48 protein-coding genes, 1 tRNA gene and 1 riboswitch (2 of these 50 cut by a window edge) are annotated in these 57,671 nt (G+C 66.4%); of the genes, 27 read left to right on the top strand and 22 right to left on the bottom strand.

Going from position 1 to position 57,671, the window contains the following annotated elements; all coding sequences use genetic code 11:
• From CSC94_RS15340 to gph, 6 genes are all read left to right on the top strand, one after another.
• Positions 1-652 carry the 3' end of a form I ribulose bisphosphate carboxylase large subunit gene (locus CSC94_RS15340; RefSeq protein ID WP_099307224.1) on the top strand. It extends 812 nt beyond the left edge of the window, so 652 of the gene's 1,464 nt are visible here — the last part of the coding sequence; its start codon lies off the left edge, out of view; it ends in the stop codon at positions 650-652.
• A 60-nt stretch (positions 653-712) separates the two neighbouring features.
• Entirely contained in the window at positions 713-1,102 is a 390-nt protein-coding gene (locus CSC94_RS15335; RefSeq protein WP_099307223.1) for a ribulose bisphosphate carboxylase small subunit, read from the top strand.
• A 91-nt stretch (positions 1,103-1,193) separates the two neighbouring features.
• Complete coding sequence (gene cbbX, locus CSC94_RS15330) at positions 1,194-2,141, top strand: CbbX protein (RefSeq protein ID WP_099307222.1); 948 nt, start codon at positions 1,194-1,196, stop codon at positions 2,139-2,141.
• Between the two features lie 11 nt (positions 2,142-2,152).
• Positions 2,153-2,848 carry a ribulose-phosphate 3-epimerase gene (rpe, locus tag CSC94_RS15325; RefSeq protein ID WP_099307221.1) on the top strand — a complete coding sequence of 232 codons (696 nt, stop codon included), beginning with the start codon at positions 2,153-2,155 and terminating at the stop codon, positions 2,846-2,848.
• Positions 2,849-2,878: 30 nt separating this feature from the next.
• Positions 2,879-3,436 carry a thioredoxin family protein gene (locus tag CSC94_RS15320; RefSeq protein WP_099307220.1) on the top strand — a complete coding sequence of 186 codons (558 nt, stop codon included), beginning with the start codon at positions 2,879-2,881 and terminating at the stop codon, positions 3,434-3,436.
• Positions 3,433-4,143 (top strand): phosphoglycolate phosphatase, encoded by a 711-nt coding sequence (gene gph / locus CSC94_RS15315; RefSeq protein ID WP_099307219.1) that lies wholly within the window; start codon positions 3,433-3,435, stop codon positions 4,141-4,143. Before CSC94_RS15320 ends, gph begins: the two co-directional genes overlap by 4 nt.
• A gap of 31 nt (positions 4,144-4,174) precedes the next feature.
• Here gph and gcvP read toward each other — a convergent pair whose 3' ends face one another.
• The 6 genes from gcvP to CSC94_RS15285 all read right to left on the bottom strand — a co-directional run bounded on the left by gcvP (position 4,175) and on the right by CSC94_RS15285 (position 11,947).
• Positions 4,175-6,973 carry an aminomethyl-transferring glycine dehydrogenase gene (gene gcvP / locus CSC94_RS15310; RefSeq protein WP_099307218.1) on the bottom strand — a complete coding sequence of 933 codons (2,799 nt, stop codon included), beginning with the start codon at positions 6,971-6,973 and terminating at the stop codon, positions 4,175-4,177.
• A 13-nt stretch (positions 6,974-6,986) separates the two neighbouring features.
• Positions 6,987-7,355, bottom strand: coding sequence for a glycine cleavage system protein GcvH (gene gcvH / locus CSC94_RS15305; RefSeq protein ID WP_099307217.1), 369 nt, complete (start codon positions 7,353-7,355; stop codon positions 6,987-6,989).
• A gap of 5 nt (positions 7,356-7,360) precedes the next feature.
• Entirely contained in the window at positions 7,361-8,464 is a 1,104-nt protein-coding gene (gene gcvT / locus CSC94_RS15300; protein WP_099307216.1) for a glycine cleavage system aminomethyltransferase GcvT, read from the bottom strand.
• A gap of 169 nt (positions 8,465-8,633) precedes the next feature.
• Positions 8,634-8,727: riboswitch (glycine riboswitch) on the bottom strand.
• Between the two features lie 74 nt (positions 8,728-8,801).
• Entirely contained in the window at positions 8,802-9,611 is an 810-nt protein-coding gene (gene proC / locus CSC94_RS15295) for a pyrroline-5-carboxylate reductase (RefSeq protein WP_099307215.1), read from the bottom strand.
• Between the two features lie 73 nt (positions 9,612-9,684).
• Positions 9,685-10,995 (bottom strand): O-antigen ligase family protein, encoded by a 1,311-nt coding sequence (locus tag CSC94_RS15290; protein ID WP_099307214.1) that lies wholly within the window; start codon positions 10,993-10,995, stop codon positions 9,685-9,687.
• Complete coding sequence (locus CSC94_RS15285) at positions 10,964-11,947, bottom strand: glycosyltransferase family 2 protein (RefSeq protein ID WP_099307213.1); 984 nt, start codon at positions 11,945-11,947, stop codon at positions 10,964-10,966. The genes CSC94_RS15290 and CSC94_RS15285 overlap by 32 nt, the downstream gene beginning before the upstream one ends.
• Positions 11,948-12,259: 312 nt before the next feature.
• Between CSC94_RS15285 and CSC94_RS15280 the strand changes: the two genes are divergently transcribed.
• Genes CSC94_RS15280 through CSC94_RS15270 form a run of 3 tightly spaced genes read left to right on the top strand, consistent with a single transcriptional unit; the run spans position 12,260 to position 15,100 of the window.
• On the top strand, positions 12,260-13,435 hold the full coding sequence (locus tag CSC94_RS15280; protein WP_099307262.1) for a glycosyltransferase: 1,176 nt from the start codon (positions 12,260-12,262) through the stop codon (positions 13,433-13,435).
• Positions 13,432-14,211, top strand: a complete 780-nt coding sequence (locus CSC94_RS15275) for a WecB/TagA/CpsF family glycosyltransferase (protein WP_099307212.1) — start codon at positions 13,432-13,434, stop codon at positions 14,209-14,211. The genes CSC94_RS15280 and CSC94_RS15275 overlap by 4 nt, the downstream gene beginning before the upstream one ends.
• Complete coding sequence (locus CSC94_RS15270; protein ID WP_099307211.1) at positions 14,201-15,100, top strand: DUF6492 family protein; 900 nt, start codon at positions 14,201-14,203, stop codon at positions 15,098-15,100. Before CSC94_RS15275 ends, CSC94_RS15270 begins: the two co-directional genes overlap by 11 nt.
• A 12-nt stretch (positions 15,101-15,112) precedes the next feature.
• Here CSC94_RS15270 and CSC94_RS15265 read toward each other — a convergent pair whose 3' ends face one another.
• A complete protein-coding gene (locus CSC94_RS15265; RefSeq protein ID WP_245408374.1) occupies positions 15,113-16,426 on the bottom strand; it encodes a lipopolysaccharide biosynthesis protein in 1,314 nt (437 codons plus the stop codon).
• Between the two features lie 176 nt (positions 16,427-16,602).
• On the opposite strand from CSC94_RS15265, the gene CSC94_RS15260 reads away from it, so the two are divergent.
• On the top strand, positions 16,603-18,996 hold the full coding sequence (locus CSC94_RS15260) for a GumC family protein (protein ID WP_245408373.1): 2,394 nt from the start codon (positions 16,603-16,605) through the stop codon (positions 18,994-18,996).
• A gap of 101 nt (positions 18,997-19,097) precedes the next feature.
• A complete protein-coding gene (gene folD / locus CSC94_RS15255) occupies positions 19,098-19,997 on the top strand; it encodes a bifunctional methylenetetrahydrofolate dehydrogenase/methenyltetrahydrofolate cyclohydrolase FolD (protein WP_099307210.1) in 900 nt (299 codons plus the stop codon).
• A gap of 60 nt (positions 19,998-20,057) precedes the next feature.
• Here folD and mntR read toward each other — a convergent pair whose 3' ends face one another.
• From mntR to zwf, 5 genes are all read right to left on the bottom strand, one after another.
• The gene (gene mntR / locus CSC94_RS15250) at positions 20,058-20,495 is read right to left on the bottom strand and encodes a manganese-binding transcriptional regulator MntR (protein ID WP_099307209.1); all 438 of its coding nucleotides are present in this window, start codon (positions 20,493-20,495) and stop codon (positions 20,058-20,060) included.
• 179 nt (positions 20,496-20,674) lie between these two features.
• Positions 20,675-21,277 carry a hypothetical protein gene (locus tag CSC94_RS15245; RefSeq protein ID WP_099307208.1) on the bottom strand — a complete coding sequence of 201 codons (603 nt, stop codon included), beginning with the start codon at positions 21,275-21,277 and terminating at the stop codon, positions 20,675-20,677.
• 186 nt (positions 21,278-21,463) lie between these two features.
• A complete protein-coding gene (gene edd, locus CSC94_RS15240; RefSeq protein ID WP_099307207.1) occupies positions 21,464-23,284 on the bottom strand; it encodes a phosphogluconate dehydratase in 1,821 nt (606 codons plus the stop codon).
• A gap of 4 nt (positions 23,285-23,288) precedes the next feature.
• On the bottom strand, positions 23,289-24,038 hold the full coding sequence (pgl, locus tag CSC94_RS15235) for a 6-phosphogluconolactonase (protein WP_099307206.1): 750 nt from the start codon (positions 24,036-24,038) through the stop codon (positions 23,289-23,291).
• The gene (gene zwf / locus CSC94_RS15230; protein WP_099307205.1) at positions 24,020-25,492 is read right to left on the bottom strand and encodes a glucose-6-phosphate dehydrogenase; all 1,473 of its coding nucleotides are present in this window, start codon (positions 25,490-25,492) and stop codon (positions 24,020-24,022) included. The genes pgl and zwf overlap by 19 nt, the downstream gene beginning before the upstream one ends.
• A gap of 180 nt (positions 25,493-25,672) precedes the next feature.
• Between zwf and CSC94_RS15225 the strand changes: the two genes are divergently transcribed.
• Genes CSC94_RS15225 through CSC94_RS15215 form a run of 3 tightly spaced genes read left to right on the top strand, consistent with a single transcriptional unit; the run spans position 25,673 to position 29,070 of the window.
• Positions 25,673-27,148 (top strand): aldehyde dehydrogenase family protein, encoded by a 1,476-nt coding sequence (locus CSC94_RS15225; RefSeq protein ID WP_099307204.1) that lies wholly within the window; start codon positions 25,673-25,675, stop codon positions 27,146-27,148.
• A 31-nt stretch (positions 27,149-27,179) separates the two neighbouring features.
• A complete protein-coding gene (locus CSC94_RS15220; RefSeq protein ID WP_099307203.1) occupies positions 27,180-27,929 on the top strand; it encodes an SDR family oxidoreductase in 750 nt (249 codons plus the stop codon).
• A 22-nt stretch (positions 27,930-27,951) separates the two neighbouring features.
• Positions 27,952-29,070: a beta-ketoacyl-ACP synthase III gene (locus CSC94_RS15215; protein ID WP_099307259.1), complete on the top strand. Its 1,119-nt coding sequence runs from the start codon at positions 27,952-27,954 to the stop codon at positions 29,068-29,070.
• Positions 29,071-29,088: 18 nt separating this feature from the next.
• On the opposite strand, the gene CSC94_RS15210 is transcribed toward CSC94_RS15215, so the two are convergent.
• The 4 genes from CSC94_RS15210 to CSC94_RS15195 form a co-directional block, all read right to left on the bottom strand.
• Complete coding sequence (locus tag CSC94_RS15210) at positions 29,089-30,375, bottom strand: NAD(P)/FAD-dependent oxidoreductase (protein WP_099307202.1); 1,287 nt, start codon at positions 30,373-30,375, stop codon at positions 29,089-29,091.
• A 15-nt stretch (positions 30,376-30,390) separates the two neighbouring features.
• The gene (locus CSC94_RS15205; protein ID WP_425356525.1) at positions 30,391-31,800 is read right to left on the bottom strand and encodes a glutamine synthetase family protein; all 1,410 of its coding nucleotides are present in this window, start codon (positions 31,798-31,800) and stop codon (positions 30,391-30,393) included.
• Between the two features lie 85 nt (positions 31,801-31,885).
• Complete coding sequence (locus CSC94_RS15200) at positions 31,886-32,299, bottom strand: hypothetical protein (RefSeq protein ID WP_133122909.1); 414 nt, start codon at positions 32,297-32,299, stop codon at positions 31,886-31,888.
• Between the two features lie 163 nt (positions 32,300-32,462).
• The gene (locus tag CSC94_RS15195) at positions 32,463-32,714 is read right to left on the bottom strand and encodes an SMc00767 family acetate metabolism repressor (RefSeq protein ID WP_099307199.1); all 252 of its coding nucleotides are present in this window, start codon (positions 32,712-32,714) and stop codon (positions 32,463-32,465) included.
• 294 nt (positions 32,715-33,008) lie between these two features.
• On the opposite strand from CSC94_RS15195, the gene CSC94_RS15190 reads away from it, so the two are divergent.
• Entirely contained in the window at positions 33,009-34,457 is a 1,449-nt protein-coding gene (locus CSC94_RS15190) for a helix-turn-helix domain-containing protein (RefSeq protein WP_099307198.1), read from the top strand.
• Here CSC94_RS15190 and CSC94_RS15185 read toward each other — a convergent pair.
• Positions 34,451-35,041 carry a ferric reductase-like transmembrane domain-containing protein gene (locus CSC94_RS15185; protein WP_165784448.1) on the bottom strand — a complete coding sequence of 197 codons (591 nt, stop codon included), beginning with the start codon at positions 35,039-35,041 and terminating at the stop codon, positions 34,451-34,453. The genes CSC94_RS15190 and CSC94_RS15185 overlap by 7 nt on opposite strands.
• 148 nt (positions 35,042-35,189) lie before the next feature.
• On the opposite strand from CSC94_RS15185, the gene CSC94_RS15180 reads away from it, so the two are divergent.
• The 5 genes from CSC94_RS15180 to CSC94_RS15165 all read left to right on the top strand — a co-directional run bounded on the left by CSC94_RS15180 (position 35,190) and on the right by CSC94_RS15165 (position 40,945).
• On the top strand, positions 35,190-36,635 hold the full coding sequence (locus tag CSC94_RS15180) for a glutamine synthetase family protein (protein WP_245408372.1): 1,446 nt from the start codon (positions 35,190-35,192) through the stop codon (positions 36,633-36,635).
• A 239-nt stretch (positions 36,636-36,874) separates the two neighbouring features.
• Positions 36,875-37,954, top strand: coding sequence for a polyamine ABC transporter substrate-binding protein (locus tag CSC94_RS15175; RefSeq protein WP_245408377.1), 1,080 nt, complete (start codon positions 36,875-36,877; stop codon positions 37,952-37,954).
• A 107-nt stretch (positions 37,955-38,061) separates the two neighbouring features.
• Complete coding sequence (locus CSC94_RS24080) at positions 38,062-39,204, top strand: ABC transporter ATP-binding protein (protein ID WP_114647861.1); 1,143 nt, start codon at positions 38,062-38,064, stop codon at positions 39,202-39,204.
• A gap of 12 nt (positions 39,205-39,216) precedes the next feature.
• Entirely contained in the window at positions 39,217-40,119 is a 903-nt protein-coding gene (locus CSC94_RS24075; RefSeq protein ID WP_114647860.1) for an ABC transporter permease subunit, read from the top strand.
• 1 nt (position 40,120) lies between these two features.
• On the top strand, positions 40,121-40,945 hold the full coding sequence (locus tag CSC94_RS15165) for an ABC transporter permease (RefSeq protein ID WP_099307195.1): 825 nt from the start codon (positions 40,121-40,123) through the stop codon (positions 40,943-40,945).
• 15 nt (positions 40,946-40,960) lie between these two features.
• Here the strand turns inward: CSC94_RS15165 and CSC94_RS15160 are convergent, their stop codons facing one another.
• Together CSC94_RS15160 and CSC94_RS15155 are read right to left on the bottom strand one after the other, a co-directional pair.
• A complete protein-coding gene (locus CSC94_RS15160) occupies positions 40,961-41,203 on the bottom strand; it encodes a DUF6460 domain-containing protein (protein ID WP_099307194.1) in 243 nt (80 codons plus the stop codon).
• A gap of 109 nt (positions 41,204-41,312) precedes the next feature.
• Positions 41,313-43,136 (bottom strand): AsmA family protein, encoded by a 1,824-nt coding sequence (locus tag CSC94_RS15155; RefSeq protein WP_099307193.1) that lies wholly within the window; start codon positions 43,134-43,136, stop codon positions 41,313-41,315.
• A gap of 200 nt (positions 43,137-43,336) precedes the next feature.
• On the opposite strand from CSC94_RS15155, the gene CSC94_RS15150 reads away from it, so the two are divergent.
• Positions 43,337-45,292 (top strand): acetoacetate--CoA ligase, encoded by a 1,956-nt coding sequence (locus tag CSC94_RS15150; RefSeq protein WP_099307192.1) that lies wholly within the window; start codon positions 43,337-43,339, stop codon positions 45,290-45,292.
• Positions 45,293-45,541: 249 nt separating this feature from the next.
• Here CSC94_RS15150 and CSC94_RS15145 read toward each other — a convergent pair whose 3' ends face one another.
• The 3 genes from CSC94_RS15145 to CSC94_RS24885 form a co-directional block, all read right to left on the bottom strand.
• Entirely contained in the window at positions 45,542-47,242 is a 1,701-nt protein-coding gene (locus CSC94_RS15145) for an ABC transporter permease (protein WP_099307191.1), read from the bottom strand.
• A 202-nt stretch (positions 47,243-47,444) separates the two neighbouring features.
• Positions 47,445-48,485, bottom strand: coding sequence for a Fe(3+) ABC transporter substrate-binding protein (locus CSC94_RS15140; RefSeq protein WP_099307190.1), 1,041 nt, complete (start codon positions 48,483-48,485; stop codon positions 47,445-47,447).
• 160 nt (positions 48,486-48,645) lie between these two features.
• Complete coding sequence (locus tag CSC94_RS24885; RefSeq protein WP_245408371.1) at positions 48,646-52,905, bottom strand: PAS domain-containing sensor histidine kinase; 4,260 nt, start codon at positions 52,903-52,905, stop codon at positions 48,646-48,648.
• A 241-nt stretch (positions 52,906-53,146) separates the two neighbouring features.
• Between CSC94_RS24885 and CSC94_RS15130 the strand changes: the two genes are divergently transcribed.
• From CSC94_RS15130 to CSC94_RS15105, 6 genes are all read left to right on the top strand, one after another.
• Positions 53,147-53,599 (top strand): phasin, encoded by a 453-nt coding sequence (locus CSC94_RS15130; protein ID WP_099307189.1) that lies wholly within the window; start codon positions 53,147-53,149, stop codon positions 53,597-53,599.
• A 201-nt stretch (positions 53,600-53,800) separates the two neighbouring features.
• Positions 53,801-53,877, top strand: a tRNA-His gene (locus CSC94_RS15125).
• Positions 53,878-53,995: 118 nt separating this feature from the next.
• Positions 53,996-54,937 (top strand): sugar-binding transcriptional regulator, encoded by a 942-nt coding sequence (locus CSC94_RS15120; protein ID WP_099307188.1) that lies wholly within the window; start codon positions 53,996-53,998, stop codon positions 54,935-54,937.
• 136 nt (positions 54,938-55,073) lie between these two features.
• The gene (locus CSC94_RS15115; protein WP_165784447.1) at positions 55,074-56,384 is read left to right on the top strand and encodes an ABC transporter substrate-binding protein; all 1,311 of its coding nucleotides are present in this window, start codon (positions 55,074-55,076) and stop codon (positions 56,382-56,384) included.
• A gap of 144 nt (positions 56,385-56,528) precedes the next feature.
• Positions 56,529-57,401: a carbohydrate ABC transporter permease gene (locus tag CSC94_RS15110; protein WP_099307187.1), complete on the top strand. Its 873-nt coding sequence runs from the start codon at positions 56,529-56,531 to the stop codon at positions 57,399-57,401.
• 2 nt (positions 57,402-57,403) lie between these two features.
• On the top strand, positions 57,404-57,671 hold the start of the coding sequence (locus CSC94_RS15105) for a carbohydrate ABC transporter permease (protein WP_099307186.1). 563 nt of this gene lie beyond the right edge of the window; the window shows 268 of its 831 coding nt (coding positions 1-268); it begins with the start codon at positions 57,404-57,406; its stop codon lies off the right edge, out of view.

Here is a 57,671-nt window from a genome sequence, read left to right as displayed (position 1 = left end):
CCTGATCGTCGGCTGGACAGCGATCCAGTCGATCTCCGAATGGTGCCGCCAGAACGACATGATCCTGCACATGCACCGCGCCGGCCACGGCACTTATACCCGCCAGAAGAACCACGGCATTTCCTTCCGCGTCATCGCCAAGTGGCTGCGCCTGGCCGGCGTCGACCACCTCCATTGCGGCACGGCGGTCGGCAAGCTGGAGGGCGATCCGCTGACCGTGCAGGGCTACTACAACGTCTGCCGCGAGACGCGGAACGGGATCGACCTGCCGCGCGGCCTGTTCTTCGAGCAGGACTGGGCCGACCTGAAGAAGGTCATGCCGGTCGCTTCCGGCGGCATCCATGCCGGCCAGATGCACCAGCTGCTCGACCTCTTCGGCGACGATGTCGTGCTGCAGTTCGGCGGCGGCACCATCGGCCACCCGATGGGCATCCAGGCCGGCGCCACGGCCAACCGCGTCGCGCTGGAGGCCATGGTTCTGGCCCGCAACGAGGGCCGTGACATCGCCAATGAAGGTCCCGAAATCCTGCGCCAGGCGGCCAGGTGGTGCAAGCCGCTGGAAGCCGCCCTCGATACCTGGGGCAACATCACCTTCAACTACACCTCCACCGACACCTCGGACTTCGTGCCGACGCCGTCGCTGGCGATGTGATCGTCGGGTCCACGGGTTCGCCCGTGGGAACCGGAAGCAAGATTTGAAAGGAAGACCGACATGCGTATCACCCAGGGATGCTTCTCCTTCCTGCCCGACCTCACCGACGAGCAGATATCGGCCCAGATCGAATATTGCCTGTCGCGCGAATGGGCCATCGGCATCGAGTTCACCGATGACCCGCACCCGCGCAACACCTATTGGGAAATGTGGGGCAACCCCATGTTCGACCTGAAGGACGCCAAGGGCGTGATGATGGAACTCGACGAATGCCGCAAGCTGCACGGCGGCAAGTACATCCGCATCAATGCCTTCGATGACATGCGCGGCTTCGAGACCGTGATGATGTCCTTCATCGTCAACCGTCCGGCCGAGGAGCCGCGGATCGACATGGTCCGCACCGATGTGCGCAGCCGCAGCCAGTCCTATTCCTGGCGGGTCGCCGGCTGAGGCACCGGGCGGCCGGACGCGAGGCAAGGCCGCCCCGCCCACAGGTTTTCAATAGCGTATCCACAGACCTATCCACCGGAGGCAGCCCATCATGACAGACGATCAGCACACTGGCGATCCGGGGAAAGCGCCGCCCGCATCCGTCGACCTGAAGGCGGAGTTCCGGTCGTCCGGCGTGGCCGAAATCCTTGATGAACTGGACCGCGAACTGATCGGCCTGAAGCCGGTCAAGCAACGCATTCGCGAGACCGCCGCGCTGCTGCTGGTCGATCGCGCGCGCCGCCAGATGGGGCTCGCCACGGAAACGCCGACCCTGCACATGAGCTTCACCGGCAACCCCGGCACGGGCAAGACGACGGTCGCGCTCAAGATGGCCGGCCTGCTGCATCGCCTCGGCTATGTCCGCAAGGGCCACCTGGTATCGGTCACGCGCGACGACCTCGTCGGCCAGTATATCGGCCATACCGCGCCCAAGACCAGGGAAGTGCTGAAAAAGGCCATGGGCGGCGTGCTCTTCATCGACGAGGCCTACTACCTCTACAAGCCGGACAACGAGCGCGACTATGGCCAGGAGGCCATCGAGATCCTGCTCCAGGTCATGGAGAACAACCGCGACGACCTCGTCGTCATCATGGCCGGCTATGCCGACAAGATGGACCGTTTCTTCTCCGCCAACCCCGGGTTCCGCTCCCGCATCGCCCATCACATCGAGTTCCCGGATTATTCGGACTCCGAACTACTGCGCATCTCCGAGACCATGCTGGAGGCGCAGAACTACCGTTTCGACACCGATGCGCGCCGCGCCATGGCCGATTACATCGGCCTGCGCCGTGCCCAGCCGCATTTCGCCAACGCCCGCTCCATCCGCAATGCGCTCGACCGTGCCCGCCTGCGCCAGGCCAACCGCCTGTTCGAGAGCGCGGACGGCCCGCTCGACGCCGCGGCACTGAGCACCATCACCGAGGCCGACATCCGCGCGAGCCGCGTCTTTTCCGGCGGGCTCGATGTCGACCGCGCGGCCCGCGCCGCTGCCGAATAGGAGATCACGTCATGGCAATCGACCGCTCCATCAAGATCGCGCCGTCCATCCTGTCGGCGGATTTCGCCGACTTCGGCCGCGAGATCCGCGCCATCGAGGCAGAGGGCGCCGACTGGGTCCATGTCGACGTCATGGACGGCCATTTCGTGCCCAACCTGACCTTCGGCCCGCCCGCCGTGAAGGCCTTCCGCCCGCATGTGAAGACCGTGATGGACGTGCATCTCATGATCGCGCCCGTCGATCCCTGGATCGACGCCTATGCCGACGCCGGTGCCGATGTCCTGACCGCCCACCTGGAAGCCGGCCCCCATATCCACCGCACGCTGCAGGCGATCCGTGCCGCGGGCATGAAGGCCGGTGTCGCGCTCAATCCCGCCACGCCGGCCGACGCGGTCGCCCATCTCCTCGACCTCGCCGATCTCGTGCTGGTGATGACGGTCAACCCGGGCTTCGGTGGCCAGAAGTTCATCGACATGACCGGCAAGATCCGCGCGCTGCGCGCCATGATCGGCGACCGCCCGGTTCACATCCAGGTCGATGGCGGTGTCGATCCCGTGACCGCCCCGCTGGTGGCCGGGGCGGGAGCCGACGTTCTCGTCGCCGGTTCCGCGGTTTTCCGCGGCGGATCGGTAGACAACCCGGCCGTTTATGGCGACAACATCCGGGCAATCCGCGCCGCCGCCTCCACGTCCCGCGCGGCGGCTTGAGCGAAAAACGACAATCCCCGGAGCATTCCCATGGCTGCCATCCCACCCGTCTGCGATTTCGGCTGGAAACCGGTTGATGCAACCCTGCCCGGCGTCGACGGTACTTCCCGGACCGTCCTCGGCGAGGCGGGGCCGAACGGCCTCGTCGTCGCCTTCATCTGCAATCACTGCCCCTACGTGCTGGCCGTGATCGATCGCATCGCCCGCGATGCCCGCGACCTGCGGGAACTCGGCATCGGCTTCGTCGCCATCTGCTCCAACGATGCCGTGGCCTATCCCGCCGACAGCTTCGACAACATGAAGCGTCTTGCCGCCGAGCACGACCTGCCGTTCGCCTATCTCCACGACGGGACGCAGGCCGTCGCGCGCCAGTGGGACGCGGCCTGCACGCCGGACTTCTTCGGCTTCAACAGCAGCATGGAACTGCAATATCGCGGCCGCCTCGACGCCTCTCGCAAGGAGACCGCGCCCGCCGGCATCCGCCGCGATCTCCACGAGGCCATGAAGCAGGTGGCCGAAACCGGGCAGGGCCCGCGTGACCAGGTCGCCTCCATGGGCTGTTCCATCAAGTGGAAGGATGCCGCATGAGCCGGGTGTTCACGCAAGCCGGGGACCGTTGCGGTTGGCCGCAGGCCATCTTCTTCGACCTGGACGGCACGTTGATCGATTCCGCGCCGGATCTCGCCGCCTCGGTGAATGAAGTGCTGGCGCTGGACGGGCATCCGCCCCTGTCGCTCGATGACGTGCGGTCCATGGTCGGCAACGGCGTGCGCAAGCTGGTCGAGCGCGCCTTCTCCGCCCGCGGGAGAACGCTGGACGACGCGGCGCTGGATGTGCGCACCGAGGCCATGATGCAGACCTACGCCCGGCAACTGACCGACCGCACCACGCTCATGCCGGGCGCCGAAACGGTCGTGAAGGCCTATCACCGCGCCGGGGTGAAACTGGGCGTGGTCACCAACAAGCCGGAGGGCTTCACCCGGTCCATCCTTGATCATTTCGGATGGTCGGACCTGATGGCCGTCGTTGTCGGCGGCGATACCGGGCCGGAGAAGAAACCCGCGCCCGGCATGCTCCACCACGCCGCCGATGGGGCGGGTTTCCATGCCTCTCGCTGTCTCATGGTCGGCGACAGCCCGGCCGATGCCGGCGCGGCAAAGGCCGCGGGCATGGCCTGCGTCCTGGTTCGCGGCGGCTACACCAGCGTGCCGGTCGAGGACATTCCCTGCGACGTCCTCATCGACGGCCTGGCGCAGCTCGGCCAGGCCATCGAGAAGCTGAAGGAGCCGGCCTGAGCCGGTTCGCCTTCGGACAGGGGGCGGTCGATCAGCCGTTGACGGCCAGCGCCTCCACCGGCGGGCAGGTGCACACCAGGTTGCGGTCCCCGTGAACGTTGTCGACGCGGGCCACGGGCGGCCAGTACTTCGAAGCCGGCGAGCCACCGTCCGGCATGGCCGCGATGGCCCGGCTGTAGGGATGGCTCCAGTCGTCGGCCAGCACGTCTTCGGCCGGGTGGGGCGCATTGGCCAGCGGATTGTCGTCCTTTGGCCAGGTGCCGTCGGCCACCTTGCCGGCCTCGGCGGCGATGGCCAGCATGGCGTCGCAGAACCGGTCGATTTCCTTCTTCGGCTCCGACTCGGTCGGCTCCACCATCAGCGTTCCCGCCACCGGCCATGACATGGTCGGTGCATGGAAGCCGTAGTCGATCAGCCGCTTGGCGATGTCGTCGACGGAAATGCCGGCGCTCTCCTTCAGCACCCGGGTGTCGAGAATGCACTCATGCGCCACGCGGCCCTTTCGGCCCTTGTAAAGCACCGGGTAGGCCTCCTCGAGCCGCCGCGCGATGTAGTTCGCCGACAGGATCGCGGCTTCGGTGGCCCGCTTCAGTCCGTCCGCGCCCATCATGCGGATGTACATCCAGGTGATCGGCAGGATGGAAGCGCTGCCATAGGCGGCGGAAGCGACGGCATGGTCGCTGCCCTCCGTCACGTGGCCGGGCAGGTAGGGCGCCAGGTGCGCCTTCACCCCGATCGGCCCGACGCCGGGGCCGCCGCCGCCATGGGGAATGCAGAACGTCTTGTGCAGGTTCATGTGGCAGACGTCGGCGCCGATGTCGCCGGGCCGCGCCAGGCCGACCATGGCATTGAGGTTGGCGCCGTCGAGGTAGACCTGCCCGCCCTTCGCATGAACGGTCTCGCAGATCTCGATGATGGCTTCCTCGAACACGCCATGCGTCGATGGGTAGGTGACCATGAGCGCCGCCAGCCTGTCGCCGTGCTGCGCCGCCTTGGCCTTCAGGTCGTCCACGTCCACGTCGCCGCTCTCGGTGCACTTCACCACCACCACGTCGAAGCCCGCCATGTGTGCGCTGGCCGGGTTTGTGCCATGCGCCGACGACGGGATCAGGCAGACCTTGCGCTCCGTGTCGCCCCGGCTTTCGTGGTAGCGGCGGATCGCCAGCAGGCCGGCATATTCGCCCTGGCTGCCGGCATTGGGCTGCAGCGAGACGGCATCGAAGCCGGTGATCTCGCCAAGCCAGGTTTCCAGGTCCTCGAACATGGCGCGGTAGCCGGGCGCGTGGGACACGGGTGCGAACGGGTGAAGACCCGCCACCTGGATCCAGCTCACCGGTGCCATTTCGGCCGCCGCGTTCAGCTTCATCGTACACGAGCCGAGCGGGATCATCGCCCGGTCGAGCGCCAGGTCCTTGTCGGCCAGCTTGCGCAGGAAGCGCATCATCTCGGTTTCCGACCGGTTGTCGTGGAACACCGGCTGGGTCAGGAAACCCGCGGCCTCGCGCGGCGCGGGCAGGGCGCTGGCCGCTACGTCCGCGAGGTCGGCACCGAACAGCGTCGCCAGCGCCATCACGTCGTTTTCCGTGCTGGTCTCGTCGAAGGCGATGGAGAGGGTGTCGGCGTCGATGACGCGCAGCAGCCATCCGTCGGCCTCGGCATCCGCCGCGATTGCCTCGGCCTTGCCGGGCACATGCACCGTCACCGTGTCGAAGAAGTTGTCGCCGGCCAGCGTCAGGCCGTGCGCGGTCAGCGCCTGCGCGAAGCGGGCCGCCTTTTCATGCACGGCCGCCGCTATGGCGCGCAGGCCTTCCGGTCCGTGCCAGATCGCGTAGGCCGCGGCCATGTTGGCCAGCAGCGCCTGCGCAGTGCAGATGTTGGAAGTCGCCTTCTCGCGCCGGATGTGCTGCTCGCGCGTCTGCAGCGCCAGCCGGTAGCCGGGCCGGCCCTTCGCATCGACGGATTCGCCGACCAGCCGCCCGGGGAGCAACCGCGTCAGCGCGTCGGAAACCGCCATGTAGGCCGCATGCGGGCCACCGTAGCCCATCGGCACGCCGTAGCGTTGCATGGAGCCGACGGCTATGTCCGCGCCCCAGTCCGCCGGGGCCTCCAGCAACGTCAGCGCCAGCGGGTCCGCCACGGCCACCACCAGCGCGCCCACGTCCTTCGCCCTGGCGATCAGTGCGCCATGGTCGCCGTAGACGCCGGCCGTGTCGGGCCAGGCCACCAGCACCGCGGCCGTCGTCTCGTCCACCGTTTCCGACACGGTGAGGCCGAGGGCCTGGCCGCGCGTCACCACCACGTCCATCGTCTGCGGATGCAACCGGCCGGCCAGGGCAACGTGGCTGCGCTTCTCGCGATGGTGGCGGTAGGCGATGCCCACGGCTTCGGCCACCGCCGTGCCTTCGTCCAGCAGCGAGGCGGAGGCCACCGGCAGTCCGGTCAGTTCTGCCACCAGTGTCTGGAAGTGGAACAGCATTTCGAGCCGTCCCTGGCTGATCTCCGCCTGGTAGGGCGTGTAGGCAGTGTACCAGGCCGGGTTCTCGAACAGGTTGCGCTGGATGACCGGCGGCACGTGGCATCCGGAATAGCCCTGGCCGATAAAGCTCCTTGCAACGGTGTTGCGCTCCATCAGGCCGTATAGAGCGGCCAGCGCATCATGTTCGCTGACAGCCGCGGGCAGGTCGAGCGCCCGGCCGAGCCGGATGCTGGCGGGAACGCTTTCGGAGATGAGCGTTTCCATCGAGGGAACGCCGATCTTCGACAGCATGGCCCGCATGTCGGCTTCGGACAGGCCGACATGGCGGCGAACAAAGGGGGCGGACGCGGTCATTCGGGAGGCTCCTTCAGCCGATCATCGCGAGGTAGGCGGCTTCGTCCATGAGGCCGTCGAGCTGGCCTGCATCGGCCAGCGTCATCTTCCACAGCCAGCCCTCGCCCTCCGCCGCGCTGTTGACCAGTTCCGGTTGCGAGGACAGGGCGTCGTTCACCGCGGTGATCTCCCCGTCAGCCGGCGCGTAGACGTCCGAGGCCGCCTTGACGGATTCGACGACCACCGCCGCATCGCCCTTTGAAACGGACTTGCCCGTTTCCGGCAGTTCGACGAACACGAGGTCGCCAAGCTGTTCCTGGGCATGGTTGGTAATGCCTACCGTGGCGGTTCCGTCCTCGACACGGATCCACTCGTGGTCTTCGGTGTAATAGGTCTTGCTCATGGCGATCAGTCCTGCGTGCTGCGTTTCTGGATGAAGGGAAGCTTGACGACGGTCATGGGGACGGGCCTGCCGCGTACTTCCGCGATCACGGCCGTGCCGGGTCGCGAAAACGCCTTGGGCAGGTATCCCATGGAAACGGGGTGCCCGGCCGAAGGGCCGAAGCCGCCGGAGGTGACGGTGCCAAGCGGTTCGCCTTCGCCGGTGCCGAGCGGCGCGCCGGCGCGCACCGGCTGGCGCCCCTCGGGCACCAGCCCGACGCGCTTGCGTGCGGCACCCTCGGCAATGATGCGGGCGAGCGCCGGCGCACCGAAATAGTCTCCGCCGCCGCGCAGGTCCTTCGGGATGGCCCAAAGCAGGCCGGCGCTGACCGGGTCGGTCGCCTCGTCGAGATCCTGGCCGTAGAGGCAAAGCCCGGCCTCCAGCCGCAGGCTGTCGCGCGCTGCCAGGCCGATCCACGCCACCCGTTCGTCGCCGGCCAGCTTCCGCGCCAGCGCTTCCGCCTCGTCCGGCGGCATGGCGATCTCGAACCCGTCCTCGCCGGTATAGCCCGACCGGGTCAGGAACCAGCCGGCCCGCGGCTCCTTGCCGGACATGAAGGTCAGGCCGTCGACCGGCTCGCCGGCATCGCGCATCACCGCTGCGGCCATCGGGCCCTGCAGGGCGAGCAGCACCCGGTCGAGCGGCGTGACCGTGCAGTCGAACGGATCGGCGGCTTCACGCAGGCGGGCAAGATCGACCGCCGCGCGGGATGCATTCGCCACCACCATGAACCGCTGCGCGCCGAGCCGCGTGACGATCAGGTCGTCGATGATCCCGGCGGTCTCGTTGAGGAGGAACGTGTACTTGCTCTGCCCTTCGCCCATCGCGTCGGGCAGGAGAGGGCAGGCGCGCGCGATGGCACGCCCGGCTTCCGGCCCTTCCAGCAGCACCAGCCGCATGTGGGAAATGTCGAAAAGCCCGGCCTTCTCGCGCACGTGCAGGTGTTCCTGCAGCACGCCCATCGGGTAGCTCAGTGGCATGGACCAGCCGGCGAAGGCGCCGAACTTGGCACCGGCCGCCTCGTGCATGTCACGAAGGGGGAGGATATTCAGGTCATCGATTTCACCCACGGGCGACTCCTTGGCGACAGAATGCGTGGCCCGCCTTCAAGCGAAGGCAAAAGCCGCCCCTCTGTCGGAAGCCTGAGAGAATCGCGATACGGGAACCCTGTCCGCACCGCTTACACCGTCGGCGCAGTTCCCCTCATCTTCAGGGAAACTGACTTTCCAGAGCGCCTTGACCTGTCCGCGGTTCTTTTGCCTGAGAGATTTCGGGCGATTTCCCCTTCGGCGGTTTCCCCGTTACCAGGAAAACTCTCTCCCGCCAGACAGACCGGTCTTTCGACCGTGAGCATTTTTGAACCTAGGGCGATTCCGCCCGCTTGTCACCCGTGATCGTGAGGGATTCTCACGACCCCAGTTCGACGGATCGCAAACGGGCCGCCTCGACGGCCTCTTCCACCAGCATTTTCAAGCGGTTGTCGCCCATCAGGATGGCGAGCGCCGCTGCCGTCGTGCCGTTCGGGCTCGTCACCTGTTCGCGCAGCCGGCCCGGGGCCTCGCCGCTCTCGAAGGCCAGCCGGGCCGCGCCCAGCACCGTCTGGCGTGCCAGCAGGTCGGCGGTTTCGGCAGGCAGGCCGGCGCTGATGCCGGCCGCTGTCAGGGCCTCGATGAAATGGAACACATAGGCCGGGCCGGAGCCGGAAACCGCGGTCACCGCGTCCATCAGGTCTTCCGACGGAATGGCCGCGACGGCGCCGTTCTGCTTGAGCAGACCGTTAATCCCGTCCATCGCTGCGGGTGTGACCTTGGCATTCGCATAGGTGACCATCATGCCCTCGCCGATGGCGGCCGGCGTGTTGGGCATGCAACGCACGATGGCGGCACCCTCGCCGAGCAGCGATTGCAGCGTCGCGATCGTGGTGCCCGCGGCGATCGAGAGGAATGTCGCGCCCTGGTCGGCAAAGCGCCGGTAGGCCGGCGCCGCCTGGCCCATCACCTGCGGCTTGACCGCCAGGACGACGACATCGGCGGTCATGTCGCCGGGAATGTCGCCGGCGGCGGCAACGGCCGTCACGCCGTGGCCCGCGGCGCGCTCCCGCAGCGCCTCGGCAGGTTCGACCACGACGCAGTCCGCCGGCTTCAGCACGCCGCTGCCGAGCCACGCCTTGAGCATTGCAAAACCCATGTTGCCGCATCCGGCCATGATCACGCGCATGGAGGCCTCCTTGTCCCGTCTGTTGAGAGACTTCTTGGCAAAGTGCGCCCCGCTTGGCAATCGCCGAAGCGCGTCAGCCCTTCGACGGCAGGACGGTGCGGGCCGTCATGCGCAGCGCGAGCGTGGCGAAGATGACCAGCACCCAGACCGGGTCCTGGCGATGGAAGAAGAAGGTCTCGACGAAGGCGTTGAGCGTCGTGAACAGCAGCACCATCATCAGGAAGTCGGCGAAAAGCACGCTGTCTTTCAGCCGCGGCACCCGCATGTAATCGAACAGCGGCGCGATGTTGAACACGATGACCGCCGCTGCCAGGGCCGGCAGGCCCATCGCGATCGCGATGTCCATGTAGCCGTCATGCCCGTGCACGATGCCTCGGAAATCCCAGTCGGCATCGAAGGCCAGGTCCTGGCCGGCAAGGAAGTCCGTGCCCCAGAAGCTGGCGTAGCCGTAGCCCGTCCACGGCTTCTTCGCGATCATCTCGCCGCCGAAGGCCCACAGCGTCGTGCGGCCGGTATAGGTGAGGTCTGGCACGACGGCATGGGCCAGGTGCTTCAGCGTGTCGATGTAGACGATGCCGAGCGTTGCCAGTCCGAATGCGCACAGCGAGACGAGATAGCCGGCGATGACCATGCGGCGCATGCCGACGAGGTTGGGCACGATGACGAGCAGCATGGCCGCCGGGATCAGGCCGACCGTCGTCTTGGAACCGGTGTTCAGCACGAAGACGACCGCGGCCAGGACAATGGCGGCACCGGCCTTGCGCTCGCCGCGCCGCCACAGCCAGAGCCCGGCATAGGCGAGGCACGCCATCACCGGCCCGGCGATGTTCTTGTGGGCATAGATGCCGCGCCACATGCCGGCATGCTGGGCCTCGTAGCCCCCGGCACCGTGAATGGCCGCATCCGGCACGAGCACCAGCCCGGCATAGGAAAGCCCCAGCACGGCCAGGGCCGCACATTTCACCGCCGCCGACAGGCCGTCGAAACTGTGCGGCATCGACAGCGTGGCGACCAGTCCGAGCAGGATGATGATGGAAAACGAAGCGGCCCGCGCCGCGGCTGCCGGATCGGTGGCATGAAGGATCGACAGGGCGAAGAAGCCTAGCAGCAGGCCCCACCAGGGACTGGCGAGCGCGATCAGGCGGCGCGGATCTGAGAACAGCAGGAGGCAGGCGATGGCCAGCAGGCCGAGCGATCCGTAGCCGAGCTGGTTGACGAGATCGCCGCCGCCGTCCTGCGGACCGTCGCCGGGGTTGAGCGGCTTGAACGAGACCAGCAGCAGGGTGAGGATGACGGCCGCCAGCAGGGTGGCGAGCCGCGATCCGCTGAGCGCGAGCGGCGGCGCCCCGGCCTCAATTCTTTTCGGCGTGGCGATACTGTTCATTGGTATAGCCGAATTCCGCGATCACCCGCCCGATGCCGATCAGCACCGGGTAGAGGCCGGTCGAGACCGAGCCGGTCCGCCACAGGGCAGCGAGACCGCGCACCGGCGATGCGGCCAGGAGGGCCAGGCTGCGCGCCATCACCTTGACCCGGCCGAAGGGCTCGCCGGCGCGCTTGCCGCGTTCCACCAGCGAGGAAATGATGCCGTTGCGGATACCGCGGGCCCGGATCCAGTCGGCCTGCAGGCGCCGTGTCGGGATGGTTTCGCGAACCGGTGCCTCGGCGCACCAGGCCAAGCGGAACCCGGCCTGCCGGGCGCGGCTGAGGAAGTCGCTGTCGCCGCCGCCCATGAAGTTGAACCGCAGGTCCAGGAAGGGCGGCCCCATGGTTTCAAGGACGCGGCGCCCGAGCAGCAGGTTGCCGGACGAGTAGAGCGCCTCGACCACGCCGGTTTCGCCATGCGGCGGCCGGAACACCGGGTGGTGGCGCCAGGCGTCCAGCTCTGCGGATTCGAAGACCGGCACCTGTGGGCCGCCGACGATATCGGCCTCCAGCGCTTCGGCCGTCAGGCACATGCGCTCCAGCCAGTGCGGATCGGCGATCTCGTCGTCATCGATCACCAGCAGGTGCCGGAAGTCCGGGAAGATCTCAAGCGCGGTCGACCAGCCGGCGTTGTAGGCGCAGCAATTGCCCCGCTCGTGCGCGATGAGAACGAGGCCTGTCACCGAACCGGCCGAAAACAGCGGCATGGCCGCTGCCGCGCCCTGCCGTGCTTCCGCATCGTTCTCCATCACGATCACCGCAACGGCCCGCTCGGTTTTCTGACCGGCGACAGAGGCAAGGGTCGCGAGCAGGTGCTCGGGCCGCTTGTAGGTGGGAATCGTCACGACGGCATCGATCCCGGCCGGCTGGAGGCCGGGAGAGCGGCTGACGATGGAAATCGCGTCTTTCATGGGCAGGGGGCACCATTCGATCGGATGGCCGATCCTGCCAATCCCCGATTAAGGTTCCGTTAAGCCTGTCTTTCCAAATCCCGGCTTTCAGCCGTTCCCGCCTCAAAATTAAGTAGTGGCTTAAACATCGGGAAACGGCTTGTTCGTAGGGTTGAAGGTATATGCAAGCAAGAAATCCTGTTTGTTCTAGGAGGCGGTCTTCGTGCCAGGCATGGCGTTCCGGGAAAAGATAGAGACGGGGAGACCGTGCGCTGCGGCGCGCCCGTCGCCGGCCTGCTGCCTGCGCAGGCGCGGGAACGCCGGAGCTTGACCATGCACCTCGTCTTCGCCAGTTCCATCCTGCCCGGCGATGCGCCTGCGACGGGATACGAGATCGCCAATGCCGCGATCCTCTCGGCGCTGCGCAGGGCAGGGGTGAAGGTGACGGCCCTGGGCTATTGCCTGCCGGGCAAGCGCCCGTGCCCGGATGCCGGCGCGATTGTCCTGGGCGAAATGGATGTTGCCACGGCCCACGCCTCGCGCTCCCGCAAGATGAAATGGATCGGCCAGGCTCTCGCCGGCGGAACCACGATTTCCTCGGCAAAGCTTCGTACCAACGGACCATCTGCCATTCGCGAGGCCCTCGACGCTATCGGTCCCTTCGATGCCTTTGTCCTCAACGCCATCCAGATGGCCGGCGCCTTTCCGGATATCTTCCTGTCCCGTCCCGGCCTGTTTGTCGCCCACAACGTCGAACACGTGTCCGCGATGCAGAATGCCGAGGCGGCCGAAAGCACCCTCCAGCGCTATTTCTACCGGCGCGAGGCGCGGATTCTCAAGGCGCTGGAAACCCGCTTCTGCCGCGACGCCGTCCGGGTCATCGCCCTGTCGGACAATGATGCCGGGATTCTGGCCGCCGGTGCCGGCCATGACCGGTTTTCCGTGCTGCCGCTCGTCACCCGCCAGGCGTTCGTCCCGCCCCGTCATGACGGATCCGAATTTGACGCGGCCCTTGTCGGAACCTGGACCTGGGAGCCGAACCGGATCGGCCTTGACTGGTTCCTGCGCCAGGTGACGCCGCATCTGCCTGACGATTTCACCGTGCGCATCGCCGGGTCGATGCCGCCCGGCGTCGATCCCGTTCACCCCGGCGTTCGCTTCGTCGGCTACGTCGAGGATGCGGCCGACTTCGTCTCCCGAGCCGCCATGGTGCCGCTCGTCGCCCGGGCGGGCACAGGCGTCCAGCTCAAGACGATCGAGACCTTCGAACTCGGTCTTCCCTCCGTCGCGACCGCGCTGGCGCTGCGCGGCATCCCGCATGTCCCGGAAAACTGCATCTCGACCGACGATCCGGCCGCCTTTGCCCGCGCAATGGTCGAGCAGGCCGCAAATCCGGTCCGCCTCGATGGCCGGCAGTTTCATGACCGCCAGCAGGCCGCGCTTGACGCGGTCATGGCCGATGTGCTTGCCGATCTCGCCCGCCGCCTCGAAACCAGGAGGGCGGCATGAACATCGTCAACCGGATTTTCAGCCGGCCGGTGAAGTCCATCGATATTCTCGGCCTGCCCGTGGCGGTTCTCACCTGGGAAGAAGGCATCGGCCTGCTGGACGAGATCGTCGAGACCGGACGGTTCACGCCCGTCAGCTTCCTCAACGCTCACAATGCCAATGTCGCGGTCGCCGATGACGAGTTCGCCGCCGCGATGCGCCGGTTCCTCGTCCTGCCGGACGGCATCGGCGTCGACATCGCTGCCAAGGCCATCCACGGCCATCCGTTCCCCGCGAACCTGAACGGAACCGATTTCATCCCCGGGTTCCTGAAGACGCGCGACAAGCCGCTCGTGGTCGGCCTGCTGGGAACGACCCGCGAGAATGTCGAGGCGGCTTGCCGCACGCTGCACAGCCTTGCGCCGCAGCACCGTTTTGAGGTCATCGGCGACGGCTTTTTCGACAGCGAAGGCGAGGTCCAGGTGCTCGAGCGCCTGAGGTCGGTTCGCCCGGATCTCCTGCTGGTGGCCATGGGCGTGCCGCGCCAGGAACTGTGGATCAGCGCCACGCTGAACGATGCGCACTGCACGGTGCCCGTCGGCGTCGGCGCCCTGCTCGATTTCCTTTCCGGCGCCGTGCCGCGCGCGCCGGTCTGGGTGCGCCGCCTGCGCATGGAATGGGTTTATCGCCTCTGCCAGGAGCCGGGCCGCCTCTGGCGGCGTTACATCCTGGGCAACCCGCTCTTTCTCTGGCGTGTCGCCCGCCAGATGCTGACGAAACCGGGTCATGGGCAGTGACCGGACGGTGACCGGCCCGCGCCGCACCGCGCTGGTCACGGCCAGCTACGCCGGCGATTTTGAGCGATGCCGCCTGCTGTGCGAGACGATCGACCGGCATGTGACCGGTGCGACCCGTCATCTCCTGCTCGTCTCCGGCCCCGATGTGCCGCTGTTCCGGCAACTCGAGGGGCCGCATCGCGAGGTCGTCAGCGAACGCGACATCCTGCCCGGCTGGCTGCATGACCTTCCCGATCCGCTGAGCGGCTTCCGCCGCCGTGTCTGGCTTTCGCGCCATACGGTGCCGCTGCGCGGATGGCACGTGCAGCAATTGCGCCGCATCGCGATCGCCGGCCATGTCGGCGAAGACGCGCTGTTCTATTGCGATTCCGATGCCGCTTTCCTGCGGCCGTTCGACTGCGCGACACTTTGGAAGGGCCCGCGCCTGCGCCTGTTCCGCCGCGACGGACGCCTGCTCGAATCCGGCCACGACGAGCAGCGGCAATGGGCGCGCAACGCTGCCCGCGCGCTGGCCGCCGGCACGGGCGATGGTCTGCCGCATGACTACATCGCGACCCTTGTCGCCTGGCGCGCCGACACGACGCGCGCCATGATGCAGCGCCTCGAGGCGGTCGCCGGGCGCCACTGGATCGCCGCTCTCGCAAGGACGCGCCGTTTCTCCGAATGCATGCTCTACGGGTGCCAGGCGGACTCGGTCGACGAAGGCCGCGATCATTTCCACGACGCAACCGAACTGTGCCGCATCTACTGGAAGGGGCCGCGCCTCGATACCGCGGGCATTCGCGACTTCGTCGCCGCTTGCGAGCCGGACCAGGTGGCTGTCGGGCTGCAATCCTTTGTCGGTATGGATATGGCCGATATCCGCAGGGCCTTGCATGGCGCGGACTGAACGCGCAACGGACTACATTGCTCGCGACGGCCGGGACAGCGCGGAATAGGTCAGCCCCAGCGAGACCAGGTAGAGGCCCAGGAAAGCCCAGGTCAGCCGCCCGATCAGCACCTCGGGCAGTGCGCCCGACGACAGGAACACCGTCAGCAGGGCTGCCTTGACGATGGCAAGAACCGCCAGGTTTCCAGCCCGCCGCATCGACTGGCCGCGCGCGTAGAGCAGTTCGGCGTGGTATTCCGTCAGGTTGCGGAACCCCGGGATGAAGAGCACCAGCACCAGGATGGGCGCGGCCTGCGCCACGTTGGCGCCAAGCAGATCCGGCCGGATCGCCAGCATCAGCGCGATGGCCGCCATGGCGGCAAGGGACACCGCGAAGATACCGGCTTCGAACCCGGCCTGCCGCGCGATCCCGCCCAGCGCGCCGCCGCGGCGCATGATCGACTGGACGAGCATCATGTTGAAGGTCCGGATCGGGATCGCGGTCAGGTCGACCAGCCGCATCACGATGGCGTAGAGACCGGCAAGCGACGGCCCGCCAAGACCGAGTACAAGGACCTTGTCCAGTTCCATCTGGAGATAGAACAGGACTTCCGCGCCGGCGACCGCGAGCGAATCCGACAGCCGCCGCCGGATCAGGCCGCGGTGAAACCGCAGCCGCTGGCGCGGATAGAACCATGCGACGGCGATGAGGAGTGTTGCCAGGTTGGCAGCGGCATACCAGGGGGCCCAGGCGTCAACCGTGGACCCGGCGGCGACAAGAAGGAAGCAGAGCGCAGCGAGCGCCCGCATGGCCGTTCCGAGAATGACAAGCGCCGCCGCACGGCCGAAACGGTTCATCCCGTTGTTGACGATGATGACGATTTCGGCGCTGCGCCAGACCAGGGATTCCGTGGCGATGACGAGTGCGAAGGGAAGCGGCCGCATGTCGCCGGCGAAGACGATCACGTAGACCACCGCCGCCGCCACAGCCAGCACGGGCAACGAGGCCGCCGTCATCGCCAGGTAGCCTCCGGTGTAGAGGCCGATCAGCCGCGGGCGCATGGTCGCAGCGCGGTAGAGCGGCGAGGAAAAGCCGAAGGCGACGAGGCGCGACAGGACCACGCCCATGGCCGAGGCCGTGGCGAACAGGCCGAATTCGGCGATGGTCAGCGTGTTGGCGAGGATGACGAAATAGGCGAGCGAGAACACCAGCCGGCCCACCGATCCGCTGATCGCCGACAGGTAACCGGCCGCGAGTTCGCGCCAGCCGGTCGGCAGGTGCCGCGCCAACAGGGCCGGCATCGACCGGCTGCTGGCATGACGGGCTGTTTCGGTCGCGCTATCCATGGAAATATCATACTATTCAAAGATTAAGACCGCGTGTGCGGCCGGCCCGCAAGGCCTGGGCATTTTGCCCGGGTCGGGGCGGTCAGGGCGGCGAAATTAACCTTTTGTTACCCATGGTTCTTTAGCATGCCTTAATAAATTCAGCGGTTCGCGAAAGCGTTTGAAACCGAGAGACCATGACCCGTCGCAACGCCAAGAACACTGTCCAGGCACGGTCGCTGTTGTCCATGGACGTTCCGGACGAACCGCGTGCGGCCGTGCGCGGCGACACGATGGACGTCCTGGCGGCCCGCTACAGGAAGGTTCGCGAACGCCGCGAGGCGAAGGTTGCCCCGCCGCCACCGCCGGAACCGGTCGTTCAGGAAACGCACCGCGATAGCCGAGACGACAGGCGCGAACGGCTCCTGGCGGAACGGCGGCAACGGCTGGAAGAGGATGCGCTCCTGCGCGATGTTGCGCTTCTGCGCGAGGATATCGAGTACCATCGCCAGGCGCTGCGCGATGAGGCCGGAGACCGGGAAGCGCCGCCAGACCCCGGGAAAGCCGCTCCCGGCACGAAGGCCCCCCGCCAGGACAGGGACAGGCTCCGGCCTCCTGCGGGACGCGGATCCCGGGATGCCGGCCAGGCGCCATGGCAACCGCTCATCGATCCGTCCGTTCTGGTCGATTCGGTCCTGCGCTCCAAACGGCTGATCGCCGGCACGACGCTGGCCGGCGCGCTCATCGGCGTTCTGGTCGCCCTGGCCACGCCCAGGCATTATGTCTCCACTGCCGAGGTTCTGGTCGACCCGCGCGACATCAAGGTCGCCGAGCGTGACCTGACCGGCGGCGGGCTGCCGTCCGATGCCACGCTCGCGATCATCGAGAACCAGGTCCGCGTGATGTATTCCGGCGACGTCCTGAAAAAGGTCGTCGACAAGCTCGACCTCGGCCGCGACAGCGAGTTCAACGGCGGCGCCGGCGGCTTCTCGATTGGCGGATTGATCGGGACGGTGCGGTCCCTCGTGTCGGGGCAGGGCGGCCCGTCCGGGCAGAACAGGACCGAGGCCCTGGCCGTCGAGAATCTCGCTCGCAGCCTCGACATCGAGCGCGGTGGCAAGACCTTCGTCATCAGCGTCAGTGCGCGAACGAGGGATCCGGAGAAATCGGCGCTCGTGGCCAACACGCTGGTCGACACCTATGTCGATGCCGCCGGCGACATCCAGTCGGGGACGGCCGGCCGGGCCGAGACCGAGATATCCTCGCGCCTGTCGGAACTGCGCAAGGGCGTGCAGAAGGCCGAGAAGGCCGTCGAGGATTACAAGGCGACGCATGACCTTGTGGACGCCCAGGGGCGGCTGATCTCCGACGACCAGATCGTCAAGATCAACGACCAGCTCTCCATCGCCAGGGCAAGGACCAGCGAACTGCAGGCCCGCGCCCGCAGCGCCCGCGCCATCGATGCCGGCACGGCCACGGCCACGACCCTGCCGGAGGACCTCAATTCCGCGGTCCTGTCGGAACTGCGGTCGCAATATGCCCGCCTTGCCCAGCAGGCGGCCGCGCTCTCCGTCCGCCTCGGGCCGCGCCACCCGGAACGCCAGGCGGTCGACGCCCAGTTGCAGGGCCTTCGCGGCCAGATCGCCGCCGAACTGCGCCGGATCGTCTCATCCCTCCAGGTCGACCTCAAGCGCGCCGTGGAGCAGGAACAGACCCTTGCCGCCCGCCTGGCCCAGGCCAAGGCCCGCCAGGCCGATATCTCCGACCGGCTGGTGGACCTGCGGGAACTGGAGCGAGAGGCCGCCGCCCAGCGCGCCGTCTACGAGAACTATCTCCTGCGCGCCCGCGACGCGGCCGAGCAGAAGGGACTCAACACTGCCAACATTTCGGTGATCTCCACCGCCACGCCGCCGCTCCTGGCCAGCGGGCCGTCGCGGGCGATGATCGCGCTCCTCCTGACCGGTCTGGGCTTCGTTGCCGGTATCGGCCTGGCGGCCCTGCGCGGTGCCCTTGCCAGCCTGCGCGGTCACCCGTTGGAGACGGACCTGCCGGAAGCGCCGCTGCCGGGCGGTGACGACGAGCCGGTCAATCCCGGGCCGGGACCGGGGCTGCGGCGCCCGGCGCCGGTTTACAGGCCCCTTGAAAGGCCTGGCCGCTATGCCGGCGAAGGCGGCCTTGCGCGCGCGGAAGCAAGCGCGGTTCGCCGCCCGGAGCCAGCAAGGAACGACACCCCGGCCGCGCCTTTGCCGCAACCGGGCCACGCAGTCCCCACGGCCACGGCGCCGTGGCCGGCGCCGCAAGGCCAGCCGTACCCCTTTCCCCCGGCCATCGCCATGCCCTGGAATGCGGTGCAGCCGGGCTGGAGCATGGTGCCCATGGGTCCCGCGCCGGTCTATCCCGGCCATTTTTGGCATGGCAGCCCATGGCCCGGTTCCGCGCCTTCGGCCCCCATGCCTCCGGACCATCCGGCGCGCCAGCCGGAGGACGAGCGACTGGAACAGGATATCGGCCAGCTGCGCTCCGCGCTGCGCGACCTGCGCCGCCGGGTCGACACGGCCAGCGCCGGCCGCCGCCATCGCCGGGCCTCCTGATCGTGGCTTGAAACGAAAGCCATGTGTCGCAATCGGGAGATGAAACCGCTCTCCGGAAGTGCTAACTGGCTCCCGCCAGGCAACATGAAGGACGGGCAGACATGGGAACCATCATCGACGGAAAGGCCGTTGCGGCCGATGTGGCGGCGAAGGTCAAGGCGGAGACCGCCAACCTGATCGCGAAGACCGGCGTGACGCCGGGCCTGGCCGTGGTCATCGTCGGCGAGGATCCGGCATCCAGGGTCTACGTGGCTTCCAAGTCCAAGCGCGCCAAGGAATGCGGATTCCACTCGGTTCAGCACGACCTGCCGGAGACCACTGCCGAAATCGACCTGCTGGCGCTGATTGCCGACCTGAACGCCGATCCGTCCATCCATGGCATCCTCGTCCAGCTTCCGCTTCCCGCCCACATCGACTCCGGCAAGGTCATCCAGGCGATCGACCCGGACAAGGACGTCGACGGCTTCCACTTCATCAATGTCGGCCGCCTCGCCACCGGCGAACTGGATCAGGCCTTCGTTCCCTGCACCCCGGCCGGCTCCATGATCCTGATCGAGCGGACCCTGGGCGCCGACCTGTCCGGCCTCAACGCCGTCGTCGTCGGCCGCTCCAACATCGTCGGCAAGCCGATGGCCAGCCTGCTGCTGGCCGCCAACTGCACGGTCACCATCGCCCACAGCCGGACGAAGGATCTGCCGGCGCTCTGCCGCACGGCTGATATCCTCGTCGCTGCCGTCGGCCGCCCGGAGATGGTCCGTGGCGACTGGGTCAAGCCCGGCGCGACGGTCATTGATGTCGGGATCAACCGCATCCCCGCCCCGGAGAAGGGCGAGGGCAAGACGCGCCTTGTCGGCGATGTCGCCTATGCCGAGGCCAGCGATGTCGCCAGCGCGATCACGCCGGTTCCGGGCGGTGTCGGTCCGATGACCATCTCCATGCTGATGGCCAACACGCTCACCTCCGCCTGCCGCAAGGCCGGCGTCGAGGTTCCCCGCTTCTGAGACTGGGAGCCGGACCGGGAAAGTGGAGGACGGCCTGGCATCAGGAATGTCGCAGGTTCCCTAGCCGCGGGCCTTCAGGAAGGCCTTGAAGGCTTCGAGCGTGCGTCGCGAAACGTGGTGCTCCATGCCTTCCGCGTCCATCTCCGCGGCATCCGCCGGCACGCCGACGGCGACCAGCAGGTCCACGACCACCCGGTGACGTTCGCGCGCCCGCGCCGCCATGGCGGTTCCGGCTTCGGTCAGGAAGACCCCGCGATAGGGCCGCGAGACGGCAAGTCCCTCGCGTTTGAGCCGCGCGATGGCCTTGGTGGCGGTCGGGTGAGTGACGCCCATGTGCCGGGCGATGTCCGTGGTCCGGGCTTCGCCGAACTCCGTCATCAGGTCGTCGATCAGTTCGGTATAGTCCTCGAGCAGGGCGCTGGCCTGCGCGGTGCGGGCGCGGCTGAAGCGCTTGGCGCCCTCGGAGGGATCCCTGTCCGTGTCGTTCTGATCGCCCATCGTGCCTGCCGTGGTTCGTCCGGGCCGGGGTTCGGCCGCAGACCGTGTTCAAGACGGGTCAAAAAGTACAGCCATGGCTATAAATTGCAAATGGCATTGTCTTTCCGTCCGGGCGGCGAAAGGTCGCCGTGCCCCGGGGAAGGATGCGCAACCGCTTGTCTTTGGAAAGGACGTTCCTGTCAGGCGGCTTCGTTGACCGAGTTGCCGTTGTCGCCGTCGCCTTCGGCGTCGCCTGTGATCGCCTTGTTGACCGACTGGATCGCCCATTTGCGGATCTGCTCTTCCAGTTCCGCGTTCTTGGCGCGCAGCCGCTCGACCTGCTGGTCGATTTGTTCCTTCTCGGCGGCGTGGATGGCGTCGAGCGCGGCCTTCAGGTCCTTGTTCTCGGCAACCAGCTTCTCGTAGTCCTGCCCCGTCATCATGTCGAGCGTGGTCTGGAACGACGACAGCCGCGCATTCATCTTGCTCTGCAGGTCCTGGAACTGCTCGGCCATCGCGCCGCCTTCTTCACCGCCCGCCACGGCCGCCGGTGCCTTGCCGCCCATGAAGATGGCCGCGAGCGATCCGACGAGGTAGAGCGGCACCAGCGCGATCGCGAAGCCTTCCACCATGTGCACGAGACCCATGTGCCCGACGTCGTAGAGCCCGGCAAGAAGCACGCCGCCGGAAACCACCGACAGGGCACCCAGGAGCTTCGGCAGGAGAGCCATGATGCCGCCGCCACCGCCGCCGGCCTTGCTCTTCTTGTCCTTTTCCGGCTTTGCAGGCTTCTTGGCTGCCATCGTGCAGTCTCCGTGCTCCCTGTGGGCGAAACGGGTCGCCCGGGCGGTCAGGATAGGTCGGACATGCTTGTGCCAAGCGCCGGACGGAGCGCAGCGCCTCATGCGCCGGCTGGAATGGCCCGTCCGCGCCAAAGGTTAATGAGTGAGGGCTAACGAATGGTAAACCTTTTCCCACTCCGCCGGCGGTCACCCGTCGAAAACGGTCGCGCCCGCGTCGGCCCGTCCCGCGACGCGCCGGAAGGCGGCGAAAAGCTCCCGCCCCATGCCGTGCTCGTTGCCCGAAAGGTCCGGCACCGTGGTTTCGCGGGCGGCCAGTTCCTCGGCCGGAACCAGCACGTTGAGCGTTCCTTCCACCGCATCCAGCGCGATCATGTCGCCGTCGCGGATCTTGCCGATCGGGCCGCCGTCGAGCGCCTCCGGCGTGACGTGGATGGCGGCCGGCACCTTGCCTGATGCCCCGGACATGCGCCCGTCCGTGACGAGCGCCACCTTGAAGCCCTTGTCCTGCAGCACGCCAAGCGGCGGCGTAAGCTTGTGCAACTCCGGCATGCCGTTCGCCTTCGGCCCCTGGTAGCGGATCACGGCCACGAAATCGCGGTTCAGCCTGCCCGCCTTGAACGCGACCTGGAGGTCTTCCTGGCTGTCGAAAACGATGGCCGGGGCCTCCACCACGTGGCGGTCCGGTTTCACGGCGGATACCTTGATGATCGCCTCGCCGAGATTGCCTTCCAGCAGGCACAGGCCGCCGGTCGGCTGAAAGGGCGCGGCCGCGGTGGACAGGACCTTGGCGTCATGGCTGGTCGCCGGCGCCCGCTCGCGCACCACCGTTCCGTTGTCGCCGAGCCGCGGTTCGATCACGTAGGCGTCCAGCCCCTGGCCCCAGACCGTCTGCACGTCATCGTGCAGCAGCCCGGCCGACAGCAGCTGTCCGATGAGGTAGCCCATGCCGCCGGCGGCATGGAAGTGGTTCACGTCGGCCAGCCCGTTGGGATAGACCCTCGCCAGCAGCGGCGTGACGTCCGAGATGTCGGAAATGTCCTGCCACGTCAGCTTGATGCCGGCCGCCGCGGCCATCGCGATCAGGTGGATCGTGTGGTTGGTCGATCCACCCGTCGCATTCAGGCCGACCACGCCGTTGACGATCGAACGCTCGTCGATCATGCGCCCGACCGGCGTGAATTCGTTGCCGAGCCGCGTGATGGCGAGCGCGCGCCTGGCCGCTTCGCGCGTCAGCGCGTCGCGCAGCGGCGTGCCGGGATTGATGAAGGAGGAGCCCGGCGTGTGCAGGCCCATGATCTCCATCAGCATCTGGTTGGAATTGGCCGTGCCGTAGAAGGTGCAGGTGCCGGGTCCGTGGTAGGATTTCGATTCCGCTTCCAGCAGTTCTTCGCGGCCCACCTTGCCCTCAGCATGGAGCTGGCGCACCCGCGCCTTCTCGTCGTTGGCCAGGCCGGAGGTCATCGGGCCGGCCGGGACGAAGATGCAGGGCAGGTGGCCGAAGGTCAGCGCCGCGATGGTCAGCCCGGGCACGATCTTGTCACAGACACCGAGGAAGACGGCCGCGTCGAACATGTTGTGCGACAGGCCGACCGCCGCCGACATGGCGATGACGTCGCGCGAGAAAAGCGACAGTTCCATGCCGGGCTGGCCCTGGGTCACACCGTCGCACATGGCCGGCACCCCGCCGGCGACCTGCGCCACGCCGCCGGCTTCCCGTGCCGCTTCGCGGATCAGTGCCGGGTAGGTCTCGAACGGCTGGTGCGCCGACAGCATGTCGTTGTAGGCCGTGATGATGCCGAGGTTCGGCACCACGTCCCCGGCCAGGGCCGCCTTGTCGGCGACCCCGCAGGCGGCAAAGCCATGCGCCAGGTTGGCGCAGCCCAGAACGGAGCGGTGGACACCCTGGTCGGCGGCCGCGTCGAGGCGCGCCAGGTAGGCCTCCCGCCCGGGCCGGGAGCGCTCGCGGATGCGGTCGGTCACGGTTTGGATCGTCTGGGCAGCAGTCATGGTGTCAGGCCTTTCCGCCCGGCGACCAGTAGATCTGCACGGGCGATTTCGCGTGTTCGAAAATGGCGGCGATGGGCAGCCCGCTTTCGGCGCCGGTTTCGGTCGCCTTGAGCAGGACGTCCTTCTTCTCCAGTCCCTCGATATGCAGGACGAGCAGCGAGGTTCCGGTCAGCGCAGCCAGGTTCCAGGTCAGGCGGTCCTCGTCGGCGCTCTGCGCATGCACCGGGCGCACGGCCGGCTCGGCCGCCGGATCGAGCAGGCTCTTCAGTTCGGCCGCATCCGGGAAGAAGGAGGCCGTATGGCCATCCGTTCCCATGCCGAGTACGACCACGTCGAAGGGCGGCGGGATCATGTGCATCAGCCGTGCGTTCGCCGCCAGCGCGGCCTGCTCCACCGTGTCCTGCGCTTCGTAGAGCCCTTCGAAGCAGGCGCGTGCCGCGGCCTTCTGCAGCAGGCGCATGGTCACCAGCTTGGCGTTGGAACGGTTGGACGACATCGGCACGAAGCGCTCGTCCACCAGCGTCACGGTGACCTTGTTCCAGGCGATCGGTTCGTCGGCCAGGCAGTCGAAGAAGCGGGCCGGCGTGGATCCGCCGGAGACGGCCAGCGTGGCGTGGCCGTTCTGCTCGACCGCCAGCGACAGGACACCGGCAACGCGGCGTGCCAGCGTGCGCGCCAGCGCATCCGGCCCGGCGAACTCGTGCCAGCTCTTGCCCGCCGGCGGGGATGATTCGGCTAGATGCTCTCGTGCCATGTGCGTGCGTCCCTTTCGATGAGGCCGATCGAGGCCGATGGCCCCCACGTGCCCGCGGTATAGCCATGCACGTCGTCGGGCCGGTCCGCCCAGGCTTCCAGGATCGGGTCGATCCAGCGCCATGCGGCCTCCACCTCGTCGCGCCGCATGAACAGCGTCTGGTTGCCGCGCACGACATCCATCACCAGCCGTTCATAGGCATCAGGATGACGGACATTGAAGGATTGCGCAAAGCTCATGTCGAGGGGAACGTGGCGAAGCCGCATCCCTCCCGGACCCGGATCCTTGATCATGATCCACTGCTTCACGCCCTCGTCCGGCTGCAGCCGGATGACCAGCTGGTTGGCATGCACGATCCCGGCCGCCGGCTCGAAGATGGAATGGGGAACCGGCTTGAACTGCACCACGATTTCCGACACCCGCGAGGCCAGGCGCTTGCCGGTGCGCAGGTAGAAGGGCACGCCCGCCCAGCGCCAGTTGGCGATTTCCGCCTTGATCGCGACGAAGGTTTCCGTCGTGCTCCCGGGGTCGCCGAGTTCCTCCAGGTAGCCGGACACCGCCCCGCCGGACGAGGCGCCCGCGCGGTACTGCCCGCGCACGGTGTGCCGGCTCACGTCGACGCCGTCCAGCGGCACCAGCGAACGCAGGACCTTGAGCTTCTCGTCGCGCATCGAATCGGCGTCGATGGAGGACGGCGGCTCCATGGCCACCAGGCAGAGAAGCTGCATCAGGTGGTTCTGCACCATGTCGCGCAGGGCGCCGGCCTTGTCGTAATAGCCCGCGCGCTGCTCCAGCCCCACGCTTTCGGCCACCGTGATCTGTACGTGGTCGATATGCGCCGAGTTCCAAAGCGGCTCGTAGAGCGCGTTGGCAAAGCGCAGTGCCATCAGGTTCTGGACCGTCTCCTTGCCGAGATAGTGGTCGATGCGGAAGATCTGGCTTTCGCTGAAGACCGATCCGATCGTGTCGTTGAGCGCGCGCGCCGAGGCGAGGTCGCGCCCGATCGGCTTTTCCACGACGATCCGCGTCTTCTCGTTGGCCAGCCCGTAGTCCTTGATGTGCTGGGCGATGTGGCCGAACAGGGAGGGGCCGACGGCCAGGTAGAAGGCGCGGATGCGGTCCGGTTCGCCTAGCCGGGCGGCCAGTTCCTGCCAGCCGTTGCTGCCCGTGGCATCCACCGGGACGTAGGAGATACGCTCCAGGAAGCGGGCGATCTCCGCCTCGTCCCTTTCCTTCTCGCCGACGAACTGTTCCAGCGCGCGCCGGGCATGGGCGCGGAACTCATCGTCGCTCATCGCGGAGCGCGACGCGCCGATGATTCGGCTTGGCTCGGAAAACTGTCCGTCGCGCTGCCGCTGGTAGAGGGCCGGCAGCAGCTTGCGCTCGGCAAGGTCGCCCGTGGCGCCGAAGATGACGAAGTCGAAAGGATCGACGGGAATGATCGTGCTGGTCATGATGGTCCGCTCGTGAACACTGGTTTCTCTATAATCTAATCGATTTAAAAAGAACAGACCCCGGCGCAGGGAAATTCCCTCCGGGCAGATGCGCCGCCTTGGCTTGACAGGCCGGGGGCAAGGGTTTCAAGTCGCTCGCTCACGGCCGGGAGGACCGGCCGCCATGACGGGAGGTTACAGATGGGCGCCCATTCCGCAACGACGGTCGCAGAAGGCATCGCGTTCATGAACATCATCGACGGGAAACGTGTCGATGCCGTGTCGGGAGAGCGCATCGACGTGGTCTGCCCCTCCGACGGAAAGCCGTTCGCCACCATTCCGGCATCCGGCGAGACCGATGTCGATCGCGCCGTGGCGGCGGCCCGCAGGGCCTTCGACCAGGGGCCGTGGAGCCGCATGCCCGCCGTCGAGCGCGGCCGCCTGCTGACGCGCCTCTTCCACCTCGTCGAGCAAAACGGCGATGAACTGGCGGCCATGGAAAGTCGCGACACGGGCAAGCCGGTGCGCCAGGGCAAGGCCGACGTCACCGCCACCATGCGCTACTATGAATTCTACGGCGGGGCCGGCGACAAGATTCACGGCGACACCATCCCGTTTCTCGACGGCTACACGGCACTGACTCTGCGCGAGCCGCACGGCGTCGTGGCCGGCATCATCCCGTGGAACTACCCGCTGCAGATCATGGCCCGCGTCGCCGGCGCGGCGCTCGCCATGGGCAACACGCTGGTCATCAAGCCGGCCGAGGATGCCTCCATGACGGCGATCCGCATCGCCGAACTGGCACTGGAGGCGGGCTTCCCCGAAGGCGTCTTCAACGTCGTCACCGGCTATGGCCACACCGCCGGCGCGGCGCTCTCGGGCCATCCCGGCGTCGATTACGTCACTTTTACCGGCTCGACGCTGACCGGCACGCGCATCCAGCAGGCCGCCGCCGTCAATAATCGCGGTGTGACCATGGAACTGGGCGGCAAGTCGCCGCAGATCGTCTTCGCCGACGCCAACCTCGAAGCCGCGCTGCCGGTGCTCGTCAACGCCATCATCCAGAATGGCGGCCAGACATGCTCGGCCGGCAGCCGCATCCTGATCGAGAAACCGGTCTACGAACAGGTCGCCGCGGCGCTGGCCGCGCGGTTCGCCGCACTGGTCGCCGGACCGCACGAGGCCGACCTCGACCTCGGGCCGATGATCAACGCCAGGCAGCGTGACCGGGTGGCCGGCTTCATCGCCGCCGCCGAGGAGGCCGGCGTGCCGGTGCTTGCCCGGGGCACCGTGTCGCCCGATGCGCCCGCCGGCGGCTATTACACGGCGCCGGCCCTGTTCGGCACGGTCGATCCGCATGCCGCCGTCGCCCAGGAAGAGGTCTTCGGCCCGGTCCTGTCGCTGTTCGCCTTCGACGGCGAGGAAGAGGCAATCCGCCTGGCCAACAGCACGGAGTACGGACTTGTGGCGGGCGTCTGGACCGCCGATGGCGGCCGCCAGCACCGTGTCGCCAAGCGGGTCCGTGCCGGTCAGGTCTTCGTCAATGGTTATGGCGCCGGCGGCGGTATCGAGCTGCCCTTCGGCGGCTTCAAGAAATCGGGCCACGGTCGTGAAAAGGGCTTCGAGGCCCTCTACGACATGTCGGCCACCAAGACGATCGTGTTCAATCACGGCTGAGACAAAAGAGTTAATCGGGAAGGAGACATCCATGGGGCGCCTGCAGGACAAGGTCGCGATCATCACCGGCGGTGCGTCGGGTTTCGGCGAGGGCATGGCCAAGCGCTTCGCCGAGGAGGGCGCGAAGGTCGTCGTTGCCGACCTCAATGCCAAGGGCGCCCAGCGTGTTGCCGCCGAGATCGGCGATGCCGCGATCCCGTTCACCGTCGACGTGGCGCTGCGTGACGAGATCGAGGCCATGGTCAACGCGGCGATGGATGCCTTCGGCCGCATCGACATCATGGTGAACAACGCCGGCTTCACCCACAAGAACGGCAGCATGCTCGACGTCGACGAGGATACCTTCGACCTGATCACCGCCGTCAACATGAAGGCGATCTTTCACGCCACCCAGCTTGTCGTGCCGATCATGGAGCGCCAGGGCGGCGGGTCCATCATCACCACGGCATCGACGGCCGGCCTGCGCCCGCGCCCGAACCTCACCTGGTACAATGCGTCCAAGGGCTGGGCCATCACCGCGACCAAGTCGATGGCCGTCGAGCTCGCGCCGAAGAAGATCCGCGTCAATGCACTGTGCCCGGTGGCCGGCGAAACCGCCATGCTGGCTTCCTTCATGGGCGAGGACACGCCCGAGATCCGCGAGAAATTCCGCTCCGTCATTCCGCTCGGCCGCTTCTCGACCCCGCTGGACATTGCCAATGCTGCGCTCTGGCTCGCCTCCGACGAGGCCGGCTTCATCACCGGCGTCGCGCTGGAAGTCGATGGCGGCCGCTGCGTCTGACGCGGCGACAAGGATGAAGCCCATGACCGCAGTCGCCATCACCGGCACCGGCGTCTTCACGCCGGAAGCCACCATCACCAATGAAGAGCTGGTCGCCTCGTTCAACGAATATGCCCGCCGCTTCAATGCCGCCAACGCCGCGGCCATTGCCAGCGGCGAGGTCGCGGCCAAGCCCATGTCGAGCGAGGAGTTCATCCTCAAGGCGTCCGGGATCGAGCGGCGCCACGTCATGGAAAAGGACGGCGTGCTGGATCCCGGCCGCATGTACCCGCGCCTCGCCCCGCGCAGCGACGACGACCTGTCGATCATGGCCGAGATCGCGCTCGATGCCGCCCGCCAGGCACTGGCCATGGCCGGCCGCCTGCCGGAAGACGTCGATGCCGTCATCTGTGCCGCGTCGAACCATGAGCGCGCCTACCCGGCCATCGCTATCGAGATCCAGCAGGCGCTCGGCATTGGCGGCTTTGCCTTCGACATGAACGTCGCCTGTTCGTCGGCCACCTTCGGCATCCAGGCCGCCGCCGACATGATCCGTTCCGGCTCGGCCCGGGCCATCCTCATGGTCAACCCCGAGATCACCTCCGGTCACCTGGAATGGCGCGATCGCGACTGCCATTTCATCTTCGGCGATGTCTGCACGGCGGTCCTGCTCGAGCGTGCCGACGCGGCCAGGAACGGCGGCTGGGAGATCGTCTCGACCCGCTGCCGCACGATGTTTTCCAACAACATCCGCAACAACAACGGCTTCCTGCGCCCCACCCACGACCAGATGGAAGACCGCCGCGACATGCGCTTCTACCAGGAAGGCCGCAAGGTCTTCAAACAGGTCGTGCCCTGGGTGTCGGAGATGATGCTGTCCCACCTGGCGGACGAGGCCATCGCGCCGGATGCCCTGTCGCGGCTCTGGCTGCACCAGGCCAACAAGGGCATGAACGACCTCATCGGCCAGAAGGTGCTAGGCCGCGTGCCGGATCCCGGCGAGCAGCCCAACATCCTCCAGGACTATGCCAACACCTCGTCGGCCGGCTCCATCATCGCTTTCGCCCAGAACAACGAGGACCTGCCACGGGGAAGCCTTGGCGTGATCTGCTCCTTCGGCGCGGGCTATTCGGCCGGGTCGGTGATCGTCCGCCGTCTTTGAACCTGGGCCTGGCCGCGTTCAGATCCGGTCGAGCATCGAGAACCAGGTCATGGCGGCCAGCAGCAGCGGCTTGCGGAACATGCGGCCGCCGGGGAAAGGCGGGACTTTCAGGTCGCGGTAGTAGCGCAGACGGTCGTCCTTGCCGGCCACGGCCTCGGCGTAGAGCCGCCCGGTGTGGTTCGACAGCAGCACGCCATGCCCCGAGAAGCCGCCGATGGCCGTCACGCCGGGCATGACGTCGCGCACGAAGGGCTTGCGCGGAATGGTGATTCCGACCGAGCCGCCCCAGGCGTGGGTGATTTCCACGTCGGCGAGCCCGGGATAGATCTCGGCGATCTGCTTGCGAACATGGGTCGAGATGTCCTTCGGCTCTTCCGCGGTGTAGGCCTCGCGGCCGCCGAACAGCAGCCGTCCGTCGCGCGACTTGCGGAAATAGCGCACGACGAAGCGTGAATCGTCCACGCTCTCGCTGCCCGGGATCACCGGCGTATCGTCGCCAAGCGGCACCGTGGCACCGATGAAGGAACGGATCGGCATGATATGCGACGCCGAGACCGGCTCCAGCGTTTCGCCATAGGCGTTGGTGGCAAGCAGGCAGCGCTCGGCCCGGATGGTGCCGCCCGGAACCGTCACCACCACCTTGCCGCCTTCGCGGCCGATCGAAAGGGCCGGAGTGTTCTCGTGGATTGCCGCGCCGGCCTGCGCTGCCGCCCGCGCGGTGCCGATCACCAGCTTGAGCGGGTGGATATGCCCTGTTCCCGTGTCTCGGATGCCGCCGTGATAGCGGGTCGAACCCAGCCGTTCGGCCGTCTCGGCCTTGTCCATGTAGCGGATGTGCGGATAGTCGAACCGCTCGGCCATGAGGTCGGCATGGGCACGGTAGTCGTCGAGGTAGCGCGGCTTGTGCACCACCGACATCTGCCCCGGCATGTATTCCATGTCGATCTGGTGAATGCGGGTGAAGTCGTGCAGATGCGTCTTGGCGTCCTCGGCGATGGCAAACAGGGCGCGCGCGCGTTCAAGCCCGATCTCGCCCTCAAGTTCCTCCGCCCAGGCCCGCTGGCCGGTGCCGAGTTGCCCGCCGTTTCGTCCCGACGCCCCGTCGCCGACCCGATGACCCTCGATCAGGATGCAGCCGATGCCGTCGCTGGCCAGTTGCACTGCCGCCGACAACCCGGTGAAGCCTCCGCCGATCACCAGGACGTCGGTGGCATGATCACCCTTCAGGGCCGGCCAGTCCGGCCGGTCGCCGGCCGTTGCCTCGTACCAGGAAAGACCTGGCGAGATCGCACTCATGTGAACCATGGACGTGAAATCCGTTCAGACGTTGAGCAGGAGGAACTCGCGTTCCCAGGGGCTGATCACCTGCATGAAGGTCTCGAACTCGCCGCGCTTGATCGCCGCATAGGTGCCCACGAAACCGGCACCCAGCATGTCGATCAGGTCGTTGTCGGCCTCGAACAGCGACGTTGCCTCGATCAGGCCGCGCGGCAGTTCGATATCCGCTTCGTTGGCCGTGTGGCCGGCCGGCTCCTTCGGCTTGATCTTCTGCTTCATCCCGATCAGCCCGCAGGCGAGCGAGGCCGCCAGCGCCAGGTAGGGATTGGCATCGGAAGACGGAATGCGGTTCTCCACCCGGCGCGCCGCCGGGTCCGAACGCGGGATGCGGAACGCCGTCGTGCGGTTGTCATAGCCCCATTCCACGTTCACCGGCGCCGTCACGGCCTTGGTCAGCCGGCGGTAGGAATTCACGTAGGGCGCGAACATCACCAGCGCATTCGGGACGTGCTTCTGCATGCCGCCGATGAAATGGAAGAACGCCTCGCTTTCCGAGCCGTCGTCGCTGGTGAAGATGTTGCGGCCGGTCTTCTTGTCGATGATCGACTGGTGGATATGCATCGCCGAACCGGGCTGGCCCTGGATCGGCTTGGCCATGAAGGTGGCATACATGTCGTGCTTCAGGGCCGCTTCGCGGATCGTCCGCTTGAACATGAAAACCTGGTCGGCCAGTTCCACCGGGTCGCCGTGGCGCAGGTTGATTTCCAGCTGGCCCGCGCCTTCCTCGTGGATCAGCGTGTCGATCTCCAGCCCCTGGCCCTCGGAGAAATGGTAGATGTCGTCGATCAGTTCGTCGAACTCGTTGATGCCGGCGATGGAATAGCCCTGTCCGCCGCCGATCGGCCGGCCCGACCGTCCCAGCGGCGGGACCAGCGGATAATCCGGATCGGTGTTCTTGGAGACGAGGTAGAACTCGATCTCCGGCGCGACCACCGGCTTCAGTCCGAGCTTGTCATAGGCCCGGATAACCCGCTTGAGCACGTTGCGCGGCGTGAATTCCACCTCGCGTCCGTCCTGGTGCACCATGTCGCAGATCACCTGCGCCGTCGGGTCGCTTTCCCAGGGCACGACCGCGAGCGTCGACAGGTCCGGCATCAGCTTGAGGTCGCCGTCGTCCTCCGGATACTGGAAGGTCTCGCTTTCCTCCGGGTAGTCGCCCGAAATCGTCGTCATGAAGATGGCCGAGGGCAGGGCCAGCGACGTGTTGGAGGTGAATTTCTTCGACGGCATCATCTTGCCGCGGGCAACCCCGGCCTGGTCAGGCGTGATGCACTCGATGTCCTCGATGCCGCGCCAGTCGAGCCAGGCGTTGACCTCTTTCCAGTTCTTGACGCCGCGCAGATTCTTGACGAATTTCGGCACGCGGGCGCGCTGCGCCGACGTGTTCCTCACGTCCCTTTTTTCGGAAGCCATGCATCACCGGTTCGTTTGCGATGATGCGAATATAGGAGATCGGCAATGTGAAAGGGAAGGGGGGTCATGCGCCGGACGGCAGAAGCGCGAGAATGGCCTCCTCCAGCCGGTCGGCGATGACGGGCTTGCGGAGCACCATGTCGTGGTGGATGCCATCGATGGTCTCGCTGCCGCAGATGATCATCAGCTTGGGCCGGATCCGCTGGTTGAACAGCGCGGTGAAGTCCCGGCAGAGTTCGACGCGGCCGCTGCAATCGAAGATGACGAGGTCCGGCCGTCCGGTATCGCTGATCTCGGTCAGCGTGGTGAAGTCGAGCGCCCGGCAGGGCCGGCCCATGCGCCGCACGGTGCTTTCCACGACGATACGGTTCACCCGGCTCGCGGCGACGATGAGGATTTCGCCCGGAACGTGCTCGCCAGGACGGCTGGAATCCTCCGGTTGGACCGGGAATTCGAGGTTCAATCTGTTCGTAATCATGAAAATTCTGAAGTTTTTTGAGTATTTAGACGGTATCAGGCATGCCTTAACCGATGTTGTATGACATGGCGAGAATGCAATTTTAAATTTAGTCAAATCGTGAACGAAAACGGCCGCGCCCGGTTGGGTGCGGCCGTCTGTCTCGGGTCATGTGACCTGAGAATTATTCCGCTTCGGCCACCGGGTTGTTGGTGACGATGACCGGGATCAGCAGGTCGCCCCAGTTGCCGTTGCCGCAGTGATGGCGGGCGGAACGCACCAGTTCCACCGAAACGCCGGCCTCGACGGCTTTCATCACCGACTGGTTGAGGCGATGCAGGTCGTTGGCCACCATGCGGATCACGGCCTGCTGGTCCATGTTCATGGCCGAAGCCTGTTCCTCGGCGCGTTCCTTGACTCGGGTTTTCGGTGCCATCTTTCTCTCCTTGTCACCGGGCGACCGGCTGGGCATTGAAAACGATTGCGCGTTTTGACAGGTCCGGACAGATCCGTTGATCCGGCGTCCGCTCCGGGCCATCACCCGCGCTCTCAAGGTCAAGCTATCGCTCGCATCGGTGTTTTGCGAGCCGAAACAGGCATTTCGAGAGGGAAATCGGGTCAAGCTGTGCAAGCTTTGACGAGACCGCGTTGTAAGATTGTAAATCTTGTAAAATCCACAACGCGCGGATAATCTGTAAACTGGTGTAAAGTCATCTCAAGGGAGTCCGCCGTGGCGGAACAGAAAATCTTCGTCGGGCCGCGCATCCGCCGCATCCGCAACGCCAAGGGGTTGACCCAGACCGCGATGGCCGAGGCGCTGGGCATTTCTCCCTCCTACCTGAACCTGATCGAGCGCAACCAGCGCCCGTTGACGGTTCAGCTCATCCTCAAGCTGGCCTCTGTCTACAAGATCGATCCCGACGAGCTCCAGGGCGAATCGGGCGCGTCGCTGGCGGCCCTGCGCGAGGTCTTCGCCGATCCCCTGCTGGTCGGCGAACTGCCCGGCGAGCAGGAACTGATGGAGATCGCCGAGGCTGCGCCCAACGTCTCGGCCGCCGTCGTCAAGCTCTACCGTGCCTACCGCGAGCAGGCCGAGCGGCTCACCGACCTGTCAGACCTGCTGGCGCGCGAGGGCCATGCCACGGCGCTGTCCGGCGCGCGCCTGCCGATCGACGAGGTGCACGAGGTGCTGGAGCCGCGCCCCCACCATTATCCGGTCCTGGAGGAGGAGGCGGAGGCCTTCACCAGCCTGCTGCAGCCGGGCGACGACCTGATGGGCGCACTGAAGGAATGGATGCGCGCCGAGCTCGGCATCACCGTGCGCGTCCTTCCGGTCGCCACCATGCCGAACTGGCGCCGGCGCTTCGACCGCCATTCCCAGCGCCTGTTCCTCTCCGAACGCCTGTCGCCCTTCGACCAGCTTCGCGAGGTCGCGATGGAAGCGGTGCTGCTGCGCATGAACGTGGCCATCGCCCGCGAGATCGAGGCCCTGAAGCTGTCGACCGACGAGGCCCGCCGCCTCGCCCGCTTCGAGATGGCCCGCTACGCCGCCCACGCGCTGATGATGCCCTACCAGCCGTTCCTGGCCGCCGCGCAGAAGGCACGCTACGACGTCGACGTGCTCCGCTCGCGCTTCGGCGTCTCCTTCGAGCAGGCCGCCAACCGGTTGACCATGCTGGCCCGCGCCGGCCATGCCGGCATTCCCTTCTTCATGCTCGAGGTCGACAATGCCGGCCATCGCTTCCGCCGCGCCGGGGCGCAGGGCTTTCCCCATCAGCGCTTCGGCGGCATGTGTCCCAAGCTCGCCATCCATGCCGCCTTCACCCAGCCGGGCCAGATCTTCGTCGAGGCCGTTGTCATGCCCGACGGCGCCGAGTTCCTGACCGTGGCGCGAACCCTGGAAGGTCCGCAGGGCGCCTTTGCCGAGCGTCCGCGCCGCACGGCCATCCTGCTGGGCTGCGACATTTCCTACAAGGACGAGGTCATCTACGGCGGCGCGCTGCCGGGCGTGGTCCCGGGCGTGACGCCGAAGAATGGCCAGGTGCCTGCCACGCCGGTCGGCCCGGCCTGCCGGCTGTGCGAACGCTCCGGCTGCCTGGCGCGCGCCGAACCGCCGATCACGCGCCCGCTGGGCCTCGACGAGATGGTGACTGGCCTCAGCGCCTTCGATTTTCAGTGAGGCCGCCGCGCCGCGAGCCCGATCCGCACCAGTTCCAGCGCGCCGATCACGCCCACCGTTGCCCAGAACAGGGACGAGCCGTGCGACTGCAGGTACCAGTGCCAGGCGGAAAGGGCGGCAGCCGGCCAGGTCAGCCGCTGCACCGGTTTCCATGTGTGTCCGAGCAGGCGATGCGCGGCCCCCGTCGAGGTGATCGCCACCGGGACGAGCAGCGCCCATCCCGCCCAGCCGGTCCACATGCTCGCCCATGCCAGGCCCTGGATCACGTAGTCGAGCCGTCCGAGCGCGAAAACCGTGCCGGCCATGTGCAAGGTGGCGAAAGCAAAGGCGGCAAGGCCGATGTCGCGGCGCAGCCGGACCAGCCAGAGCTGCAGTGAACCGTCCGGAAGCAGCTTCTTGACGGGCGCGACCGCCAGCGTCACCGCCAGCAGCAAGATCGCCGCCTGGCCGCTCGGCTCCAGCATGTGGCGCCACTCGCGGTCCTCCGCGAGGACAGGCACGACGAGGCCGGCCGCTCCCGCCAGGGCCACGAGCCAGAAAAGGAGCCGCACGAGCGTGAGTCGGTCCGCGATTGCCATGCTCATGCATATCCTTCCCTTTGCCGGCGCACCAGCGTCTTCGGCTGGCCTCTTCGGCCTGCATCTTGGGAACGCCTGCGGCACCGCCATGAGTTGACAGCGCGAAGGTGGCACGGGCAATCTCGCGCATCGTCAACAATTGCGAGCGCGTATTTTGGAACATGGGGCACCTGCCGCGGCCGCGGCACATTCCGCCGGACCCGCCATCGAGGATCAGGGAACCGGTGACGGCGGCGTCACGCCGGACGGTTTTCTCTCCAGCGATCACAAGGCCGAGTACGAGACCTTCGTCGCTGCACACCCCGATCTCGAGGCTGTCGAATTCCTGCTGGTCGACCCCAACGGCGTCATGCGCGGCAAGTGGGCGCCGGCCGACGCGCTGAAAAAGGCCTTCCAGGAAGGCGTCAATTTCCCGATGTCGCTGCACGGCCTGGATGTCTGGGGCCGCGAGGTGGAGGAGACAGGCCTCCACATCGAGACCGGCGACCAGGACGGCTATTGCCGCGCCACGCGCGGCTCGCTCGCGCTGGTGCCCTGGGCCAAGCGCAAGACCGCACAGGTGCTGCTCCAGACCTTCACGCCCGACGGCCAGCCCTACATGGCCGATCCGCGCCAGGTGCTGAAGCAGAAGGTCGCCGAGGCCAATGCGCGCGGGCTGTTTCCCGTCGTCGCATTCGAGCTCGAATTCTACCTGCTCGAGCCCGGCACCGACTGGGATGACGGCATGCCGGCGCCCGTCGGCGCCATGGGCGGCCCGGACCGGCTGCGCATGTACGGCCTCGACGACCTGGCCGAGCACGCGGCTCTCTTCGACATGATCCGCGATGCCGCGGCCGAGCAGAACCTCGCCATCGACACCATCATCAAGGAGGCCGCGCCGGGCCAGTTCGAGGTCAACCTGAAGCATCGCGACGACGCCCTGCGCGCCGCCGATGACGTCATCAAGCTGCGCCGGATCGTCATGGGCTGTGCCCGCGCCCACGGATTGCAGGCCACCTTCATGGCCAAGCCGTTCATCGAGTACGCAGGCAACGGCATGCACGTGCACACCTCGGTGCTGGACCGCGACGGCACCAACATCTTTTCCGGCGAAGAAGGACGCAGGCGGCTGGAATATGCCGTCACCGGCCTCTTGAAGACCATGCCGGAAGCATTGCTGATGTTCATCAACACCTGGAACGGCTTCCGCCGCATCACCCCCGGGTCCTACGCGCCCACCCGTGCCGTCTGGGCGGAAAACAACCGCTCCGTGGCCGTCCGCATCCCGGTGTCCAACGAGAAGAACCGCCGCATCGAGCATCGCATCGCGGGCGCCGACGCCAATCCCTACCTGGTCATGACGGCGATCATCCAGGCCATTCTGGAAGGGCTGGAACAGCGCGTTCCGCCGCCGCCGCCGGTCGAGGGCAATGCCTATGACGAGGACGGCCTGTCGCTGCCCGACGACATGGACGACGCTCTCCAGTTGATGGATCGCGGCGGTTTCGCCGAGCGCGCCCTGGGGCCAATGCTGGCGAAGGTTTTCAAGGACTTGAAACGGGCCGAGATCCTCGCCTTCTGGCAGGAAATCACACCGCTGGAAAGGACGACCTATCTTTAGCCGGCCTGGCATGAAGAGGCGGCTCTTGCGGGTTCGCAATCGTTGAGAAATGACGTGATCCCGTATCCAGGCCATTCAACCAATGGCGGAATCGGTTCAGGTGCCGCAGTGCGAAAAACCGGCTTGAGCAAGGGCCAAAAGGCCAATAGGCTTTCGCCACAACCGGCACGATCCGCTAAGGCGGCAGAACCGGACGACCCTTCGAAGAGGAGAACAGAATGACCCGATCCACCCTGTTCATGACCGCCGTTTCGGTGCTCGCTTTCGGCCTCGCGGCCGGTCAGGCGTCCGCGCAGGAACGCGTGGTGAACGTCTACAACTGGTCCGACTACATCGACGAGTCGATTCTGGCCGATTTCACCAAGGAAACCGGCATCAAGGTCGTCTACGACGTCTTCGATTCCAACGAGATCCTGGAAACCAAGCTGCTGGCCGGCGGTACGGGCTATGACGTGGTGGTGCCGACCGGCACTTTCCTGGCCCGCCAGATCCAGGCCGGCGTGTTCCAGAAGCTGGACAAGTCCAAGCTGCCGAACATCTCCAACATGTGGGACAAGATCGAGGCCCGCACCGACAAGTACGATCCGGGCAACCAGTATTCGATCAATTACATGTGGGGCACCACCGGCATCGGCTACAACAAGGCCAAGGTCAAGGAAGCCCTCGGCACCGACCAGATCGACAGCTGGGACGTGGTCTTCAAGCCCGAGAACATCGCCAAGCTGGCCGATTGCGGCGTCTACATGCTCGACGCGCCGGCCGAGATGATCCCGGCTGCGCTCAACTGGCTCGGCAAGAACCCGGATTCCAAGACCGCCGAGGACATCGAGGCCGCCCAGGCCGCGCTGGAAGCCATCCGCCCGTCGATCCGCAAGTTCCATTCGTCGGAATACATCAACGCCCTGGCCAATGGCGACATCTGTCTGGCCGTTGGCTGGTCGGGCGACGTCTTCCAGGCGCGTGACCGTGCAGCGGAAGCCAAGCAGGGCGTCGAGATCGCCTATTCGATCCCGAAGGAAGGCGCCCAGATGTGGTTCGACCAGATGGCGATCCCGGCCGATGCGCCGCATGTCGCCGAGGCGCATGAATTCCTCAACTACATCATGAAGCCGGAAGTCATCGCCAAGGCGTCGAACTACGTCTTCTACGCCAATGGCAACAAGGCGTCGCAGAAGCTTCTCGACCAGGCGGTGATCGGCGATCCGGCCGTCTATCCCGACGAGGCGACCACCGACAAGCTGTTCACCACCACGCCGCCCGACAACAAGGAACAGCGGCTGATGACGCGGGCCTGGACCCGCGTGGTGACCGGCCAGTAAGCGAACGGCCAGGGGCCCCGGCAGACAAAAGGCTGCCGGGGCCTTTTCATGTGCAAGCCCGCCGGGGCCATTGATGGTCCGGCGGCTCGGGACAGGGGGATCGGTGGATGAAATCGCTTGGCAGTATCCGCAAGAGCTTCGCGCCCTGGAGCGATCCCGATGCGAAGCCCTACATCGTCTTTCGCAACGTCACCAAGCGGTTCGGCGATTTCACCGCCGTCGATGACCTGTCGCTGACCATTTTCGAGCGCGAGTTCTTCGCGCTGCTCGGCGCATCGGGTTGCGGCAAGTCCACGCTGCTGCGCATGCTGGCCGGCTTCGAGGAGCCGACCGCCGGCGAGATCCTGCTCGACGGCCAGGACCTGCGCGGCGTGCCGCCCTACCGCCGCCCGGTCAACATGATGTTCCAGTCCTACGCGCTGTTTCCCCACATGACGGTGGAGAAGAACATCGCCTTCGGCCTGCGCCAGGACGGCATGCCGAAGCCGCAGATCGCCGAGCGCGTCGCCGAAATGCTCAAGCTGGTGAAGCTGGAGAAATTCGCGCGGCGCAAGCCGCACCAGTTGTCCGGCGGCCAGCGCCAGCGCGTGGCGCTCGCCCGTTCGGTGGCCAAACGCCCCAAGGTTCTGCTGCTCGACGAGCCGCTCGGCGCGCTCGACAAGAAGCTGCGCGAGGAAACCCAGTTCGAACTGATGGACCTCCAGCAGGATCTCGGCCTCACCTTCGTCGTCGTCACCCACGACCAGGAGGAGGCAATGACCATGGCGGACCGCATCGCGGTCATGGATCACGGCAAGATCAAGCAGGTGGCGACGCCGCCGGAGGTCTACGAGGCGCCATCCTCGCGTTTCGTCGCCGATTTCATCGGCAACGTGAACCTGTTCGAGGGCCCCGTGTCGGAGGTCGATCCCTCGGGCGCGACGATCCGTGGCGCCGACGGCTTCGCGATCCACGCGGCGAACGCCGGCACGGCGCGCAAGGACGAGACGGCCTGGTTCGCCATCCGGCCGGAAAAGATAAGGATCACGTCGCAGCAGCCGGAAGGCGCCGGCCCCAACAGCATCGACGGCGAAGTCTGGGACATCGCCTATCTCGGCGACATGACGATCATCCACGTCCGGCTCGATTCCGGAAAGGTGATCCGCGCTTCGATGATCAACAGCGCCCGCGGCTCGGACAATCCGCTCACCTGGGGCGACCGGGCCTGGATCAGCTTCGCGCCGGATGCCGGCGTCGTGCTGACGAACTGACTGGAGGCGGCCATGCAGAAGCTCCTGTCCGCCATTGCCAGCCGCCTCGTCATCATCGTGCCCTATGCGTGGCTGCTGATCTTCTTCCTGATACCCTTCCTGATCGTCTTCAAGATCTCGCTGTCGACGTCGGCGATCTCCATGCCGCCCTACACGCCGGCCTTCGAGGGTATCGGCACCTGGCTGGAAAGCGCGCGCAAGTTCACTGTCGACAACTATGTCTGGATCACCGAGGACGCGCTCTACGCCAAGGCCTACCTGTCCAGCGTGATCATCGCCGCCGTTTCCACGGTGCTCACCCTGCTGCTCGGCTTCCCGCTCGCCTACGGCATGGCGCGCGCGCCGCAATCGATCCGCCCGACGCTGTTGATGCTGGTCATCCTTCCGTTCTGGACGTCCTTCCTGATCCGCGTCTACGCCTGGATCGGCATCCTGAAGCCGGAAGGCCTGCTCAACCAGTTCCTGCTCTGGACCGGCGTCATTTCCGAGCCGCTGCAGATCCTCAACACCCACACCGCCATCTTCATCGGCATCGTCTATTCCTACCTGCCGTTCATGGTGTTGCCGATCTACTCGACGCTGGAGAAGATGGACTACTCCCTCATCGAGGCCGCGCAGGATCTCGGCTGCCCGCCCATCACCGCCTTCTGGAAGATCACGCTGCCGCTTGCCATTCCCGGCATCCTGGCCGGCTGCCTTCTGGTCTTCATCCCCGCCGTCGGCGAGTTCGTCATCCCCGATCTTCTCGGCGGGTCGCGCACGCTGATGATCGGCAAGACTCTGTGGAGCGAGTTCTTCAACAACCGCGACTGGCCGCTGGCTTCCGCCGTGGCGATCATCCTGTTGCTTCTGCTGGTGGTACCGATCGTCCTGTTCCAGAACGCCCAGGCGCGGGCGCAGGAAGCGGGCAAGTGACATGAACACCACCTGGTCCCGCTTCAACATCGCCTCCGTCGTCCTCGGCTTCGCCTTCCTCTACCTGCCGATCGTCCTCCTGGTCATCTACTCCTTCAACGAGTCCCGCCTCGTCACCGTCTGGGCCGGCTTTTCCACCAAGTGGTACGGCGAGATGCTGCGCAACGAGGGCCTGATGAACGCCGCCTGGGTGACGGCCCGGGTCGGCGTTCTGTCGGCATCCATCGCCACCGTGCTCGGCACCCTGGCGGCACTGGCTCTGGACCGCTACACCCGCTTTCGCGGCCGCCTCCTGTTTTCCGGCATGGTCTACGCGCCGCTCGTCATGCCCGAGGTCATCACCGGCCTGTCGCTGCTGCTGCTCTTCGTCGCCGTCGGCATGGATCGCGGCTTCCTGACGGTGACGCTCGCCCATGTCACCTTTTCCATGTGCTTCGTGGCCGTGGTGGTGCAGTCGCGCCTCGTCAGCTTCGATCGCTCGCTCGAGGAAGCGGCCATGGATCTCGGCGCTACGCCGGTGACGACCTTCTTCGAGGTCACCCTGCCGAACATCCTGCCCGCCGTCGTCTCCGGCTGGATGCTGGCCTTCACGCTGTCGCTGGACGATCTGGTCATCGCCTCGTTCACCTCCGGCCCGGGCGCCACGACGCTGCCGATGAAGATCTACAGCCAGGTGCGCCTTGGCGTGACGCCGGAAATCAACGCGGTCTGCACCGTGCTCATCGGCCTGGTGTCGACGGGCGTGATCGCCGCCTCCATCGTCGGCAAGCGCAAGGAAGTCCAGCGCCGGCGGGAGGAGCAGGCGGCCTTCGCAGAGGGGGTGTGAAACGGATCCGGACGGTCAGCTGCGCGGCGGGCGCAGCAGGTAGACCACGAGCCACACCGGCACGATGATCATCGAGCCGAGCACGATGTTGGGAATGGCCCATTCCGCCCCGCGCTGCAGCAGGCCCAGCACCCGCTCCGGCGTCAGGCCGAGCTGCTGCAGGATGTCGGCGGCCGAGAGGTTCAATGCCGACAGTCCGGCGCCGGTGATCAGCGAGATCACCAGGATCTTGAACAGGCCGGCCAGGAATTTGAACACGGTGTCACTCCCGCACGCTTTCGCGGTCACGCTGCTGAAACTAGACTGATTCGCTGGGGAATTGAATCATGGCCGGATTGCGGCCGTCATCCCGTTTCGCGCCATGCGCCTATTCCGGCGGCAGGTGCGGTGCGATGACCGGCGAGATCAGCGGTGCGTTCCACGAACCGCCGGCAAAGAACGACAGCTCGTCCTTGGCGGGGGCATCCTGCGACAGCGGCGACACGGTGCCGGCAATGGCAAGGCTCCGGCCGGCAAGCGGGATCAGCCCCACCAGCTTCACCCGCCGCATCGGCGTCTCCAGGTTCGCCTTCTGGATGCGCGCGACGCCATGGTCGATGGCAAGTTCCACCTCGGCCTTGTCGAAGGCCAGCGCGCGGCCCTGGGCCTCGGTCAGCCGGAAGAAGCCGGCGCCCTTCAGCCGTTCGACGAACTTGTCGAGGTCCACCTCGGGAATCGTCCCGGCGCGCATCTGGGCGGAAAGCGAGCCGGTCGAGTTCTCGATCAGGTCCGGCCAGGTGGCCCCGGGCCCTTTCATGATCAGCGAGACGGTCATGGTCGCATCCGGAATGCCGCTGGCCCAGGGGATGGTCTTGCCGATCAGCGCGCCGTCGACTTCCGTCGCCAGCACCCGCAATTCGCTCGTCTTGCCGGCCGTGCCGTGATTGATCCGGAGCCCGGCCTGCAGCGAGCCGTCGAAGGCGCGCGCGTCGGAAATGTCGAAGGCCGAAAGGTCGTCGTTGACCTGCGCCGTCGCGGCCACCTCGCTGAGCTTGACCGGCCCGAACGTCGCATTGTCCGCCGATAGCCGCAGGTCGAGGTTGACCCGTCCCTGCGGAACGTTGGCGAGCTGCTCCGCCGCGCCTTCGCCCGGCAGGCTGCCCGGGAAGGCATTGAGAATGGTCGCGAGCTTGAGCGACGGGAAATGCAGCGTGCCGGCAACCGACGGAACGTCCTTGGCCAGGCTGAACTCGAGCACGCCGCTGCCGGCACTGTCGCCGAAGGCCAGGTCGGCGTCCTCCAGCTTCATCCGGTCCGGCCCGCCGCTCAACTTTCCGCCGAGTGTGATCTTGCCCGGCAAAAGGCCCTGCGAAGTCGTCACGCGGCACCACTCCAGGGCGCGCGACAGCGACGGCGTCGACAGCGAGGCCGCGCCGTCGATGAACAGGTTGGGCCGCCGATTGACGGTACCGTCGAAGGAGAAGCCCATCGGCTTGGCGGTCACCTTGGTCGCCAGCTTCGACTGGCCCCCGGCCATCAGCAGCAGCGGCTGGCTGGCAGAGAGCTGGAAATCGGCCTGTTCGCCGTTCCAGATCATCGAACCGATCGCCGACAGGCTGTCGTCGAGCTGCGGCCACGACACGTTGGCATTGACGCTCGTGACGACCGGCACTTCCTGCTCGTTGCGGATGTAGACCGCGCGGCCGTCGACGACGCTGACGATGCCGAGCGGATCGTCGGGAACCGCGGAGATGTCGGGCTTCTCGGGATTGGCCGCCACCGCCGAGGAGGCCACCAGGAGCGCCGTCACGAACCGCCCGCTGGTCGGCGCCACCGGCAGCGAGGTCGCGTTCGGCAGGTTGACGACGGGCCGCAGGATGTCGATGCGCGAAAACCGGATGCGCCCGGAGATGGCATCGAACGCGGACAGGGCGACGCGCACTTCCTCGGCCCGCGCGATCGTCGTGTCCGATGATGTCCAGGGCGAAAGCTGCACCCCGGCGAGTCGGACCTCCACCGACGGGAACAGCGAGATTTCCGGCGCCGCGGTGAGCTTGACGCGATAGCCCGTCCAGTTGCTCAGTTCCGTGGTGATGCGGTTGCGGATGATGGACGTCGAGGCCAGGAACGGAAGCGAGAGAAAGACCGCCAGGGCCACCACACCGAGCAGGACGCCAGAAACTACCAACCTGCGGATGACCGGTGCCGACATGCCGTGCCTTTGTAACGTTCAGCTTTTTGAATGCTCTATCCGACGATGGGGGCAATTCAAGGACTTCGTTGCGCTTGTGCCTTGTTTACCACAGGCTTCTTGACCCGACGAACGCGGAATGCCTGTTGTGATACCTCGCGATACCTCTTGCGAAAGACGGCCGCATCGGCAACACAGTCTGGCGACACAGGGAGATTACCATGGTTCAAGACGCCCCGCTCTGGGTACCTTCACCCGAAACCATCGCTGCCCATCCGATGACCGTGTTCAGCAAGGCGGCCGCCAGGCGCGCCGGCCGGTCGTTCGATGGATATGACGCGCTGCATGCGTGGTCTGTGGAGGATCGCGAAGCCTTCTGGGACCTCGTCTGGGACCACTGCGGCATCATCGGCGACAAGGGCGCGACGGTGCTGGCTGACGGCGACCGCATGCCGGGAGCCAGGTTCTTCCCCGATGCCCGCCTGAATTTCGCGGAAAACCTGCTCTGGAAGCAGGGCAGTGGGGATGCGCTCGTCTTCCGTGGCGAGGACAAGGTCGAGCGGCGCATGTCGTGGGACGAGCTTCGTGCTCTGGTCTCGCGCATCCAGCAGCGTCTTTCCGCGCTGGGCGTCAAGCCGGGCGACCGCATCGCGGCCATGGTGCCGAACATGCCGGAAACCGTCGCCTTCATGCTGGCGGCAACCTCCATCGGCGCCATCTGGTCGTCCTGCTCGCCCGATTTCGGCGAACGCGGCGTTCTCGACCGTTTCGGCCAGATCGATCCGGTCCTTTTCGTCGGCGTCGACGGCTACTGGTACAATGGCAAGCCGCAGAAGACGGGAGAGAAGCTGGCCACCGTCTTCGGCGAGCTTTCGGCTGCGCACTGCGTCGTGCTCGACTATCTCGGCGAAGCCGAAGCCGTGGCATCCGGCATCGAGGGAGCAGCCACGCTGGAGCAGTTCGTCGCGCCCCACCAGGCCACGGACCTGTCCTTCACGCGTCTCGAATTCAATCATCCGCTCTACATCCTCTATTCCTCCGGCACCACCGGCATCCCCAAGTGCATCGTTCACGGCGCCGGCGGAACGCTCATCCAGCATGCCAAGGAACAGCGCCTTCATAGCGGGATCGGCGAGGGCGACCGTTTCTTCTACTTCACCACCTGCGGCTGGATGATGTGGAACTGGCTCGTCTCCGGGCTCGCCGCCGGCGCGACGCTCCTGCTCTACGACGGATCGCCCTTCTACCCGGATGGAAACGTGATCTTCGACTATGCCCAGGCAGAGAAGATGACCTTCTTCGGAACCTCGGCCAAGTTCATCGACGCGGTGCGGAAATCCGGCCTGCGGCCGATCGAGACGCACGACCTGTCGACCGTGCGCGTCATCTCGTCCACCGGGTCGCCGCTCTCCCCGGAAGGCTTCGAATTCGTCTATGACGGCATCAAGAAGGACGTCCACCTGGCCTCCGTCTCCGGCGGCACCGACATCGTGTCCTGCTTCGTTATCGCCATTCCGGGCAAGCCCGTGTGGTCGGGCGAGATCCAGGGTCCGGGCCTCGCCATGGCGGTCGACGTCTGGAACGACGATGGCAGGCCGGTACGCCAGGAAAAGGGCGAACTGGTCTGCACCAGGCCCTTTCCCTCCATGCCGGTCGCGTTCTGGAACGATCCGGACGGCGCAAAGTATCATTCCGCCTATTTCGAGCGCTTCGACAACATCTGGTGCCACGGCGATTTTGCCGAGTGGACCGCGCACGGCGGCATGATCATCCATGGCCGCTCCGACGCGACCCTGAACCCGGGCGGCGTGCGCATCGGCACGGCCGAGATCTACAACCAGGTCGAACAGCTCGACGAGGTCATCGAGGCCCTGTGCATCGGCCAGGACTGGCAGGATGACGTCCGCGTCGTGCTCTTCGTCCGCCTTGCGGACGGCGTCACGCTGGACGACGACCTGGAGAAGAAGATCCGCACGAAAATCCGCACCGGGGCCAGCCCGCGCCATGTTCCGGCAAGGATCGTGGCCGTCGCCGACATCCCGCGTACCAAGTCGGGAAAGATCACCGAACTCGCGGTCCGCGATGTTGTGCATGGCCGTTCGGTGAAGAACAAGGAGGCCTTGGCGAACCCGGAAGCCCTTGACCTTTATCGGGATTTGCCTTCCCTTCGGACGTGATGCAGGAAACTATACGGTTAATGCTTCGTGTATCGGAAATTTACCAAGGACTCGTCCCGGGTGTGCCTCGTTAAATTTCGGTATACGCGGGTAAGGACTTGTTAACGGGTCTCCCGCAGGATCGCGTTAACTGATCGTTGAAAGCGAAACGACAGCTCCGCCGACGCTCCGGGCCTGGCCCGATTGACAGCTTGCCGAAAACAAACTGGCGCTTTCCGGACCCCGGAAAGCGCCATTTCTTTTTGTCCTTCAGGCGGTTTCGTCGCGCATCAGTGCCCGCGACAGCAGCATGACCGGGGCCATGGCTGTCGCGATGATCAACAGCGCGGCGACCGCGCCGTCCTCCACCACGCCGCGCGAGGCGTTTTCGTAGACATGGGTCGCCAGCGTGGAAAAGCCGAAGGGCCTGAGCAGGATGGTCGCCGACAGCTCTTTCACCGTGTCGACGAAGACGAGAACGGCCGCCGTCAGGATGGCCGGGGTCAGCAGCGGCAGCAGGATGGTGCGCGCCGAGCGCGCCGGCGTACATCCGAGCGAACGCGCCGCATCGTCGACGTTGCGCGGAAGCTTTTCCAGGCCGGAGCGGATCGTGCCCTCGGCCAGCGCCAGGAAGCGGATGGTGCAGGCATAGACGACGGCGCCGGCCGAACCGCTGATCAGCAGGCCGGTGGACCAGCCGAACCAGCTCCGCATCATGGCATCCACGCTGTTGTCGAACCGTGCCAGCGCGAACAGCAGGCCAAGGCCGAGGATCGTGCCTGGCAGCGCGTAGCCGATCGTCGAGACCCTTGCCAGGGCGAGTACGGAGGGGCGGCGGACCAGGCGCACGGCATTGAGGAGAAGAAGGGCGACGGCGACGGTCAGCAGGGCGGTGCCGCCAGCCACCAGAACGGAATTGAGGAAGGCATCGCCGAGCGCCGGATCCGACAGCTGGTCCAGGCGCCGCATGGCAAAGCGGCCGAGAACCTGGACGGGAATGCCGAAGCCGGCCAGGATCGGCAGCAGGATCGCGACGAGGGCGGACACGCCCTTCCACCCGGTCAGGCGGGCGCGGGGCGGACGCGCCTTGAGGTGGGTCGCCCGGGCTGCGTGGAAGCCCTGTTTGCGCCGGGCCCATTGTTCCGCCATCAGGATGGCGAAGACGATCACCATCATCACGGCCGCGATCTGCGCCGCGCCTTCCAGGCTGCCGCGGTTCAGCCATGTCGAATAGACCGAGAAGGTCAGCGTGCGCACGCCGAGATATTCCACCGCGCCGATGTCGTTGAGCGTTTCCATCAGCACAAGGGCGACGCCGGCCACGATGGCGGGACGCGCAACTGGCAGCAACACCCGGCGGAACACCGTGCCGGGCCGGGCGCCAAGGGTGCGTGCCACGTCGGCGATGTTGCGCCCCTGCATGAGGAAGACCACCCGCGTGGTCATGTAGACATAGGGATAGAGCACTGCCGTCAGCACCACCGCGGCGCCTTCCGTGGAGCGGATGTCGGGAAACCAGTAATCCCGCGCGCTCTGCCAGCCGAAGAGGCCGCGCAGCGCTGCCTGGACCGGGCCGGTGAAGTGGAAGAACTCGCCGAAGGCGTAGGCCGCCAGGTAGGGCGGCACGGCGACGGGAAGGATCAGCGCCCAGGCCAGCAACCGGCGCAGCGGGAAATCATAGGCGACGATCAGCCAGGCACTGGTGACGCCGATGCTCGCGGTTCCGGCCGAGACCAGCGCCAGCAGCCAGAGGGTCGTCAGGGTGGAGCGGGGCAGCACGTTCTCGACCAGGTGCGGCCAGTCCTCGCCGCTGCCTGTCAGGCCGACGCCGACCAGCACCGTGACCGGCAGCAGCACAAGGAGCGCGATGACGAGCGCCAGGGCGCGGATCAGCGGATGGCGCAGTCCGCGCACCGTGGCGGTTCGACGGGGCGAGGGGGGGGCTGGATTGACGGCCTGGCTTGCTTGCATGGCCGGGCCTCAGCGCCTTGCGCCATGCCGGCGCAGGCGTGCACCGGTTCCGCGTCCATTATCGCGCAAAAACGAAGGGACAGGGCAATGCGGCGTTCCGGTGAAAATCGGAAACACTCCGGGCCGCCCGGCCGGCCGCCCGGGCCGAAAGGCGGGAGCGGCAAGCCGTCCCGCCTTCGTCGTGGCAACCGGGGGGATGAGATCAGTTCTGCGGTCCGTCATCCAGTCCGACCCGGTCCACCATTTCCGAAGCCGCCTTCCGTTCCTCCGCGATGCGGGTCAGCGGCAGCGTATCCGCCTTGAGCGCGCCGAACGACTGCACGATGTCCGAGGCCTCGACGCCCGGCTTGACCGGGTATTCGAACACCTGCGCCGCATAGACCCGCTGCGCCTCGTCGCCCGACAGGAATTCCATCAGCTTCAGGGCAGCGTCGCGGTTCGGGGCATGCTTGGCCATCGCCATGCCGGAGACGTTCACATGCGTGCCGTCGCCGTCGATATCGGGGAAGATGACCTTCATCGCATTCGCCCAGTCCTTCTGCTCGGGCTCCCGCTCGTTGGTCATCATCAGGCCGACGTAATAGGTGTTGCCAAGCGCCAGGTCGCATTCGCCCGAATAGATACCCTTGGCCTGGGCGCGGTCGTTGCCTTCCGGCTTCCGGGCGAGGTTGTCCCGCAGTCCGGTCATCCAGGCTTCGGTCTTCTCCGCGCCCCAGTGGGCGATCAGGGCGCCGAACAGGGCCAGGTTGTAGTCGTGCTGGCCGGAGCGGATGCAGATCCGCCCCTTCCATTCCGGCCTGGCGAGATCCGCGTAGGACAGGGCATCGGCATCGACCCGCTCCTTCGACGCGTAGACGACGCGGGCGCGCCGCGTGATGCCGAACCATTCCTTGTCGGGGTCGCGGTATTCCGAGGGAATGTTGCCCGCGATGACGTCGCTTTCGACGGGCTGCGTGATGCCGGCCTCCTTGGCCTTCACCAGCTTCGAGATATCGGTCGACAGCAGCACGTCGGCCGGGGAGTTGATGCCCTCTGCGGCAATGCGCTCCTCCAGCCCCTTGTCGAGGAAGAGCAGGCGGGTCTGGATGCCTGTTTCGCGGGTAAAGGCGTCCAGTACCGGCTCGATCAGGTCGGGCTGGCGGTAGGAATAGATGTTCACCACGTCGGCGGCACCGGCCTGGCCGGAGGTCAGCGGTGAGAGAAGGATCGCGGCAAGGCTCAGCCGCGCGAGGATGGTTCGCATGTCGGTCTCCTGGGCTTCAGGGGTCAAGGCCCTGTGCGAAGGTGGCCGCCCGTCGGCTCATGTCGGCGGGCATGCGGTTTGAGTGCCTTGAGCCGGGGCAGGGGTCAAGCAAATCCCCGAAAAGCTGGAACTTTTCTAAACTGGACCAAATCGGTCGGGTTCAGTCGGCCAGCACCCGCGTTGGCGGGAAGATCACCTCCACGATGGTGCCTTCGCCCGGCGTCGAAGTGATGGCGAAGCGCGCCCGGTTGGCCTCGACCAGCGCCTTGGTGAGCGGCAGGCCGAGCCCGGTGCCGTCGCCGCGCGTACGCCGCATCGTGTTGAGCTGCTTGAACGGCTTCATGGCGTGCTCGATGTCGCTCGCCGTCATGCCGATTCCGGTGTCGCGGACATGCATGACCACCTCGCCGCTGGGCTCGTAGGCGGTCGAGACGATGACCTGGCCGCCCGGCGGGGTGAACTTTACGGCATTCGACAGCAGGTTCAGCGCGATCTGGCGCACCGAGCGCATGTCCGCGACGATATCGGGCAGACCGGAGGCCAGCGACGAGCGGATGATGACCCGCTCGCGGTTCGCCTGCGGCTGCATGATGGCCACCGCTTCGCCGAGCACGTCGTTGAGCGGCACCGCCTCGTGCGACAGTTCCTGGTGCCCTGCCTCGATTTTCGAGATGTCGAGCAGGTCGTTGACCAGGTCGAGGACGTGATTGCCGGACCGGTTGATGTCGCGCAGGTAATCCTTGTAGCGCTCGTTGCCGATCGGGCCGAAGCGTTCGCCCAGCATCAGTTCGGAGAACCCGATGATGGCGTTGAGCGGCGTGCGGATCTCGTGGCTGACACGGGCCAGGAACTGCGTCTTCTGCGACGATGCTTCCTCGGCCTGCCGGCGCGCCTCGGTCAGGTCTTCCTCGACGCGCTTCCAGTTGGTGATGTCGCGCATGACGGCGCAGAAGCCGCCATCCGCCGGCAGCCGGCCGACCGACATGAACAGCGGGATGAAGCGACCGCGCGATTCCCGCCCGATGACTTCCCGCCCGTCGTTGAGCACGCTGGCCACGCCGTTGTCGGCGAGCCCGGAGAGATAGTCCCCGGCCGCGCGCTGGCTTTCCACCGCGAACAGGCGGGTGAAGGCCTGGCCGGCCATGTCGTCGTTCTCGTAGCCGAAAAGCGCCTGAGCGGACCGGTTCATGGCCCGGATGGAACCGTCGTTCTCGATCAGCACGATACCGTCCGTTGCCGTGTCGAGGATCGTGTTGAGCTGGCGCACCGTCGCCTGCAGTTCCGACGTCACGTCCGACGACTGGAAGGCGTTGACCGGCCGCGCCGCCGGTTCGTCCCCGGCAACGGTTGCCTCGGGTCCATGCGTTTCGGCGGGCACCCGGTGGTCCAGGAAGGCCAGCAGGATGGCCTTGCCGCCACGCCAGCCGACACTCTGCATGTGGGTGCGCACATGGGCCGTCTGACCGTTCGCCAGGCGCAGCTCCTGTCCTTCCGGACCGGCGTCGCCGAACAGCGCGTCCAGGCCTCCGGTCGCCTCCACGTCGGCCAGCGAACCATGGCCGCTCAGCGCCAGGAACGCGCTGTTGGCATAGGCCAGCCGGCCGTTGCGGGTCACCAGCAGCGGCACCGGGAGGCGGGCGAGGAACGAGGGCGAGACATCGCCGGCAGCCAAATGGGTCGGCAGCGATGCCTCGTCGACGGTCACCGCTTCGGATGGCGGCACTGCATCATCCGCATCGCCGGTCGGCGCTTCGGTCTCGTCTTCTGCCTGATCGACCGGCTCGGCGTTCTCCCCGGCTGCGCTCGCCGCGCTGCCGTTTGGCGCATCATCCATGGTATCGAAGGGCAGGCTATCCGTGTCCGTGCCCGGGACAGGCTTTGTTCCGGCCAGCGCGGCCGGGGCTTCCATTTCGGGACTTTGCTCCCGAACCGTCGTCTCCGGCATGGCGTCCGCTTGCGGCGAAGGGTCGGCTGCCATGTCCCGTTCGTCTGCCGCCACGTCGTCGCTATCGGGTGACGCGACCGCAGCGGGTTCGACAATGGCTGGCCTGGCGAGACCATAGGCATTGACAGCAGGGAACACCGGCAGCACGGCTTCGGCGGCTTCGGCGGCTTCGGCGGCTTCGGCGGCTTCGGCGGCTTCGGCGGCTTCGGCGGCTTCGGCGGCTTCGGCGGCTTCGGCGGCTTCGGCGGCTTCGGCGGCTTCGGTGATTGCCGCGATTTCTGCCGGACGGTCTTGCGCCGGCGCGGTCCCTGCGGCCGTGATCGCCAGCGCGTCGTCGTTTGCGCCGCTGTGGCGCGCGCCGGCATTGGCCGATCCGCCCGCCATGTACATTGCCCCGGCAACCCCGGCGCCTGCGAACGCGCCGCTGAACGACCGGCGCGGCCGTTGTGGCGCAGCCGTTTCCGGCGCTCTGGCCTCGGGCTCCGACGTGGCCGGCGACGGCGCCTCCGGTTCGGACGTCAAGGGTTCCGCGGTCCCGGTCTCCGCTGCATTGGCCTGCCTGGCAACAGTTTCGGCATCCGGAGCCGCAACCGTCTCTGCCTGCGATGCGGTCGGCGGCGTCTCGCCCGTTTCAGCAGCGGCGGCACCACTCTCCTTCGGCGCAGCCGTGTCGTCTGGCGCCTTCGGCGTCTCGCCCTCCGCCGCTGGCGCCGAATCCTTCAGGCGCTGGCCGATTGCCTCGAAGGCGACCTTTTCGGCGGGCGAAAGCTGCTTGCCGGCCGGCCTGTCGCGATGCTCCGCCAGACGGATGATCTTGTCGTTGAGGCGCTGGTTCAGCGAGGTATCGACGGCCAGCACCGGCTTTTCGCCGTGGAACGGGTCATGCGCCATTTCCGGCAGGTCGTCGTCCCGTTCGGATGCCGGCTGCGTGTCGTCGGCGGGCACGGCCTGTGTGTCGTCCGCCTCGGCAGCGGGTTCCCCGGGCTCCGGCCTTGCGTCCGGCGCATGGTCCGCCAGGAGCGGTTCCACGACGCCGGCCAGGACCAGCCCGATTGCCTCCGGATCGTCGACGGCCTCCGCCGGCCGGATGACGCCGAAGCCGCGGAAACCTTCGAAGCTGCGGTCGCGGCGGTAGATCGGCAGCGCTGCCAGGTCCACCGGCGCGCGCTTGGCAGTGCCCTCCAGCGGCCAGAAGACACAACGACCCGACCAGGTATCGCGGCGCGACAGCAGGCCGGCGATATCGCCCTGCGGATCGAGGCCGAACACTGTCGCCACATCCTCGAAGCTGCGGCCCAAGACATCAGCCGCGTTCGGACCGACGATGCCGGCAAATTCTTCCGAAAGCGCGGTGAAACGGCCCTCGGCATCGGTTTTCCAGACAAAGCGCGCTGGCCGCGCTTCGGGCCCGGTGTCGGCGACGAAACCCGAAGGCTGCGCCATCTCGTTCCCGGGCTCCGTCGCCTCCAGGGATGCAGCAACAGGCGCATCGGCCGGCTGCTCGGCTGCTTCTGCGGCCTGGTCGGCGGGTGTCTGCTCCGCTTCCGGCTGGTCGGCTTCCACGTTGCTGGTGGACGGGACTGCCGCGGGCGATGCGTCAGGGGCCGCCGTGCTGCCGGTCTCTTCGCGCGAAGCGTTGAAAGCCAATCCGACAACGTCGGCAATGCTGCGAGGCGTGGCGGGGCTCTCCGCTTCACCAGGCGCCGATTCCGCGGCAGGCGCGGCAGGGCCTGTTTCCGGCTCGTCCGGCTCAGTGGCAACAGGCGTCCCGCCATCTTCGGCCAGGGGGAACAGCGTGTCCTCGGCCGGTTCCGCTGCCGTCTGGGCGGGTTCGACGGCGAGCAGCAGGTGGCGCAAGGGAGCGTCGCTGAGGCGGGCAAACCCGGCTGGCAACGGCCCTTTCCGGCTGTCGATCATGCGCTTCACCAGCCGGTCTTCGTCCTGCGCAACGGCGTGAACGAGCTCGACGAGGGTCTGCGGCCGCACGCCGAGGCGGTCGAAACCGGCAGAGCTTTCCAGGATCTCGCCGGCTTCGCCGATCAGGGCGGCGTGATGCTCCTGGCTTGAGAAGCCCGCAACCACCCGCGGGCCGTTCTGCGCACCGCGCGCGCTGGCCGGGATGGCGAGCAGGATGGCCGTTTCGCCGCCCGGCAGGCGAATGCTGGATGCGCTGAAAGCAATGGTCTGCGAAGCGAGCCCCGCGCCCATGCGGACCAGGACCGGCATGTCGCCGGCGAGCGCCGGGAAACCGCGCAGGCCCTTGATCTGCCGTCGTGCGACAACCGGGAGGCCGCTGTCCTGCCCGATGGCGTCTTCCAGGTCCTGGAAGCCGAATAGCATTGCCCCGTGCCCGTTTGCCCACAGCACCCGGTCGAGGTCGGCAGACAGCACGACGAGGGCATCACCGGCGGCCAGGCGTTCGCGGATGGCGTCGTTCACGGCAATGTCGAGGAAGGGATAAACGCCCGTTTCCATGTCTCCGGCCCTGCTTTACAGTCTCCCCGCCGACCCGGGAGCTTTACCCTTTCTTAATAATCCCTGCCGCCCGCACCGTCCACACGCCAACCCGTTCGCGACCGGCGGAAACTCGGCAAGTGGTTAATCGGCCGAGATTTTTGTGCAGCGCAAAATAAATGTTGCAATGCACAAAAAGAGTGCTATATTACGACCCATGAACAAGCCGGCGAGAGCCGGTCAACATTATGAGGATCATGATATGACCAAGGCTACCAAAACCGCTGAAACCATCGAATTCCCCGCCTTCGACGCTGCCAAGGCTACCGACCAGATGCGCAGCTTCGCCGAGAAGGGCGTCGAGCAGACCCAGGAAGCATACGCCAAGATGAAGGCGAATGCCGAGGAAGCCCAGAAGATGGTTGAAGATTCCGTCGAGACCGTCCGTGGCGCCGTCAAGGATGTCTCCATGAAGACGATCGCTGCCATGCGCGCCAATGCCGAAGCCGGCTTTGCCCACATGGAAGCGCTGATGGGCGTCAAGTCGCTCTCCGATTTCGTCGAGCTGCAGTCGGCCTACGTCCGCAAGCAGACCGAAATGGCGACCGAGCAGGCCAAGGACATGCAGTCCGTCACGACCAAGGCTGTCGAGGACGTGTCCAAGCCGGCCAAGACCGCCTTCGAAAAGGCCGTCAAGGAATTCAAGGTCGCCTGAATGCAGGCAGCATGACCCACGGCACTCCTCCTCCCGGCCGCGGGGCATGCCAGGCTCCGGTCGTCCTCCCGGTCGGAGCAGCAGTCGAAGAGGCCGGGTACTTGCCCGGCCTTTTTCGTTGCCGGGGTTCCATCCTCCCGGATTTGTGCTTGAAACCCGCCGCAAATATGCGTATGGACGCTTCGCCGGCGATCGGCACGTGCGGTTGTAGCTCAGTTGGTTAGAGCGTTGGATTGTGGCTCCAAAGGTCGGTGGTTCGAATCCACCCAACCGTACCATCCCCTTTCCCCAATCATGGTCGGGACACTGCTGCGGCACTGATGCGCCATCGCGGCCATTTGGAACATTCGAAAAACCGACTATACCTTTTCGTCATGCGGGGAGCGGGATGACTCGATGACGACCAACCGGAAACTTGATGACGCCGCGCGGGCCGCCTGGCTCTACTATGTCGCCGGCAACACCCAGGACCAGATCGCCACCAAGCTCGGCGTCTCGCGCCAGTCCGCCCAGCGGCTGGTCTCGCTGGCCGTGGCCGAGGGCCTGGTCAAGGTGCGCATCGATCATCCGATCGCGAACTGCCTCGATCTCGCGCGACAGCTCGTCGCCCGGTTCGGCCTCACGTACTGCGATGTTGCTCCCACCGACCCCGAGGCCACGTCCTCCACGATCGGCATCGCCGAACTCGGCGCCGCCGAGATGGAGCGCTGGCTGCGCAGGAGCGAGCCCATCGTGATCGCCATCGGCACCGGGCGGTCGCTTCGCGCCGCTGTGGAACAGCTGCCGCGTATCGACTGCCCGCAGCACAAGGTGGTTTCGCTCACCGGCAACATCTCGCCGGACGGATCGGCCGCCTTCTACAACGTCATCTTCTCCATGACCGACCGCATCACGGCCCGCGCCTTTCCGATGCCGCTGCCGGTCATCGCGTCCTCGGCCGAGGAACGCGACATGCTTCGTGCCCAGCCGATGATCCGCCGGACCGTCGAGATGGCGTCGCGGGCCGACGTCGCCTTCGTCGGCATCGGCGAACTGGACGACGATGCCCCGCTGGTCATGGACGGCTTCCTCACGCCCGGCGATGTCGCACGCTTGCGCGAGGCCGGTGCGGTCGGCGAGATCTTCGGCTGGGCCTTCGATGCCGAAGGCAAGCTTGCCGGAAGCATCAACGAGCGCGTCGCCAGTTCCCCGATTCCCGATGTCGGGCGGACGTCGGTTATCGCCATTGCCAAGGGGCCGCGCAAGCTGCCCGGCATCGCAGCCGCGATCCGCGGCCATCTGGTCAACGGTTTGATCACCGACGAAGCCACGGCCCAAGCCCTTCTGAATCAAGAATAAACCTGCCGCGCAGCTCCGCTTTCGGCCGGGTTGTTGTGCGATGCAGCACGGATTCCGGGTTGACTCTTCGTGTCCGATGATGAGTAATTGCTCATGAGCTTAGCATATGCTCAATAGCATCCTCGGGAGGATATTCATGAAACTGAAAGCCATGCTGCTCGCAGCAAGCTCCGTCTTCGCGCTCGCCCTGAATGCCCAGGCCGAGACGATTACCGTCGCCACCGTGAACAACGGCGACATGATTCGCATGCAGGGCCTGATGGACGACTTCAAGGCCAAGCACCCGGACATCGACGTCGAGTGGGTAACGCTGGAGGAAAACGAACTCCGCCAGCGCGTCACCACCGATATCGCCACCAAGGGTGGCCAGTTCGACGTGCTGACCATCGGCACCTACGAAGTGCCGATCTGGGGAAGCAAGGGCTGGCTGGTGTCGCTCAACGACCTTCCGGCCGAGTATGATGCCGACGATCTCCTGCCCGCCATCCGCGAAGGCCTGACCGTTGACGGCAACCTCTACGCCTCGCCTTTCTACGGCGAGAGCTCCATGATCATGTACCGCACCGACCTGATGGAAAAGGCGGGACTGACCATGCCGGATGCGCCGGACTGGAGCTTCATCAAGGAAGCCGCGGCGAAGATGACCGACAAGGACAACGAGGTCTACGGCATCTGCCTGCGCGGCAAGGCCGGCTGGGGCGAGAACGCCGCCTTCCTGACCGCCATGTCGAATTCCTTCGGCGCCCGCTGGTTCGACATGGACTGGAGGCCGCAGTTCGACCAGCAGCCCTGGAAGGACACGCTGAACTACTACCTCGACCTGATGAACAACTATGGTCCGCCCGGAGCCTCCAACAACGGCTTCAACGAGAACCTGGCGCTGTTCCAGCAGGGCAAGTGCGGCATGTGGATCGACGCCACGGTCGCGGCATCATTCGTCACCAATCCGAAGGATTCCAAGGTGGCCGACAAGGTCGGTTTCGCGCTTGCCCCGAACCGGGAAGGCATCGAAAAGCGCGCCAACTGGCTGTGGGCCTGGTCGCTGGCCATTCCCGCCGGCACCAAGAAGGCGGATGCCGCCAAGACCTTCATCGACTGGGCGACCAACAAGGACTACCTGGCGCTGGTCGCCTCCAAGGAAGGCTGGGCCAACGTGCCGCCCGGTACCCGCAAGTCGCTCTACGCGAACCCGGAATACGCCAAGGTGCCCTTCGCCAAGATGACCCTGGAATCGATGAACCTGGCGGATCCGAAGCACCCGACGGTCGATCCGGTCCCCTATGTCGGCGTCCAGTTCGTCGCCATCCCGGAGTTCCAGGGCATTGCCACGGCGATCGGCCAGCAGTTCTCGGCGGCACTCGCCGGCAGCACCTCGGCTGACGACGCGCTCGCGGCCGCCCAGCAGATCGCCACGCGCGAGATGAAACGGGCCGGTTACGGCAAGTAAGCCCGGCATCGGGCGATCCCGGCCTCCGCGGATCGACCCGTCCCTGTGGCCCGCCTCCTGTAGCGAGCGGGCGGGCCACGCCTTTTTCCGGCATACTGTGACGATTGGTCGACCGCCCTTGCGTGGCGGGAGGGGAGGAGTGTCATGGCAACCCTGCATACGCGTTCGATGGCCCGGCTGATGATTTCCCCGGCCGTGCTCTCTCTCCTGGTCTGGATGATCATTCCGCTGGCCATGACGCTCTGGTTCTCGTTCCAGCAGTACAACCTGCTCTACCCGGAACGCACCGGCTTTGCCGGCTGGGACAACTTCAACTACTTCGTCACCGATTTCCGGTTCTGGCCTGCCATCGCCAACACGTTGATCCTGGTGCTCGGTGTCCTGGCCATCACCACGATCGGCGGCATCCTCCTGGCCTTGCTGCTCGACCAGCCCTTCTTCGGCCAGGGCGTTGTCCGCCTGCTCGTGCTTGCCCCGTTCTTCGTGATGCCCACGGTCTCGGCGCTCGTCTGGAAGAACATGTTCATGAATCCGGTGAACGGGCTCTTCGGCCATATCGCCAAGGCCTTCGGCTTCCAGGGCTATGACTTCCTCGGCCAGGCACCGCTGTTTTCCATCATCATCATGGTCGCCTGGCAATGGCTGCCCTTCGCCACGCTCATCCTGCTGACCGCGCTCCAGTCGCTCGACAGCGAGCAGATCGAGGCCGCGGAGATGGATGGCGCATCGGCGTTCGAGCGCTTCCGCTACATCGTCCTGCCGCACCTGACCCGCGCGCTGACCGTCGTGGTGCTGATCCAGACCATCTTCCTCCTGTCGGTCTATGCGGAGATCCTCGTGACGACCAACGGCGGTCCCGGCACGGCCTCGCTCAACCTGCCGTTCCTGGTCTACCTGAATTCCATCATCGACAACGATGTCGGTGTTGGCGCCGCCGGTGGCGTCATCGCCATCATCCTCGCCAACATCGTCGCCATCTTCCTGATGCGCGCGATCGGCAAGAACCTGGATGCTTGATCATGGCCCGTTCGATCTCCACGTCCCGCGCCACCGTCACCGGCGTCGTCGCCTGGACTGTCGGCTTCCTCGTCTTTTTCCCGATCCTGTGGATCGTGATCCTCTCCTTCAAGGCGGAAGGTGACGCCATCGGCACGCCCTGGCACATCCTCACTTCGCCCTGGATCACCGAGGCCTACGTCACGGTTCAGGAGCGCTCGGATTACTTCAAGCACTTCATGAACTCCGTCGTCATCTCGGTCGGCTCCACGCTGCTGGGCCTGCTCATCG

It is taken from the genome of Zhengella mangrovi (genome assembly GCF_002727065.1).
Lineage (GTDB): Bacteria > Pseudomonadota > Alphaproteobacteria > Rhizobiales > Rhizobiaceae > Zhengella > Zhengella mangrovi.
Note: the sequence above shows the minus strand (reverse complement) of the source record. Positions and strands in the feature narration are given on the sequence as shown.

Bases quoted from the DNA above. Each gene is read 5' to 3' on its own strand.
- CSC94_RS15335 (WP_099307223.1), top strand. From the start codon at position 713: ATGCGTATCACCCAGGGATGCTTCTCCTTCCTGCCCGACCTCACCGAC.
- cbbX (WP_099307222.1), top strand. From the start codon at position 1,194: ATGACAGACGATCAGCACACTGGCGATCCGGGGAAAGCGCCGCCCGCA.
- rpe (WP_099307221.1), top strand. From the start codon at position 2,153: ATGGCAATCGACCGCTCCATCAAGATCGCGCCGTCCATCCTGTCGGCG.
- CSC94_RS15320 (WP_099307220.1), top strand. From the start codon at position 2,879: ATGGCTGCCATCCCACCCGTCTGCGATTTCGGCTGGAAACCGGTTGAT.
- gph (WP_099307219.1), top strand. From the start codon at position 3,433: ATGAGCCGGGTGTTCACGCAAGCCGGGGACCGTTGCGGTTGGCCGCAG.
- gcvP (WP_099307218.1), bottom strand. From the start codon at position 6,973: ATGACCGCGTCCGCCCCCTTTGTTCGCCGCCATGTCGGCCTGTCCGAA.
- gcvH (WP_099307217.1), bottom strand. From the start codon at position 7,355: ATGAGCAAGACCTATTACACCGAAGACCACGAGTGGATCCGTGTCGAG.
- proC (WP_099307215.1), bottom strand. From the start codon at position 9,611: ATGCGCGTGATCATGGCCGGATGCGGCAACATGGGTTTTGCAATGCTC.
- CSC94_RS15290 (WP_099307214.1), bottom strand. From the start codon at position 10,995: ATGAACAGTATCGCCACGCCGAAAAGAATTGAGGCCGGGGCGCCGCCG.
- CSC94_RS15285 (WP_099307213.1), bottom strand. From the start codon at position 11,947: ATGAAAGACGCGATTTCCATCGTCAGCCGCTCTCCCGGCCTCCAGCCG.
- CSC94_RS15280 (WP_099307262.1), top strand. From the start codon at position 12,260: ATGCACCTCGTCTTCGCCAGTTCCATCCTGCCCGGCGATGCGCCTGCG.
- CSC94_RS15275 (WP_099307212.1), top strand. From the start codon at position 13,432: ATGAACATCGTCAACCGGATTTTCAGCCGGCCGGTGAAGTCCATCGAT.
- CSC94_RS15270 (WP_099307211.1), top strand. From the start codon at position 14,201: ATGGGCAGTGACCGGACGGTGACCGGCCCGCGCCGCACCGCGCTGGTC.
- CSC94_RS15265 (WP_245408374.1), bottom strand. From the start codon at position 16,426: ATGGATAGCGCGACCGAAACAGCCCGTCATGCCAGCAGCCGGTCGATG.
- CSC94_RS15260 (WP_245408373.1), top strand. From the start codon at position 16,603: ATGACCCGTCGCAACGCCAAGAACACTGTCCAGGCACGGTCGCTGTTG.
- folD (WP_099307210.1), top strand. From the start codon at position 19,098: ATGGGAACCATCATCGACGGAAAGGCCGTTGCGGCCGATGTGGCGGCG.
- mntR (WP_099307209.1), bottom strand. From the start codon at position 20,495: ATGGGCGATCAGAACGACACGGACAGGGATCCCTCCGAGGGCGCCAAG.
- CSC94_RS15245 (WP_099307208.1), bottom strand. From the start codon at position 21,277: ATGGCAGCCAAGAAGCCTGCAAAGCCGGAAAAGGACAAGAAGAGCAAG.
- edd (WP_099307207.1), bottom strand. From the start codon at position 23,284: ATGACTGCTGCCCAGACGATCCAAACCGTGACCGACCGCATCCGCGAG.
- pgl (WP_099307206.1), bottom strand. From the start codon at position 24,038: ATGGCACGAGAGCATCTAGCCGAATCATCCCCGCCGGCGGGCAAGAGC.
- zwf (WP_099307205.1), bottom strand. From the start codon at position 25,492: ATGACCAGCACGATCATTCCCGTCGATCCTTTCGACTTCGTCATCTTC.
- CSC94_RS15225 (WP_099307204.1), top strand. From the start codon at position 25,673: ATGGGCGCCCATTCCGCAACGACGGTCGCAGAAGGCATCGCGTTCATG.
- CSC94_RS15220 (WP_099307203.1), top strand. From the start codon at position 27,180: ATGGGGCGCCTGCAGGACAAGGTCGCGATCATCACCGGCGGTGCGTCG.
- CSC94_RS15215 (WP_099307259.1), top strand. From the start codon at position 27,952: ATGACCGCAGTCGCCATCACCGGCACCGGCGTCTTCACGCCGGAAGCC.
- CSC94_RS15210 (WP_099307202.1), bottom strand. From the start codon at position 30,375: ATGGTTCACATGAGTGCGATCTCGCCAGGTCTTTCCTGGTACGAGGCA.
- CSC94_RS15200 (WP_133122909.1), bottom strand. From the start codon at position 32,299: ATGATTACGAACAGATTGAACCTCGAATTCCCGGTCCAACCGGAGGAT.
- CSC94_RS15195 (WP_099307199.1), bottom strand. From the start codon at position 32,714: ATGGCACCGAAAACCCGAGTCAAGGAACGCGCCGAGGAACAGGCTTCG.
- CSC94_RS15185 (WP_165784448.1), bottom strand. From the start codon at position 35,041: ATGAGCATGGCAATCGCGGACCGACTCACGCTCGTGCGGCTCCTTTTC.
- CSC94_RS15175 (WP_245408377.1), top strand. From the start codon at position 36,875: ATGACCGCCGTTTCGGTGCTCGCTTTCGGCCTCGCGGCCGGTCAGGCG.
- CSC94_RS24080 (WP_114647861.1), top strand. From the start codon at position 38,062: ATGAAATCGCTTGGCAGTATCCGCAAGAGCTTCGCGCCCTGGAGCGAT.
- CSC94_RS24075 (WP_114647860.1), top strand. From the start codon at position 39,217: ATGCAGAAGCTCCTGTCCGCCATTGCCAGCCGCCTCGTCATCATCGTG.
- CSC94_RS15165 (WP_099307195.1), top strand. From the start codon at position 40,121: ATGAACACCACCTGGTCCCGCTTCAACATCGCCTCCGTCGTCCTCGGC.
- CSC94_RS15155 (WP_099307193.1), bottom strand. From the start codon at position 43,136: ATGTCGGCACCGGTCATCCGCAGGTTGGTAGTTTCTGGCGTCCTGCTC.
- CSC94_RS15150 (WP_099307192.1), top strand. From the start codon at position 43,337: ATGGTTCAAGACGCCCCGCTCTGGGTACCTTCACCCGAAACCATCGCT.
- CSC94_RS15145 (WP_099307191.1), bottom strand. From the start codon at position 47,242: ATGCAAGCAAGCCAGGCCGTCAATCCAGCCCCCCCCTCGCCCCGTCGA.
- CSC94_RS15140 (WP_099307190.1), bottom strand. From the start codon at position 48,485: ATGCGAACCATCCTCGCGCGGCTGAGCCTTGCCGCGATCCTTCTCTCA.
- CSC94_RS24885 (WP_245408371.1), bottom strand. From the start codon at position 52,905: ATGGAAACGGGCGTTTATCCCTTCCTCGACATTGCCGTGAACGACGCC.
- CSC94_RS15130 (WP_099307189.1), top strand. From the start codon at position 53,147: ATGACCAAGGCTACCAAAACCGCTGAAACCATCGAATTCCCCGCCTTC.
- CSC94_RS15120 (WP_099307188.1), top strand. From the start codon at position 53,996: ATGACGACCAACCGGAAACTTGATGACGCCGCGCGGGCCGCCTGGCTC.
- CSC94_RS15115 (WP_165784447.1), top strand. From the start codon at position 55,074: ATGAAACTGAAAGCCATGCTGCTCGCAGCAAGCTCCGTCTTCGCGCTC.
- CSC94_RS15110 (WP_099307187.1), top strand. From the start codon at position 56,529: ATGGCAACCCTGCATACGCGTTCGATGGCCCGGCTGATGATTTCCCCG.